A 57,671-nucleotide genomic window follows, 5' to 3' on the forward strand; every position below is an offset into this window, starting at 1 on the left:
GGTCATAGGGCGACCTTGGTACTCAACGCCACCGTCTAAATAGGCGTTTTGCGTTTCATCTTTTTCTACCGTCAGCGTTAAAATATTATCTATTTGCTGGTACGTAAATGTAAACTGAGCGTTTGGCTCAATAACAACACGACTTAATCCATCTTCTTTAAAAGTCTCAATATTACTTACAACAGTACCAAAATCTAATACATCCAGCTCATAAAGTAAGTCATCTAAAATATCAGTATGATGGAAGTCTGCATAAATTTTTCCGCCGCTCTCATGTACTTCAATTGCAGCTTGAGTGTCTTGTAAAAATACGAGTACTTTAGCTTCGCCCTTTTCACCACGTCTGAAATCAATTGACTGAATACGATTAATATAATTTCCACTTACATCACCTGAATCCATCACTACATCTTCGTTTTCAGATTCTGTAAGTGGGTTGTCCGATACGCGTATTGATACTAAATTATTATGAACTTCGGTTTCATAAATTTTTAATCTATCTAGGTTTACTGTTACTTTTAAACCACTATCAGTTAGAACATTAGTTACATTGCTAATCCCAGCTTGATTAACTGCAACATCATTTAAACCAACCTCTAACTCTGCAGTATCAAAAAACATTTCGATTCTGGCTGGGCTATTAAACACCTGAACTTTTGGCTCAAGCGTTAACTCTTCATCAAAAACAAGCTGTAATTCAGTCTCGCCTTTAAGTAATGGGTTATAACGAACATCATATAGTAATGGCCCTGCAATGGCTGTATTTACAGTGACTAAAGCAACAGCAACCAATAATACTCGTGAAATACGATGAAGCCAAAGTACGTCCTTATACATGCTATTTTTACCTTTTTTATTATTAATTTGCGCCATCTGTTGCCGCCTCTAACATTTCTAATTTAGTCAGGCGCTCTTTCCAACAACCAGACCCATCAGGGATTAATTCCACTAATTCTATATAGTCGTTGCTTACTATTTTTACTTTGCCATCATAACTTCCAAGATAATTCCCTACCGTTACGCGGTGCAAAGTGTCATCTGTTGCTGTAATTAATGCCCATATTTGTCCACTAGAGCCAATTGTGCCTTTCATTGCTAAATTATCTAGCGGGTATTTCTCTAACGGTTCGCGGCGACGCTCTTGATCTGGGTGCAAACAGTTTTTTACTTGCGTTAGTTTATTTTGAATAATCTCAGGCTGAGGCGCTACAAACGGGCTACGTAGCTGACCAGCACTGTACTCAAATATTTCAAACTTTGTCAGTTCAGGAATCGTCTCAACCTTTGGTGTGGTGCTTGCTTTTACCTGATCAATAAATTCTTTTTGCTCAGAAGTGTCATCATTACAACCAGCTAAAACAAACGCTATAGCTAAAGGTACTACGCGAAGGAGTTTCATTTTTTAACCCCTTCTTCATAACGATATGTTTTTGCAACAACACTGAATGTTAACTGTTTATCGCCCGATGATAAAATAGAAAAGTCATGTAAGCTTACAATTCGGGGTAACTGGGCCACTTTACCTACAAACTCACCAAACTCATGGTAGCTACCTATTACTTCGATTTTAATAGGTAGCTCGGTATAAAATTCTTTTTCAACTTCTGGCAGCCAACCTATTTTTAAAAAAGTCAGACCACTCGTTGTCCCAACATATGATAAATCATCAAGTAAACCAGGAGTTTCGTTCGAAGTGGGTAGACGCTTTAATAGCTGTGAAAACTTATCTTCCATTTCAATCATTTGTTGACGATATATTTCAAGGTTGCTCGCTACTGCATACTTAGTTCGATAAGTTGTTCGTAGTTCAACTTCTTTTGCCACGGCACTATGGTAGCTGTCAATTTCATCAGAAACTAATAGGCTATAACTAAAAAACAATACAAGGCCCGCAACAAATGTGCAGCAAATTGCTTTAACAGCAATTGGCCAATCACCAATGTTATCAAGCTCTATTTCATTCCAATCAATTTCACTCAGTGCTTTAAAATCAAGGTTCATCGCTAACCTCACCAATTTTATCAAATGGTTTTACATAAAATTCCATATTAAAATCACTAAGTAAACGCGAAGATTGATCGCCTGCAACAATGCCCTGCATTGAAGGATTCTCTAGTAAATATGAGCTTTGTACTTGGCGGAGCATTGTTGATAGGCGATTATTAGATTCACTACGTCCTAAAACATGTATTTGGCTGCCTTTGCGCTCCAGCTTTGTTAAATAAACGCCACCTGGCACTATTTTGGCAACTTCATCCATTATTTGCGTACCCAAATTACGGCTGCTTTGCAATTCTTCAATGAGCCTCATACGCTGTTGTAAATTTTCCTTTCTTTTATCTAAGCTTCGTATTTCACTTATTTTTTTATCTAGCATGCTAATTTCTGAGCTTAAATAATTATTCTTTAAATTTTGACCGTCTTTTAAAGCGCTATAAAAAGAACTTAATAAATACATACTTGCAAAACAAAGTATGACGACACCAACAAGTATAGTTACAAATTTCTTTTTCGATTCTTCGCGTTGTGATTCACGCCAAGGCAGTAGATTTATATGTGGCATGTTGAAAAACTCCTTAATGCCAACCCTGTTGCAATTGCAAACTGCGTTTTGTGACGCTGCATTATATTACGGTCTACCTTTGGGGAAATTTCCATATTTACAAAAGGCTCTGCAACAACTGAGTGGATACCGAGTTCTTCAATAAGCAATCGGTCGATACCTTTTATCATCGATGTACCGCCCGTTAATACAATATAATCTATTTGCTCTTTACCGCTGGTTGTTAAAAACATTTGCACAGCTCTGCGAACTTGTTGAAGTAACGAAGTTTGAAAAGGGGCTAATACTTCAAAGGTATAGTTTGGCGGTAAATCACCTGATGTTTTGCCTATTTCGGCTTCATCAAAGCCTTTATTATAATAAGCAACAATACTATTTGTATATTGATCGCCACCAAAAACTTGGTCACGGGTATAAATGGTTTCCCCAGCTTGCACAACACTTACAAGCATTAAAACTGCGCCAATATCGACCACAGCCACACACTTATTAAATGCATCGCTAGGTAATTGTTGATAGTAAACGTCCATAGCACGGCTCAATGCGTAGCTTTCTACATCTACTATTTTGGCTTCTAAATTTGCGGCTTCTAAAGCGCCCACCCGTGCTTCAACACTCTCAGTACGAGCAGCCGAAAGCAAAACATTCATTTTGCTAGGATCGGCCTCATTCGTCGAAAGCTTCTCAAAATCGAGGCTCACTTCATCAAGCGGGTAAGGGATTAAACTATCAGCTTCAATTTCAATTTGCGATTCAAGTTCAGCATCTGTTAACGATACATCCATGAAGATCACTTTTGTAATAACTGTTTGGCCAGAAACAGCCACTGCAGCAGATTTTAACGACTTCGGTAATTTTTTTCTTAATTTTGTAATAACGTTACCAATCGCTTCAATATCTTGGATTGTGCGCTCACTCATCGCACCTTTTGGCATCGGCTCAATTGCAAGTGCTTCTAGTCGAAATCCAGTTTCAATTTCACGTAAAAGCACCGCTTTGATAGAGTGCGATCCAATATCAATTCCTACCATCATCGGGGACGGTTTTTGAAATAGTTGACTTAGCATGTTTCAACTTGGCCTTTGTTTTAATAATAAACAAGTTATAATTTTTATCTGAAAAAATATTATTCATTTTTTAATCAATATATACTAGCAGTCAAAACTCGCAATTGGGAGTCCATTTAGGGAAATATAAGTGATTTTATTAAAACGAACTTTACAATTTTTTATCATTTGTGTGTTAATTGGTCTGATCACTTTGGTCAGTCTTTATTATTACGTTAAACCTGATATCCCCAGTGTGCAAGTTTTAAAAGACGTGCAATTACAAACTCCTATGCAAGTATTCACAAAAGATGGGCTTTTAATCAATCAATTTGGTGAAAAGCGTCGTATTCCAGTGACTATTGATGAAATTCCTCAAACCCTCATTAATGCATTTTTAGCGACAGAAGATAATCGATTTTACGATCATATAGGCATAGATCCTATAGGTATTGTACGTTCGGCTATTGTTCTTATATCTACCGGCGAGAAAAAACAAGGCGCAAGTACTATTACTATGCAGCTTGCTCGTAATTTCTTTTTAACTCGCGAAAAAGCATATATTCGTAAAGTTAAAGAAATATTTATAGCGCTACATATTGAAGGTGTATTAACAAAAGACGAAATTTTAGAGCTTTACCTTAATAAAATAGAATTAGGTAATCGCGCTTTTGGTATTGGTGCTGCAGCACAAGTTTATTACGGTAAGGAGTTAAAAGATTTAACACTTGCACAAATGGCGATGATTGCAGGTTTACCGAAGGCCCCTTCAGCTTTAAACCCAATTCGTAACCCAACGCGTGCAAAAGCACGCCGAAATGTTGTTTTAGGGCGTTTATTAACTGAAAATTATATTACTCAAGAAGAATATAACGAAGCAACGAGCCAACCTATCACCGCTTATTTTCATGGTGCTGAAATAAATTTATACGCCCCGTATATTTCTGAAATGGTGCGCGCTGAAATGGTCTCGCGTTATGGAATAGATAAAGCTTACAACTCAGGTTTTAAAATTTTCACCTCGGTAGAGTCTAAAGTTCAAAAAGCAGCGCAAAACGCACTTGTAAACAACTTACATAATTACGATATGCGCCATGGTTTTAGAGGACCAACAGATGTTTTATGGGATCCTGAAACACAACCTGCTTTAACTGAGCAACAAATACTCAATAAATTACAAAGCGTAAATGAGTTGGGTACTTTGAAAGCAGCAGCCGTGCTTAGTGTTAATGATAAAACAGCGTCGGTATTACTTAAAAGTGGCGAGCGCACAACTCTTACTTGGGATAACTTAAAATGGGCGCGTAAATATATTACTCGTTACCGCCAAAGTTTTGCTCCAAAAGCAGCTACAGATATTTTAACGCCAGGAATGCAAATATGGGTGCGTAAAAATGAAGATGACAGCTACTTACTAAGCCAAATACCAGAAGCATCAAGTGCTATTGTGTCACTCGACCCACAAGATGGCAGAATTAAAGCTATTGTAGGTGGTTACAGCTTTGAGCAAAGTCAATATAACCGAGCGGTACAAGCAAAGCGTCAAGTAGGTTCTAATATAAAACCTTTTATATATTCAGCAGCACTTGAAAAAGGTTACACGCTTGCGTCTATATTAAACGATGCTCCTATAAACCAATGGGATAAAAGCCAAGGCGTAGCATGGCGCCCTAAAAACAGCCCTGCTGTATATAATGGTCCGATAAGAATTCGCCGTGCTTTAGCACAATCTAAAAACGTTATTTCGGTGCGCTTACTACGCGGCGTTGGATTACAACGTACAGCTGATCATTTATTAAAGTTTGGCTTTAAAGATTCAGACATTAATCGCAGTGAATCACTAGCACTGGGTAGTGCTTCCATTACACCACTTGAACTTGCTCGTGGCATGAGTGCATTTGCCAATGGTGGCCACTTAATTGAACCTTACTTTATTTCAGAAATTCAAGATGCTTACGGTAATGTATTGTTTAAAGCAAACCCTGCCCTAGCCTGTGATGAAGAGCCTTTACCAACACGCAATGAATTCTCACTTCATAATAGTAGTGATGTAGTGGAACCAACAAAAAAATGTGCACCGAGAATTATTTCTAAGCAGAATGCATTTTTAATTGCTGATGCAATGCACAGTGGTATTTGGGGCGGCGGTAGTTGGGGCCATAAAACGGGTTGGAGTGGCACAGGTTGGCGCGCACAAGCTTTAGAACGTCGTGATCTTTCGGGTAAAACAGGCACAACTAACGATTCTGTAGACACCTGGTTTAGTGGTTTTAACAGTAAAGTAATGACTTCTGTGTGGGTGGGCTTTGATAACCCAGGTAACGCTCTTGGCCGTTCTACGTACAATAACAACTTAGATAGCAGCCAAATATCTGGTGCTGAATCGGGGGCTAAAACAGCGCAGCCTGCATGGATTGAATTTATGAAAGCCGCACTTGAGGGAACACCTGAAGCGCCAATTGAGCCACCTGAGGGGCTTGTTTCGATTCGTATTGATTTAGCCACTGGTTTGCTAAGCCACAAAAATGACTNCCAGCCGCTTTGAATACTTCGAAAAAGGCACTGCACCGACAAAGTATGTGCTATCTCAGCCAAACGATATATTTGAAGAAGACACAAAAACCGAAGAAGAGCTATTTTAATAATATCTCTGTAATACAAAAAACGGCAGCTTATTTAAGCTGCCGTTTTAATTTAAATAATCGCTTATTTTAAGTTTTGAACAAGCCAATATAAGTCAGAGTGTACACCCGCAGCGGTTACTTCTTTCCCAGCCCCTGGCCCCTGAATCACAAGCGCGTTATCACTATACCATTTACTATTAATTACAAAAATATTATCGCCAGGTGTAAGGTTTGCTAACGCATCCCCATTGGGGACATACGTAATTCCTACTTTAGCGATAACTTCAGTTTTTGTTATATCTAATAGGCCTGTGTATCTCAGTACTGAGTTATTAGCTTTTGCTGTATCAGCATGCTCTTCAATGAACGCATCTAGCTGGGCTTTATTGTTTAGAAAGTCTTCCCAGCTTCCTAGCGCAAGCTCGCCGGGCATTAATGCCGATAAGCTAATATCATCAAGCTCAAGCTCTATACCTAACTCTCGAGCTAAAATAAGTAACTTACGCTGCATATCTCGTCCAGATAAATCCTCGCGAGGGTCAGGCTCTGTGAACCCCATTTTCTGTGCTTCTAATACCAACTCAGAAAAAGCAGTCGTACCATCATACTTACTACATAACCACGAAAGTGTACCCGAGAACACGCCTTCAATACGCGTAATTTTATCACCACTATTTTGCAAATCAGCCAAAGCAAAATTGATAGGTAAGCCTGCGCCTACACTTGTATTATATCGCCAATGTAAATTACGTTCGCCAAGGTTACTACGAAGTGCTTTATACCAAGAAGTAGGTGCTGTACCTGCATATTTGTTAGCACTAATTAAATGACAATCTCTGTCTACAAAATCTGTATATAAAAAGCTAAACTGCTCACTTGCGGTAATATCAATTAACACTTTATGTTCGTAGTCAAGCTCGCTTATCGCATTAAGTAAATCCGCAGCTTCATAGCTATTCGCCTCATGCTGCCATTGAGTTTTCCATTGCGGTATATTTATGCCACTTGCATTAAATAACATATGTTTAGAGCGAACCAGCGCTACCAATTTAATACTAAAATCGCCTGATAAACGCTCAAATTGTGCCGATAACTGCTCAATAAAAGCATCGCCTACATTGCCAAGGCCCGCAACTATAACGGCTATTTCTTGGCCTTTATTGATTAGCTTATCGTGTAAGGCGCTTTGTATATCGCTATCTATAAATTGGTCTGTTAGTAATAAAACATAACCATTATCTTGATGCACAAAACGCGGTTTTATAGTCTGCTCAGCTAATACTTCTAAAGCTTGCAGTTTAAGTACACTAATGTCTTGCTCAGGGGCAACAATTGCACAGCCATTTAAATTTGACTCACTAATATTAGCTCTACCAGCAAAGTAATTAATAACTTGATATGTTTGTGCAGCCGGTACTACTAAATACACTTCACCATTATGGTTAAAATGATGAAGGCTATGCTGAATAAGCTGACTAACGCTTGCGACCTCACCTTCACTTAATCCTTCAACCATTAACAGATCAACATTTTGCAGCGTGGTTATAAAGCGCTTTTTCTTTGCTGAACCTTCTTTTACTATATCTGTTGGGCTTGCTTGCACATCAAAACTACTACGAACAGCTAGCTTAATATCTGTGTTTTTAAGTGGCGATAGTGTTTTTGCATGTAATACAGGGTTACCCAAACGAGCTAATAAATTAGCTTGCCCGCGACAAATTTTGCCGTACTTAATCGCCTTTTTTACCTTTCGAGGATCAGTGCTAAACACACCCTGTGTATCGGTCCAAATACATACTTGCTTAGCATTACAGTAATTTGCAAGTAGTGTTGCACTATAATCGCTACCGTTGCGTCCAAGTGTTACGGTCTCACCTTTCGTATCGGCGGCAATAAACCCAGTAACAACATTTATCTTATTAGGTAAAATTGACTGTCGACATTGCTGCGCATTTTGCGCATGCATTAATTCACCATCGTTTAAGGTAAAAAGACTACGGGCATCTTGAGCACACGCCTCAATATTTAGCTGCTGTAAATAAGTAGCGAGTAAACGTGCAGACCACAGTTCCCCATGCGCAAGTAACGCAGCCTCTTTTAGCTGCTCAGCTTGAGCAAGTTCTGCAATATTACTAAGCTCGGTATTTAGTGTTTTAAGTGCGCAGCGCTTTAAATCAGCTTGTAATAACTGCTCAATTAAATCGCTTTGATGGTTATTTAACTGCAGTAAAATATCAGCGACAGCTTGCGTGTCTTGCAGCTGATAACTTTGCCACAACGACACAAGTGTATCTGTAGTCTTACCTGCAGCAGATACCACAACACAGTCACCCGGCTGAGTATGCCCAATAATTATTTTAGCTACGCTTTGATAGCGCTCACTAGAGCTTAAGCTTGAACCACCAAATTTATGTACACAATTGACCATATTAATCACCAAAGCGCCGGACGGGCTGCACTTAATTTAACGTTACCACCAGGAGTGCCTGCTCCTTTGCCTACACGGCCAACATTTTTATTTTGCCCTGGTTTTACAAGTTCAAACACTCGTTCAAAATCAGCGACTAAATCGTGTATATCTTCAATACCTACCGAAATACGAATAAGCGTATCGCCCACACCCGCCTCTAAACGTGCTGTTGCCTCCATACCTGCGTGCGTCATAGTTGCAGGGTGACAAATTAAGCTCTCTACGCCACCTAATGACTCAGCTAAACTAAACGTTTTAAGGCTAGTTAAAAATGCCGCAGCGTCGTTTATATCGCCTTTAATATCAAAACTAACCATGCCACCAAAACCAAGTTGCTGTGCTTTAGCAAGCTCATGTTGAGGATGTGACTCAAGTCCTGGATAGTAAACTTGGCTTACAAAATTGGAGCTTTCAAGGTACTTAGCTATTGCTAGCGCATTTTCTTGGTGCTGCCTTAAGCGCACATTTAAAGTACGTAGACCACGAAGCGTTAAATAACTATCAAAAGGGGCGCCCGTAATACCAATATTATTTGCCCACCAAGCAAGCTCATCACCAAGCTCTTGTGTTGCAGCAATAACAGCGCCGCCCACTACATCTGAGTGCCCGTTAATATATTTAGTAGTTGAATGCACCACAATATCTACACCAAACTTAATAGGGTTTTGTAAGGCAGGAGACAAAAACGTGTTATCTGCTGCAACCAAAGCCCCGCATTGCTTAGCCACATCAGTCACTGCTTTAATATCTGTTAAACGAAGTACTGGGTTACTTGGGGTTTCTATCCAAATAAGCTTAGGTTTAATTACTAAAATTTGTTGAAGGCTTTCTTCTTTTGTTAAATCTAATATTTCGAGCTTTAGTAGTCCGCGTTTTTGTAACGATGTAAATAAACGATAGCTGCCACCATAACAATCATGTGGAATTACTAACGTATCGTCACTATTAAGTAGCTGAGTAGCCAAATGCACGGCAGCCATGCCTGTAGCTGTAATTATGCCACGAGCGCCACCTTCAAGCTTAGCAAGCGTCTCAGCTAAAATATCACGATTAGGATTACCGCTACGACCATAATCATACTCACGCTTAGTATCAAAGTCGGCAAACGAATAAGTAGTCGATAAATAAATTGGCGGTACCACCGCACCATGATGTTTATCAGCATCAACGCCGTTACGTACAGCAATGGTTGCTTTGTTTTTTTCGCTCATATTCGTCACCTGATTAATTTGGATGTTTAGACGTCCAAAAGAGTAAGTTATCCGTTTTGATAAGTCAAAGTATTTTAAAGCTCTAGATGGCTATAAGTAGAAGGAGCCTCTGCGAATAACACATTTTAGCTCACAAAAGTGTGCTTATCTTTACACTCACAATAGGCTTATTAAGATAGATCGGTATCTATTATTTGACTATCTTTTTTAAATCGATAGAATTTCACGCATATTTACACGCTTTTTATACCGTGTGAGAAATTAATAATCTGAGGCAACGATACATCTTATGGCTAAATGGAATGGTGAGTATATTCACCCATACGCAGAACACGGTAAAAAATCAGAGCAAGTTAAAAAGATCACCGTTTCGATCCCGCTAAATGTATTAAAGGTATTAACTGACGAACGTACACGTCGTCAAATCAATAACCTTCGCCATGCTACAAATAGTGAATTGCTATGTGAGGCATTTTTGCATGCTTTTACTGGCCAACCTTTACCAAATGACGATGACTTACGTAAAGATAACGCCGAAAAAGTGCCAGAAGAAGTTAAAAAAATAATGCAAGAAATGGGTCTAGAAGTACCCGTTTTAAACGAAGAATAAATATTACAAAGACAAAAAAACCTCAGTAATTACTGAGGTTTTTTTATGTCTAAATTTTATTGCATAGCTCTACTGTATAGATTTACTGCATATAATTTTCTGGCAAATCAATTTGCGCAACACCTGACTCAACAGCAGCTAGGGCAACAGCTCTTGCTATACGCGGCAGTAAACGAGGGTCCATTGGTTTTGGTATAATATACTGTGCACCAAACTCTAATTTATCTACGCCTGCTGCTTTTAAAACTTCTGCAGGTACAGGCTCTTTAGCAATACTACGGATAGCCTCAACTGCAGCAATTTTCATTTCATCGTTAATAGCGCTTGCACGCACATCAAGCGCACCACGGAAAATAAACGGGAAACATAAAACATTGTTAACCTGATTAGGGTAATCAGAGCGCCCTGTTGCCATAATTAAATCGTTACGTGCGCCGTGCGCAAGTGCAGGATCAATCTCAGGATCTGGGTTTGAACATGCAAACACAACTGGTTTTTCAGCCATTAGCTTTAAATCTTCAGCCGCTAATAAGTTAGGGCCAGAAACACCTACAAACACATCAGCATCTGCAATTACATCTTGCAATGTACGCTTATCGGTATTGTTAGCAAAAAGCTGTTTATATTCATTTAAATCATCGCGGCGGGTATGAATAACACCTTTGCGGTCAAGCATATAAATGTGTTCGCGCAGTGCTCCGCACTTAATCAACAGCTCCATACACGCAACAGCGGCAGCGCCANCCAGCCCCTAAACATACAATAATTGCATCTTCAATTGACTTACCTTGTACTTCTAACGCATTTAACATGCCCGCAGCCGTTACAATCGCAGTTCCGTGTTGATCATCATGAAAAACAGGAATGCTACAACGCTCTATTAATGCTTTTTCAATTTCAAAACACTCTGGTGCTTTAATATCTTCAAGGTTAATACCACCGAATGTATCGGCAATATTGGCAACCGTATTAATAAAGTCTTCTGTCGTACGGTGCTTAACTTCAATATCAATTGAATCAAGGCCAGCGAAACGTTTGAACAATAACGCTTTACCTTCCATTACAGGTTTAGACGCTAACGGGCCTAAATTACCAAGTCCGAGAATTGCAGTACCATTAGTGATAACCGCAACCATATTACCTTTACCGGTATATTTATATGCATTTGCAGGATCTGCAGCAATTTCACGTACAGGTTCGGCAACGCCAGGGCTATAAGCTAGGGCTAAGTCTTGAACTGTTTCAGCAGGCTTTGTTAGCTCAATGCTAATTTTACCAGGTACGGGGTGTGAGTGATAATGTAGTGCTTGTTCACGAAAGTCAGACATAACGCGATGGTATCCTGCAATTTAAGTTAAAGTGAGAGGTGGAGTCTTGGGGTACGATACCCTTATTATTTTTAAATTCCAAGCAATATCAGGTCTATCCTGTTATATGCTATATCCTTTAATTTTAAGAGGTTTTTCAGTAACTTTGCAGGATTATATAAACATTTAATAAATAAAAATTCACCTAAAAAGTAAGTTTTAAGGTGCTTTTATGCCTAGTGAAATATTAAAAAAATGTATGTATAAAGTATCACCATAAACTTAAATAACAGCCTACTACTCTACTTTAAAAACAGATAAGCCCACGTTAGCTACTTTTATCAACCTAGTTAAAAATTGTACTATTTAAAATATAGAGAATATCTATCGATTTGTCTGTAAAGGTTTATGCATACTCAGAATAAGAATAGGAAATAGTTATGCAAAGAGGGATATATCCAAAGTTAGCTAAATGAGGTAATAAATGGCAAATTTTAGGCACAAAAAAAGCACCCTAAGGTGCTTTTTTTAACTAAACAGCAATAATTACTTCTTGCTGCTAAGTGCACCGAAGCGCTTGTTGAAGCGATCAACACGGCCGCCAGTGTCTAAAATCTTTTGCTTACCAGTGTAAAACGGGTGACACGCAGAACATACGTCTAAGTGAATGTCTTTACAAAGAGTTGAGCTAGTTTCGAATTTGTTTCCGCATGAACATGTTGCAGAAATTACTTCGTACTTAGGGTGAATACCTTCTTTCATAGGAACCTCTAGTTAAGGCCGCATCGCTCTCCAAACCCGAAGTCTGGCACCATACGTCGTTAAAACAAATTTGTTGGTGGCGGATTTTATCCAACAACGTTCCCCTACACAAGTATTTATTTATGTTTTAGCCAAAAAAGTGAACAATCTCTGCCTCAAGCACTATTGCTAGTAGGTTTTTTACGGTAATTTTAGTACATTACAGCATTAATTTTACGGGTTGAGTTGTTATGAGTTTTGTTGAAGTTGCTATTAAAGTCCCGCTCCCACGCACCTTTGATTATAAAATAGAAGAACAGCTCAGCGGCCTCTCAACGCCTTTACTACCCGGTATGCGCGTTTTGGTACCTTTTGGTAACCAAAAAAAAGTGGCTGTTGTTCTGGGTATTAAAAGCAGTACCGACGTCCCTTTAGATAAAATTAAGAATATTATAGAGGTAATAGACGACGCCCCTATTTTAAGTACTCAGCACCTAGATCTCCTTAGCTTTACCGCGCGCTATTATTGCTATCCTTTAGGCGAAACTATTCATATAGCGCTACCCGCTGTACTTCGCCAAGGTGAATCACCTGATAAAACCAGTATTAATATGGTTGCTTTAACTGAAAAAGGCGCGAAAGTACCGTCATTAAAAGCTAAAACACAGCTCAACTTATTAAAACAGTTATCGCAATCAGGTAAGTCATCGTTAACTGAGTTAAAGGCACTGGGCTTTAGTAAAAAAACAATAGATAGCCTAATAGATAAAGAGCTTATGACGCAAACTATTGAACACGATAACCAATGGCAAAGCGTTGTACCAACTGTCGGTAGCAAACCTATACTTAATAAAGAACAAGCGGTTGCCTGTACAGCAATAAATCAAAGTACTGGATTTAGCAGCTTTTTATTAGAAGGCGTCACTGGCAGTGGTAAAACAGAAGTGTATTTACAGTGCCTAGAAGAAGTATTAAAACGTGGTGAGCAAGCATTAGTATTAGTGCCAGAAATAGGTTTAACGCCACAAACTGTAAACCGTTTTCGTCGCCGCTTTCCTGATACACCCATTATGCTTTGGCACTCAGCACTTACCGATAACGAACGCTTACAAACATGGCGCTTTTGCGAAAAAGGCAGTTGTGCGATAGTTATTGGGACGCGTTCGAGTATTTTTCTGCCATTTTTAAAACTAGGCATGATTGTTGTTGATGAAGAGCACGACTCGTCATTTAAACAACAAGATACCCTTCGTTACCATGCCCGTGATTTAGCCGCTTACAGAGCTTTTCAGCATAAAATCCCGCTTATATTAGGCAGCGCTACACCCGCTCTTGAAACACTTCACAAGGCAATTAATAACAAATACCAGCTATTAAGCTTAACTGAGCGTGCACAAACAGCGACCGACAACCAATTTAAGTTACTCGATATGAAAGGCCAACCCGACCAAGCGGGTATTGCCCACGCAAGCCTTGCTACTATGCGCCAGCATTTAAATCGCGGTAAACAGGTTATGGTATTTTTAAATCGCCGAGGTTTCTCGCCAACCCTAATTTGTCATGAGTGCGGTTGGTTGAGCGAATGTAAACGCTGTAGTACCAGCGCTACATTTCATAAAGCGATTGGACAAATGATCTGTCATCACTGTGGCGACCAGTACCCTGTCCCTCACCAATGTCCTGATTGCGGGAGCACACAAATATTCCCTAACGGTAAAGGCACAGAGCAAATTGAAGAGTTTTTATCTACCGAATTTCCTGATACACCTGTTACTCGTATAGATCGCGATTCAACTCGTCGTAAAGGTAGCCTTGAAAAAGCACTTGATGAAATCAACCTAGGAGGCGCACGCATTTTAGTGGGAACACAAATGCTTGCCAAAGGCCATCACTTTGCAGATGTAAGCCTTGTTATAATTTTAGATGTAGATAGCGGCTTATACTCATGCGACTTTAGAGCGACAGAACACTTAGCGCAATTAGTCACCCAAGTAGCGGGGCGTGCTGGGCGTTCAGGAGAGCCTGGTCAAGTGTTATTACAAACACACTTTCCAGAACACCCTCTTTTACAAGACTTAGTTAATAATGGCTACCAAGACTTTGCCCGCTTTGCTCTTAGTGAGCGCGATGATGCTGACTTACCGCCCATTACAAATATGGCCATTGTGCGTGCACAAGGACATAGCATTAAGCTAGTCGTCGATTTTTTGACGGATTTGGTTCCTGTGAATGGGGTATCTGGTATACAATTGCTCGGTCCGATCCCTGCTCCACTTGAAAAAGTCGCAGGTATGTATCGTTTTCAATTACATATTCAAGCGCAAGATCGCCGCATATTACATCAGTACCTTGCGCAAATGGTTGATTATTTAAGTACCAGTAAACTTGCACAAAAAGTACGCTGGAGCTTAGACGTAGACCCTATAGACATGATTTAGGTTAAGGCCAAAATAACACCATGGCACAGCACGATTATATTAATAAAAAGCCTGCAGGCAGAAACAGTAAAAAAAATGCACCCGCTAAAAAACCATTTCCTATTCTTTTAGCCGTTATAGCCATCTTACTTGTAGGTGGTTTTGCCTACACACTATGGTTTATTAAAAGTAATGCCGATCCAAAACTTGTCGAAAAACAAGCACACCCATCTGCGCCCGCAAAAGTGGAAGTTGTTATTCCACGCACACCTGAATTTATTAAAGAAATTAGAAACCACGAGATTCAAGTTGAAGTAAAAGAACTTGAGCAAAAAGGTCCTTATGTTATGCAGTGCGGTTCTTTCAGAACTCATGCACAAGCTGAATCGTTAAAAGCTAAAATCGCATTTGCAGGGCTCATTTCTGAGATAAAACAGGCTGAAGGCAGCAATGGTACTTGGTATAAAGTACGTTTAGGTCCTTATAAAACCAAACGCCAAGCCGAAAGCGATAAAAACAAACTTAAACGTGTAAAAATAGTCGGCTGCGGAATTTGGGGCTGGACTTGAAAATAAACCATTCACCCATATAACCTCATCATAATCGTTTTTTACGAGTTGCCTCTGCAGCTCGATGATGAGGAATAACATGACTACTATCGTAAGTGTTCGCCGCGGCGACAAAGTTGTAATTGGCGGCGATGGCCAAGTTTCACTTGGTAACACCGTAATGAAGGGCAACGCCCGCAAAGTTCGACGTCTTTATAATGGCAAAGTAATCGCTGGTTTTGCCGGCGGTACTGCTGATGCCTTCACTCTTTTCGAACGTTTTGAAAGCAAATTAGAAATGCACCAAGGCAACCTAACTAAAGCCGCAGTAGAAATGGCTAAAGATTGGCGAAGTGACCGTGCACTTCGAAAACTCGAAGCGCTGCTCGCCGTAGCAGACGAAACAGCCTCTTTAATTATTACCGGTAATGGCGATGTAGTTCAGCCAGAAAACGATTTAATTGCAATTGGTAGTGGTGGTAACTTTGCGCAATCAGCTGCAACTGCCCTTTTAGAAAATACAGATTTAAGCGCTCGTGAAATAGTAGAGAAAAGCTTAACTATTGCAGGCAACATCTGCGTATTTACTAATAACTTCCAAACAATCGAAGAATTATAATAGGAACTATTATGTCTGATATGACCCCAAGAGAAATTGTTCACGAGCTAGATCAGCACATTATAGGTCAGGCTAAAGCTAAAAAAGCGGTTGCTATTGCACTTCGTAACCGCTGGCGCCGCATGCAACTCAAAGAAGATTTACGCAGCGAAGTAACACCAAAAAACATTTTAATGATTGGTCCAACCGGTGTAGGTAAAACAGAAATTGCCCGCCGATTAGCAAAACTTGCTAACGCACCCTTTATTAAAGTAGAAGCGACTAAGTTCACTGAAGTTGGCTATGTTGGTAAAGAAGTTGAGACTATCATCCGCGATTTAGTCGATGTATCAATTAAAATGACTCGCGAACAGCAGACTAAGAAATTTAAACATCGCGCCGAAGAAGCAGCAGAAGAGCGCATTTTAGATGCCCTTTTACCACCAGCGAAAGATCAATACGGCGAAACGCAGCGTGATGATAACTCATCAACTCGCCAAGCGTTCCGTAAAAAGCTACGTGAAGGTCAGCTAGATGATAAAGAAATTGAAATCGATTTAGCACAAGCACAACCAAACGTAGAAATTATGGCGCCTCCTGGTATGGAAGATATGACCAACCAGCTACAAAGCATGTTTCAAAACATGGGCGGCGATAAGCGCACTAAGCGTAAACTAAAAATCAAAGAAGCCTTCAAACTATTAACGGAAGAAGAAGCCGCTAAATTAGTAAATCCTGAAGAGCTAAAAGAACAAGCTATTTTTGCAGTAGAGCAAAACGGTATTGTGTTTATTGATGAAATAGACAAAATTTGTAAGCGCGGCGATTCTTCAGGTCCAGATGTGAGCCGAGAAGGTGTTCAACGCGACTTACTACCGCTAATTGAAGGTTCAACTGTAAATACTAAGCACGGAATGGTTAAAACTGACCATATGCTGTTTATTGCCTCTGGTGCGTTTCAGATGGCAAAGCCATCAGATATGATCCCAGAGCTACAGGGCCGCTTACCGATTCGAGTAGAACTTGAAGCACTTACTGCAGATGACTTTAAACGCATCCTTACAGAGCCTCATGCATCGCTTACCGAGCAACAACGAGAGCTGCTTAAAACTGAGCAGGTATCGATTGAGTTTAGCGACGATGCAATTGAGCGTATTGCCAAAGCAGCTTGGCAAGTTAACGAGAAAACCGAAAACATCGGTGCTCGTCGTCTACACACTGTAATGGAAAGATTGATGGAAGAAATTTCATACGATGCTTCTGAAAAAGCAGGCTCGTCATTAGTAATCGACGCCGCTTACGTTGAAAAACACTTAGGTGCACTTGTTGAAGATGAAGACTTAAGCCGCTTTATTCTATAAAACGAATATAAACGTTATACTAAAAGCCTCCAGATTGGGGGCTTTTTAATGGGATATATTAAATGAAACACGTAACAAAAGTGCATTACCACAGTGTAAGTAAAAATCTAGATGTTTACTTTGATGATGACAGTAAAGCTGTATTTAGCTGTGAATTTTTACGCGTTCACTCTCCCTCTGCTGAAGTGCAGGGCCATGGCTCTGGCCCAATGAAGCTAGTACTTAATAAGCAAGCTGTAGGAATAAAAAGTATTGTACCTGTTGGGCATTACGCACTTCGTTTAGATTTTGACGATGGCCATAACAGCGGACTATTTAGCTGGCGCTACTTTGAAAAACTACAACAGCAACAAGATACATTGTGGAGTGAATATTTAGCGCGGGTAACTGAACACGAAAAAAGTAAAGATAGCGTGCCTATAAAATTTGTTCCTTAAACTTTATAGCCCCGTTCTATTAAGCGTGATTAAACCTTAAATTTATCAATTGCAGTGAACAGAACGCGAGCCTGCTCAGAGACCTCTTCACTTGTTTGCGCATTGTTAGCAGCATGTTCAGTTGCGTCTTGTGCAATATCGCGAATTCTTACTACATTTTTATTAACCTCTGATGCCACTTGGCTTTGCTCATCAATAGCAACTGCTATTTGAGAGCTCATTTCCATTATTGTTTGTACATCTTCAGTAATTGCGCCTAATAGCTCACCTGCTTTAATTGCTTGCGAGGCACTTTCATCACCTTGAGAGCGACATTTGTGCATAATACTCACCACTTCTTGAGTACGCTGCTGTAAGGTACTTATAATACCTTCAATCTCACTTGTAGACTCTTGAGTACGCTTTGCTAATGAACGAACCTCATCTGCAACAACAGCAAAACCACGACCATACTCACCAGCACGGGCCGCTTCTATTGCCGCATTAAGTGCAAGTAAATTTGTTTGATCTGCAATCCCTCGAATTACATCAAGCACTGAACCAATTGTTTCACCATCTTTTTCAAGTTGCGACACTACATTTGATGCATTCCCCAGCGAATCAGATAGGGCCCTAATGTGCTTAACGGTAGAATCTACTTCACTACGCCCTTGTTGTGCACTTAAATTTGTTGACTCTGCTTTTTTCGCAGCCGCCTCAGTATTATGTGAAATATCCTGAATCGTCGCCTGCATTTCGGTGGCTGCCGTTGCAACCATGTCGGCTTCATGTAGTTGCTCTTGCATACCAGAGCTTGTTGCTGCGGTACTTTGTGATAAATGCTCTGTTGCTACATTAAGCGTGTTTAAAGCACCATTAACTTCGTTAATTAAGTTCTTAAAATCGCCTATTAAGCTATTAAAGTCGACCGTCATGGTGGTAATTTCGTCTTTACCAGTTTGCTCTATCATCACGCTCAAATCATTATTACGACGAATATCGTTAATGGTGTGATAAACCCGCTCAATAGGTACAATAATGGAGTGGCTTGTAAAATAAACGAGTGCTAATACAATCACACCTGCAATCACAAATACCAAAATAGCTAAAAATTGAGCCTGCTCTACACTTTGCTCTACTTGTAACTTAGTGTCTTTAACGATTTTAGAAACAATGGCGTCGCTTTTATCTACACTGTCACGCATTACTCCAAGTGCGCCTGACTCAAGATCTAGCCCTAGCTTAGTTTGCGCCTGCACAAGTGTTTGAAATTCGCTTTGGTATATATCAATCAAAGGATTAATTTGTGCTTTATAGTCGCTTGGCAGCTGTGCTGCAGCTATCTGCTGCTTAAATGTATTAATTCCCTCATTAAAACGCCCTAGGTACTTAATATCAAATCTCAGCATGAAATCTTTTTCTGAGCGTCTTAGTTGCAGCATTGACGACAGCAGTTGGTAATTTTGCTGCTCTTTTAATAGTTGCTCAACTTCATGAACCGAGCTTCTAAGCTTGCCATATAACCCGTCGGTCGGGGTTAAACCAATCTCTTTTTGAAGCTTAACAACAGTTTCAAAATCATTATTATAGCTATTTATTAGTTGCTCAAAGCGCTGGACCTGCTCCTGTGCAATACCTTGGTTAGCCATTAACTGTTGTAACTTTTTTACTTTATCACTTAACTGCTCAAAATCCGTTTCAAATGCAGTTAACGCGTCTTCTTGTTTATAAAACAAAAAGTTTTTTTCATGTTTACGCAATGCTAATGCATGTACGTTGAGCTCTTCTGCTAATTGAATAGTCTTGTTTAAGCTCAAGGTTGTACGTGATTCAAAAATAATCACGCATAAAAGGACCACCATTGCTAAACCAACAACGACTGCGTTTAGTTGTAAACGTCGTTTAATTGTTAGGTTTTGTAAAAAATTCATCGCTAACGCCTTTTTTGAATATGCATTTTTATTATAGCTAATAGATCAAAAGCGACTAATTAATTTAACTTTTTATTATTGGTAATTCTAAACAGTTTAAATGTGATGGCTATAAGGCGACACTATCCCACAAACCTTTATGTAACGATTGTGTGTTATTCCATTGTTGTTTAACCAACCAATCAATTAAAGGCGCGGGATCGCTGGGGTAATTTATCTGCTTGTTTTGCGGCGCGCTATTCCAATCATCAAGGGCTTGTGGGTTTAAATAGTTCATAACATGCGCCATGCCCATGGAAAATAAAGTTTGTGCATTTGCTGCTTGCTCAAACTGACCATCTAAAGGCTTTAATAGTAACTTTTTACCTAACTTAAGCGCTTCACTGGCAAGCTCAAATCCCGCGTTACCAATAACACCACTTGTGTTTGCTAAGTCGTTTAAAAAGCCAGAACGTGAGGGGGCTCGTAAATGTATATGTCCAAAAGACTGATTGCTGGCATTTGGGTGATAGCAATAAAATTCTTTTTCGGGAAAGTCTTTTAAATAATCAACAACGCTATCTAAGTTTTCGAAAGGTAAATATACCAATACCTTGTTCATTACGGCTACAGGGTTGTCGTGATTATGATGAGCAATAAAAGGCGGTATTATATTATTTGCAAATGGTTGCCAGTGCACGCCTAAGTATTTAGTCGCTGGTGCATAATGCTTGATAAGTGATTTTCTCAGTACGCCACGACCAAACATAGGTACGTTATCTGATAAAAATGCTGCTTGGTGACTAATGCCAATAACGGGTATACCTGCCCGTTTTGCAGCCCATGCTGTAACAGGCTCAAAGTCATTAAGTACAAAATCGTACTGTTTTATATCAAGCGATTTTATATCACTCACCAGCTTACAGACTCGCATGTTTTTAAGTGTTTTTAAATTTTTGACTTGCCCATTTTCAGTACTAAACGATAAGCCCCGATACGCTTTATAATTTGAGAATTCGTGCATATCAAAGTAATCTTTATTTGCTCGCCCTGAAAACACATAATCAACATCAATACCAAGTTTATTAAAGCAACTTGCCATAACCCTAGCTCGCGTTATATGACCATTACCGGTACCCTGCACTCCATACAATATTTTCATACAGGTACCACAAGCGCTAATGCGAATAAGCCACAAACACTGCCAATAATCGCACCTATAATAATATCAGCAGGAAAATGTACGCCTAATACAACACGAGAAATAGCCACACCAGCAGCCCAACTAAGTAGTAGCCATATATATTCAGGGAAAAAGTGACTTAGTATAATCGCAACTAAGAACGCTGCAGCGCTGTGACCCGAGGGCAAACTAAATTTATCACTGGGTACTATGTAAGCATTTGTTACTAAGCAGTCGCATGGACGGATACGGGCAAATCTATTTTTGGCCAGTAAATAAATGGGCCTTTCTATAGCAAAACCAACTAATATCGTTACAGGTAATAATTGTTGCTGCTCATTATTACTAAGCCACCACACCGCTAAACACACAAGTATGTAAAGCCCACCATCACCGCTTTTAGATAAGCCAAACGCAATTGTTTTAAACCACTTCGGTGAGTTGCAATTAAACAGAGTTAAAAATAATTGCTCATCTAGCAGAGCTGCCCTTTTAAACATATTATTGTTATCCATCACTTCCCCCTCATTGCATAATATATGAACACCGATTTAGCTTATGTGTTGTAAATAACAATTGAGTGACGCTTTTAAGACACTATTATTGCGATTAATGATTTAGCGCTTGTTTTGTCTAAATTTACTGCGATTAAGTCGTTGTTATTGCTTATAAGGAGGGTATACTGAGGTATAAATTAATGTACCTTTTGAGGATAAAATAATGGATTACAGCACTTCTGATTTATGTGACCACTTTGCTGATGTGGTTGACGTGCTAGAGCCAATGTTCATCAACTTTGGTGGTCGACACAGCTTTGGTGGCCGCATTAAAACGGTTAAATGTTTTGAAAATAATGAACTGATCCGCGAATTACTTTCTCAAGACGGTACAGACTTAGTGCTTCTTATTGACGGTGGTGGCTCAACTCGCCGTGCACTTATTGATATTGAATTGGCCGAACTTGCACTTGAAAACAACTGGAATGGTATTGTTGTTTACGGCGCAGTACGCCACGTTGATGAGCTTGAAGAACTTGATTTAGGCATTCAAGCAATTGCTTCCATTCCTGTCGCAGCCGACAGCGAAGGTGCTGGTGAAGATGCTATAGGCGTTAACTTTGCTGGGGTATCATTTTTTGATGACGACTTTATTTATGCTGATAGCACAGGCATTGTTTTATCTGCAGAAGAATTAGAGTTGGAAGTTGTAGAAGTATAACGTGACCTCCCATTTAAAAGTATATGATGAAAGCGCGGTTAGAACACTTTGCTCTACCCGCGCAAATGAGAAAAAAGCATGGCAATCAATGGCCTTGCTCGACACCCAAGTAAACCTGCAACATGCACTTGTTGACGCTGCTCAATTTGGTATCCGCTATGTACTTCTGGGTATTTGCGAAGATATCGGCCCAAAAGCAAACTTAGGAAATGGTGGTGCAAACGAAGCATGGCCAGCTTTTTTAAAACGCTTTTTAAACCAACCTCACAATCAATTTATTGCCACTCAAAAAGTGCTTTTATTGGGTGAAGTTAATACTGATGATTTAATGGCGCAAAGCAACCAGCTTAATAATCAGCAAGGCCAGCAGTTAACTCAATTACGAGATTTATGCCAACAGCTTGATGAACGCGTAGAGTCGGTATTGAGCCTTATTTTTAAAGCGGGGCTTGAGCCAATCGTTATTGGCGGAGGTCATAATAATTGCTTGGGAATTATCCGTGCCCTGAGTAAGTCAAAAAATACACCTATTAATGCTATCAACTTTGACCCTCATGCCGACTTTAGAGAATGTGAAGGTCGCCATAGCGGCAATGGCTTTCGCTACGCTTATAACGAGCAACATCTAAGTAATTACCACGTTATTGGCTTACATGAGATAAAAAACAATCAAGCAATTATAGATGCAATGAGTGAAGCTAACTTTACGTTTGATAGCTATCAATCAATACAAGTTAAGCGAAAAACTACACTCACGCAGGCAATTGAAAACGCATTAAGTAATTTTAACGATTTACCACTGGGTATTGAAGTTGATTTAGATAGTATTACTTACATGCCGGTGAGTGCGTACACATGTTGCGGATTTAGTGTGAATGACACTGAGCACTTTGTGTATTTAGCAGCAAACCATCGCGACTCTAAGTACTTACATTTATGTGAAGCAGCGCCTAGCCAGCACCCTAACGGAGTTGAGGCCGGTGCTGCCCATGTAGGACAAGTGATCAGTGCACTTGTGAATAGCTATCTACAAGCCAAAGAAAACACTTAGCGCTGTTGAACTAATCGCCACTCTTTTAGCCAGCTCATTAAACCAATACTACTTAGCGGGTGACCAAAGTAATAACCTTGGGCAGCATAACCTTTTAAGCTTTTTACAAACTTAAGTTGCTCAAGTGTTTCTACCCCTTCAAAAATCACTTTTGTTTTTTGTTGGTTATGCATTTCAACCATTCCGCTAACTAAACTGCGTATATTGTTTTGATTACTAAAGTCAGCAGTGAGTGAAGGTGAAACCTTAATATACTCTACCGCTAAGCTTGGTAACTTAGAAAGCAGTACCGGGTTATCACCAAGTCCATCAACACATACTTTTAAGCCTATGTTATTAAGCCTTGCGATCATGCCTCTGCCTTTATCATCTAGTCCCGCAAAAATATGCAAAGGGCATTCAACAATTAAATCGCCAGCTTCCAAGTGATGCTCACTTAAAACAACATCAACAAATTCAATAAACTCTTCGTTAAGCATTTCAGGACCAAATACGTTAATGCTAAGCGGTATAGAAATACCTTCTATTCTAAGCGCCATTGCAAGCTCAGCAGCTCTCTCTATTACAAATTTAGCGAGTGGATAACCAAGCCCTGCAATTCTAATGTCGTCGATAAACCTGTTAGCGGATAAAATCCCTTGCTTAGGGTGCTGCCAACGCAGTAGTAATTCTAAAAACTCAATTTGACCGTTTTCGTTACAAATAATAGGCTGAAAATAAAGCTCTAACTCGCTCGAAAAATCAATATTTGCTAATTCCTTTAGTCGCGCTTGTTGCTCTCGCAATTCAATCATCATTTGTTGATGATAAGGCACAACCTTGCGATCTGGGTGGCTATCGAGTGCCAGATATGCGTACGATATTAAATTATCAAAGTTGTTATCTTGCTCATTACAATCAACATAACTCGCTCTCGCTTTTACTTCTACAGTGCAGTTAGCAACATTAAATGGCTTAAGCGTTGCACCCAGTATTTGGTCAATAACTAATTCATGTAAGTGTTTTTGATTCGCGAAACTACAAATAAATGCAAAGTTAAGACCCCCTAAGTGGGCTAGCTTTTCTTGTCCAGTTAAAGTCACTATTTCGTCACTTGAAAGTAGCTCTTTTATTCGATTAGCCGATTGCGCTAACAGTATATCGCCAAAGTCGCGTCCAATATGCTGGTTAACTTGCTCAAATCCTTCAAGACGAATAACGATTAACGCTGCACTTACTTGCTTATTGTCGCACCATGCATAGTAACCTTGGCGTAACTGTTTTCTATCTGCAAAAACCGAAAGCGGAGACTCTTCTATAAATGTATCACCTGTAGGTTCTGGCTCTATCACGACTTCTATTTCAGCGCTTTCGTCATTTAAAAAGCCAACAATAGCTAATAATAATATTGCTAACACAACCCAAAATAACGGAACTTCCAATAATAAATGAGCTGAAAATAGAACAACAAATAAAAGACCAGCCATTGAGCTGGTAATAATCATGCTCCAATTATTTCGCTCGAAGGCTTGCCATAAATGAAAACAAAATCCAAAGGCAAGTAAAATGGCAAGCCAAGCTGCGCCCGTACTCAAAATAGCCAAACCAACAGCTGCTGTGCATAAATAGCTAAATTTAATACTGGCATTTTTAACGGCAAATAAAGTGGCAATCATCGCCATCAATAGTGCACCACTAAAAAATATTGGGAAGTTACTGTCGGTTAGTATGTTCAAATTAACGGCATCCGTATTCGCTAAAAAAGTTTAAACCAGATTATATGTGGGCAAAAATAATACAAACTAGTTAATTCTACCCAAAATCCATAAATTTAACAGTTTATTTACGCCAAATTGGTAACTTAATTGTGATGGATGACTTATTTGCCAATGCGCAATATCAGCTCTTGCACCAACCTTTAAAATACCACGGTCGTCTAACCCTAGTGCTTTAGCAGCATTGCGAGTAACACCTGCCAATGCTTGCTCGGGTGTTAATCTAAACAATGTGCATGCCATGTTCATCATCAAGTGCACTGAGCACAGCGGTGAAGTGCCAGGATTAAAATCACTCGCAATAGCTATAGGTACTTTATATTGATTAAGTAACTCAATAGGTGGGAATTTAGTTTCTCTTAAAAAATAAAATGCACCGGGCAATAACACCGCTACCGTCCCAGCGTTTGCCATGGCTTTTACACCCTCTTCATCGAGATGCTCAATATGATCTGCCGAAAGGCCATTGAACTGCGCCACCAGCTTAGCACCCTGTTGATTAGATAACTGCTCAACATGGCATTTTACTGGGAGGTTATGCTTTTTAGCCGCCTGGAAAACACGTTTGGTTTGCGAATAACTAAACCCTACATTTTCACAAAATACATCGACTGCATCAGCAAGATTATTAGCCACTACCTGATCAAGCATGTCAGTACATACCAAATCAATATATTCATCAGCACGGTCTTTGTATTCAGCCGGTAGAGCATGCGCCCCTAAAAAAGTAGCTTTAATATCAATAGGATGATGCTCACCCAATAAACGAGCGACTTCTAATATTTTTATCTCGTTTTCAGTATCTAGCCCATAGCCTGATTTTATTTCAACGGTGGTTACACCTTCTTTTAACAACGTATTTAAGCGATCTTTTGCATCAACAAATAATTGCTCTCGATCGGCTGCTCTCGTCGCCTTAACCGTACTTGCTATGCCACCGCCTTGTGCTGCGATTTGCTCATAACTTACACCCTGCAAGCGCTGCTCAAACTCTTGCGATCTTGAACCTGCAAACACTAAATGTGTATGACAATCTATTAAGCCCGGCGTTAACCACTGCCCTTTTATACTCAATGTCGGCGTTGCAAACACATCAAAACTGGGCAACGTTGCTTGCTCTCCAATCCACGCAATTTTACCATTTTTAATAGCTATAGCAGCATTTTCGATTGCGCCATAAGGGGCATTTATATTGCTATCCATAGTGGCAATATTGGCATCAGTTAAAAGTAAGTCGATTTCTTCTAACTCATAATTTTGTGTTGTGCTTTGCATTTTTTAGCCCTTTTTACGCCCAGAGTGATGAAAATATAGTCTAACAACCCATCTTGTATATACAAGGTAATTGTGTCATCTTATTTATATAGTTTATTTTTAATGTAACCATAAATTTAATGACGACACCTAAATTTGCGCAAATAAAACAATTCATTGTTGATAAAATACGCAGCGGTACGTGGCAAGAAAACCAACGTGTTCCCTCTGAAAACGAACTAAGTAGTCAATTTAGTGTAAGCAGGATGACAGCCCGCAGAGCACTAAGCGAATTAACCGAGGCAGGCATTTTAACCCGCAGCCAAGGGTTAGGTACATTTGTAGCTACATTTAAATCGCAGTCATCGTTACTTGAAATAAAAAATATTGCTGATGAAGTAAAAGAGCGTAACGGCAACTACACCTGTAGCGTACTCATACTCGAATCAATAAATGCAGTCGCACCTATTGCCATTGCACTTGGTGTTGAGGTTGACAGTGTTGTATATCGAAGTGTACTCGTTCATAACGAAAACGACAGCCCTTTGCAGCTAGAAGAGCGTTTTGTAAACCCTGCCCTTGCGACTGGCTACTTACAACAAGACTTTAGCATGCTTACACCACATGAATATCTATCTAGTGTTGCCCCACTTACCCAAGCAAGGCATACAGTAGAGGCCATTATGCCAAACAGCGAAATGTGCCAATGGTTAAACTTATATAATGAAGAGCCATGCTTACAAGTAATCCGACGCACCTGGTCTGTTAAAGGCATTGTAAGCTTTGCGCGCCTTGTATCACCAGGCAGTAAATATCGCTTAGGTGGCCACTTAACATTTAAAAAATAACAAACAATAGCGCTTACTGCGCTTTTTTTATAACAAATCACCTTGTATATACAACAGGAGCAAAACATGAACAACCGACTCGACACAAGTCGCGTAATACGTGCACCTCATGGAGATAAAATAAGTACTAAAAGCTGGCAAACAGAAGCTGCTAAGCGCATGCTAATGAATAACTTAGACCCTGAAGTTGCAGAGCATCCTCATGCACTTGTTGTATATGGTGGTATTGGCCGAGCAGCTCGTGATTGGCCAAGTTATGACAAAATTATAGAAACCCTCGATAGGCTCGAAAGCGACGAAACCCTGCTTGTACAATCAGGAAAACCCGTTGGTGTATTTAAAACCCACAGTAATGCTCCTCGCGTGCTTATTGCTAACTCAAATCTTGTTCCACACTGGGCAAATTGGGAGCACTTTAACGAGCTCGATAAAAAAGGCTTGATGATGTACGGGCAAATGACGGCGGGTTCTTGGATCTATATTGGCTCGCAAGGCATAGTACAAGGAACTTACGAAACCTTTGTAGCTATGGCAAAGCAACATTTTGCAGGCAGTGCTAAAGGCAAGTGGGTATTAACGGGTGGCCTTGGTGGTATGGGCGGTGCGCAACCACTTGCCGCTACAATGGCAGGGTTTAGTGCGCTAGTTGTTGAATGTGATGAAAGCCGTATCGATTTTCGTATAAAAACAGGCTACGTTGATGTAAAAGCAACGAACCTTGAACACGCACTGCAATTAATAACCGACGCGTGCATAAAAGGTGAAGCCCTATCAGTTGGCCTACTTGGTAACGCTGCCGATGTATTTAGTACACTGGTTAAAACAGGTATTACACCTGATGTAGTTACAGACCAAACATCAGCTCACGATCCATTAAATGGTTACTTACCACAAAACTGGACAATGGAGCACGCAGCAAAAATGCGTGAGCAAGATCCAAAAGCGGTAGTAAAAGCGGCTAAACAATCAATGGCAGTCCAAGTTAGAGCCATGCTGGCGCTGCAAAAAGCGGGTNGCCGCCACTACTGATTACGGAAATAATATTCGTCAAATGGCGTTTGATGAAGGTGTTACCAACGCGTTTGATTTTCCTGGATTTGTGCCTGCATATATTCGCCCTTTATTTTGTGAAGGGATTGGACCATTTAGATGGGTAGCATTATCAGGCGACCCTGAAGATATATATAAAACCGACGCTAAAGTAAAAGAGCTTATTCCTGATGATGCACATTTACATAACTGGCTTGATATGGCGCGGGAACGCATACAATTCCAAGGTTTACCTGCACGCATTTGCTGGGTTGGCCTAAAAGATAGAGCACGCCTTGCACTGGCCTTTAATGAAATGGTTAAAAATGGCGAACTTAAAGCCCCTATCGTTATTGGTCGCGATCACCTCGACTCTGGCTCAGTTGCCAGCCCTAACCGCGAAACAGAGAGCATGAAAGATGGCTCAGATGCAGTATCAGATTGGCCATTACTCAACGCACTGCTTAATACCGCAAGTGGCGCTACTTGGGTGTCGCTTCATCATGGTGGCGGTGTAGGAATGGGATTTAGTCAGCACTCTGGTGTAGTTATTGTTGCCGATGGTACTGATGAAGCTAAAGAGCGTATTGCTCGCGTACTGTGGAACGACCCTGCAACAGGTGTAATGCGCCATGCTGATGCCGGATACGGCATAGCAAAAAACTGCGCTAAAGAACAAAATTTAGACCTACCTATGTTAAACGAGGAATGATCATGTTCGAACTTACTCTCACACCCGGATCACTTGATTTAAACACACTAAGAAAAATTAATAATTCACCGGTAAAGCTGAGCCTTGCAAAGCATGCCGAGTCGCAAATAGCAGCCAGCGCGCAAACCGTTCAAAATGTTATTAATGAACACCGCACTGTATATGGAATTAACACCGGCTTTGGATTATTAGCCAATACTAAAATTGCCGACGACCAACTTGAATTATTACAGCGCTCCATTGTGCTTTCACACGCTGCGGGTATTGGCGAATACATGGATGACAGCACAGTAAGGTTAATGATCACCTTAAAAGTAAACTCGCTTTCACGTGGCTATTCGGGCATTCGCCTGCAAGTTATCCAATTTTTTATGCAGCTGCTTAGTAGCGAAGTATATCCATGCGTGCCTAAAAAAGGCTCCGTGGGGGCATCGGGAGATTTAGCCCCTCTTGCGCATATGTGTCTACCTTTATTAGCTGAAGGTCAAATGCGACATAAAGGAGAAATAATTAGCGCAGCACAAGGGTTAAAAATAGCGGGACTTGAACCCCTTACCCTTGCAGCCAAAGAAGGCTTAGCATTATTAAATGGCACACAAGCGTCGACTGCGTTTGCACTACAAGGCCTATTTAGAAGCGAGAACCTATATGCACAAAGCTGCGTTATCGGCTCNAAGTATAGAAGCCGCAATGGGCAGTCGCGCGCCATTTGATGCACGTATTCATGAAATTCGCGGACAGCGCGGACAAATAGACACCGCTCAAGTATTTAGAGAGCTACTCGATACGCACTCTCAGATTAGTAACTCCCACATCAATTGTGAAAAAGTACAAGATCCATACTGCCTTCGCTGCCAGCCTCAAGTGCTAGGTGCTTGCCTAACTCAGATACGCCAAGCTGCAGAAGTGTTACTATGCGAGTCAAACGGTGTAACCGATAATCCGCTAGTTTTTGCCGATGTAGGCGACATTATATCGGGAGGAAACTTTCATGCAGAGCCCGTTGCAATGGCCGCTGACAACTTAGCAATCGCAATTGCAGAAATTGGCGCATTAGCAGAAAGGCGAATTGCATTACTTATCGATTCAAACCTATCCAAATTACCGCCATTTTTAGTTGAAAACGGCGGGGTAAATTCTGGATTTATGATTGCCCAAGTTACCGCAGCAGCGCTTGCATCAGAAAACAAATCATTAGCGCATCCGGCTTCGGTTGATAGCTTGCCTACATCTGCAAATCAAGAAGATCATGTTTCTATGGCAACCTTTGCAGCAAGGCGCTTAGATGAAATGGCCAATAATACCCAAGGTGTTTTGGCAATAGAATGGTTAGCATCGGTTCAAGGGCTAGAATTTAGAAAGCCGCTTGAACCATCAGATAAAGTGCAAAGCGCTAAAGCATTGTTACGCGAGCATGTAAGTTATTATGATAAAGACCGCTACTTTGCTCCCGATATCGAAGCTGCTAATACATTACTAAGTGAAGGTAAGCTATGCGACTTTATAGAGAGCAGTCCCCTACCTTCAGCATATTAAATACCATATTGGTAAGTAAAGCCTAGCGCTTCGATAGCTGAGCCAATAACTTTGCGCTCAGCTTTATCATCACTGGTAAAGCGTGGTAACTCGCCGCCATGTTCTGCACACTTCACTGCGTAGTATTCAGCTTTAGTTGGGTGCGCAGGATTAACCACATTATAAATATTTTGCCCTACTTGCCAGTGCTCTATCACCGCAAAAATAGCATTAATTACATCTTGTTGGTGCACCATATTTACCACTTGCTCACTTGATGTATTGAGCTCTTTACCTGCCACAAAACGCCCAGGTTCTCTATTAGGCCCTAGTAATCCAGCTAAACGCAGCACTTTTCCGTCTTGCTCAAGTACTTGCTCTTCTGCCTCATAGAGCTTTATTTGGCGCTCGTTTGTGCATGAAATATCGCAACTTTCACTATATACACCAGGCTCTTGATCGTATACCCCGGTTGATGAGCACAATAAAAAGCCCTTTGCGTTTAACTCCTTTGAAAGCTTAAGCGCTGCGGTGAGAGTTTCAGGATAATTACTTTCACTGTGCCTGCTACGTGGTGGAATAGCACATACCCAATAAGCATTTTGTAAATCAACTTGATGCACTAATTGTCCATTTACAAGTGCAAATTGACGTTCAAAGTTGAACTCATGTACATCCGTTCTATGTGTACCTTGTACTTGCCAATTAGCTTTTTGTGCACTTAGGCATAAAGCATGTCCTAACCAACCTGCACCTAATACTACTAATTTATTAGCTTTAGTTTTCATTTTTGCATAGCCCTTCATTTTAAACGCATAATTAGTGATTTTTATCTAACTTTATAGAGATTTTCAGTAATATATGATTAGATATAATTTCATAAATAATAAAAATACGTGCACTCATGCTAAATAATTTATCATTACGGAAGAAAATATTATTATTGATTGGTGGAACAATTACCGTTTTACTAATTATTGCCTCAACATTTTTTGTTAAACACATTGCCAATCTCTCTAGAGAAAACATAGAAAACGAAGCACAAAGTTATCTACAGACCGAGCAACTTTCAATGCAAAGCTATTTTGCAATGTACGGTAAAATGGTATCAACCTTTGTTAATAACCCACATTTAATTAATTTTTTTGAAAATTGGGATACTCGCGATCAAGCACTCGAAAGCGCACCTGGTTACAACGAAGTAAACCAAGACTTTGTGCGTTTAAGCTCAAACGACGAAAACATTTTATCGGCCTTTTTTGCCTCAGCAACCACCGGTGAATACTTTAAAGAAAATGAACGTACAAGTCACTACAACGGCCAGCCTTATTACGCCTACAAGCGTGGTTGGTGGCAAGAAGCCATGCAAGTTAATAAGCTTTATGTAGGTCCAATCTCTGTTGATTTAACCACAGGCGTAGCATCCGCAGTTGTACAACAACCTGTTTATAACGCACAGCGTAAACTCATTGGTATGGGCGGTGTTGATTTACAATTAAACAAAATTAACGACATGGTCGAAAATATTCGCTTTAACGGCCAAGGTTATGGTTTTTTACTCGATGGAAATCAAAAAGTAGTGCACTTTTCAAAAGCCACTGGGCACAAGCTTTCAATTACAGATGAAGGTGCAAACGGTAAAGAAGGACTCGATGCGCTTGAACAACAATTCACAGATACCGCAGGCTTTAAAGAGTTAAACACACAAATGCGAAATAACCTTGAAGGCAGCCAAATGGTTACCTTTAAAGGAGAGCAGTTTTATGTGGTTTACCATCGTCTGCAGTTAGAGCAGCCTTATATAGATTGGTATGTAGGTCTACTTATCCCAACTACTATGATTGATGAGCCCGTAAATGCTGCAGTAACCGCTACAACAACGGCGGTAATTATTATCTTAATCATTATATTAGCCATGATTTTATGGGCTACCCACATGATTTCAAAACCCATTACAACGCTTACGCACATTATGCGTGATATAGCATCGGGCGAAGGCGATCTTACTCAAAAAATTGATATTAATAGTCAAGATGAAGTGGGACAGCTGGCCAATCATATGAACACTTTTATTGATAAGTTGCACGCCATGATGCTTGATACCGCAGCGCAAGCAGAACAACTAAGTAATGCAGCGGCCCAGTTAAGAAGTGTTTCTGAGAAAACAAATTCTGAAATTCAGCAAGAGAAGCAGCAAGTTGATAGCGTGAGCGCAGCGGTAACTGAAATGGCGACTACTGTGCTTGAAATATCACGTAACGCACAACACACAAATAACGCAGCTGAAGAAGTTCAGGCAATTACAGTAGAAGGTGCAAGCCGTTCTACACAGGCGCAAAAAGTAATGACTGAACTTGCGCTACATATTGGCGAAGCATCTAAAGTGGTAGCAGGCCTTGAGCAAGAAAGTAATAATATTGGTGCGCTAGTCGACGTAATTAATTCAATAGCCGATCAAACCAACTTACTTGCACTTAATGCGGCTATAGAGGCAGCTCGTGCCGGTGAACACGGTCGAGGCTTTGCCGTTGTTGCTGATGAAGTACGCTCACTAGCAAGTCGCACACAAGAATCAACTGACGATATTCGTAATATGATTTCGCGCTTGCAGCAAATAGCTCAACAGGCCTCAGTGATGATGCAACAAGGACAAGATCAAACCGAGGGCTCAGTACTGCAAACTAAAGAAGTACTTAGCTCACTTCACAATATTGCGCAGTCGGTCACTAAAGTACAAGACCAAAGTCATCAAATAGCCACGTCAACTGAGGAGCAAACAGTCGTAGCTGAAGATATTAATACGAGCCTTTCGGCAATTAATAACTTAGTGAACAGTACAGCTGACCATGCGCACACCCTCGCTGACGAAGCTCGTGACTTAAGTGATTTAGCTGCAGCACTTAACAAAACGGTTAACCAATTTAAATTATAAAACACTCATTTAATAGCTGTGTTTAAGCGTCAAACTTAAGCGCAGCTATAACCCTTGTTTTTAATTTATTTAGCACCATATCTTTACAGTTCGCTGCTATTTTTACTGTAATTGAGTAATACAAAGTGATTTTTACGAACCAGATCAAATTTTTCGATTTTATACACCGATCTTTTTATTGAGATAGTTTGTTGTTTGGCAGAGTCTGGTATAGTAGCGCACGTAATAAACAGTGCTTTTTGAACGGTTTAATACAAAATTGCTAATTAATATGTTCTAAGTGTTACTTAAAAGCACATATTAATTACCAATTGTTAAAAATGGGTTAGCCGATACTCGGCTGACAAAGAATACATTGTAACGGTTTTATCATGATATCTAATTTATTTACCAAGCTTTTTGGTAGTCGCAATGACCGCACTATTAAAAACCTAAGAAAGACGGTCGCGCTAATCAATGCGCTAGAAACGCAACTTGAAGCGCTTTCTGATGAAGATTTAAGAGCTAAAACAGCTGAGTTTAGAGAACGTTACGATAACGGACAAAGCCTTGACGACATTCTACCAGAGGCTTTTGCTGTGGTACGTGAAGCGTCAAAGCGTGTAAATGGCATGCGTCATTTCGACGTGCAGTTATTAGGTGGTATGGTTTTACATCAAGGTCGCATTGCAGAAATGCGTACCGGTGAAGGTAAAACACTTACAGCTACTCTACCAGCTTATCTAAACGGCTTAACAGGCAAAGGTGTTCACGTAATTACCGTGAATGACTACCTTGCTAAACGTGATGCTGAAACCAACCGTGCGTTATTTGAATTTTTAGGCCTTACAGTAGGCTGTAATGTACCAGGTATGATGCCGCAGCAAAAGAAGCTCGCTTATACTGCCGACATTACATACGGTACTAATAACGAATTTGGTTTTGACTACCTTCGTGACAACATGGCTTTTAGCATTGATGAACGAGTTCAACGTCCATTATTTTATGCTGTAGTCGATGAAGTGGATTCAATCTTAATTGATGAAGCACGTACCCCGCTTATTATTTCAGGCCCAGCTGAGGATAGCTCTGAGCTATACACTGAAATAAACACCATCGTCCCTTTACTTGAGCTTCAAGAAAAAGAAGACGAAGAAGGCATTGAAGGTGACGGCGATTACACTATCGATGAAAAATCTAAGCAAGTTCATTTAACAGAACGTGGTCAAATTAAAGTAGAAGAGCTACTTACTGAGCGCGGCTTAATTGAAGAAGGCGATTCGCTTTATTCAGCAGCCAGTATTACGCTACTAAGCCATGTTTATGCCGCCCTTCGTGCTCATAAACTATACCAAAAAGATGTCGATTACGTTGTAAAAGAAAACGAAGTAATCATTATCGATGAGCACACGGGTCGTTCAATGGAAGGTCGTCGTTGGTCAGAAGGTTTACACCAAGCTGTTGAGGCTAAAGAAGGTGTGAAAATTCAAAACGAAAACCAAACATTAGCGTCTATTACGTTCCAAAACTACTTCCGTTTATACGAAACGTTAGCTGGTATGACAGGTACTGCCGATACTGAAGCTTTTGAGTTTCAATCTATCTACGGCCTAGATACGGTTGTTATGCCAACTAACAAGCCGATGGTTCGTGATGATCGCGCCGACTTAGTTTACCTAACGCAAGAAGAAAAATACGAAGCTATTTTAATTGATATTAAAGACTGTCAAGACCGCGGACAACCGGTACTTGTAGGTACTATTTCAATTGAAAGCTCTGAGTATTTATCGCAGTTTTTACGCAAAGAAAAAATTAAGCACAACGTACTTAATGCTAAGTTTCATGCGCAAGAAGCTGATATCGTTTCAGACGCTGGCCTACCAGGTACTGTAACAATTGCAACTAACATGGCCGGTCGTGGTACCGATATCGTGCTAGGTGGTAACTGGAACAGTGAAGTTGAAAAACTTGAAAACCCAACTGATGAACAAATAGCTGAAATTAAAGCGGCTTGGAAAATTCGCCACGATGCAGTAATTGATGCCGGCGGTTTACATATCATTGGCACTGAACGCCATGAATCTCGTCGTATAGATAACCAATTACGTGGTCGTTCTGGTCGTCAAGGTGACGCTGGTTCTAGCCGTTTTTACTTATCGATGGACGATGCATTAATGCGTATCTTCGCTGGTGAACGCATGACTAACATGATGCGTAAACTAGGTATGCAACGCGGTGAAGCAATTGAACATCCATGGGTAAACCGTGCGATTGAAAATGCACAGCGTAAAGTAGAAGCACGTAACTTTGATGTTCGTAAGCAATTGCTTGAGTACGATGATGTAGCAAACGATCAACGTCGTGTTGTTTACTCTCAACGCAACGAGCTACTTGAAGAAGGCGATATTTCAGAAACTATTACTGCAATCCGTGGTGATGTTCTTGCTAGTGTTATTGACCAGTACATTGCACCGCAAAGCCTTGCTGAAATGTGGGATATTCCTGGACTTGAAGAGCGTTTAAAACAAGACTTCTTAATTGAACTACCAATCACTCAGTGGTTAGCTGATGACAATAAGCTATACGAAGAAAAACTTCGTGAGCGTATCGAAGAAGCGGTTGAGCAGTCATACAAGCAAAAAGAAGAGCAAGTTGGCGATTCTGTTTTACGTCAATTCGAAAAAGCGATTATGCTACAAAGCCTTGATCAGCATTGGAAAGATCACCTTGCTGCAATGGATCACTTACGCCAAGGTATTCATTTACGTGGTTACGCGCAAAAGAATCCTAAGCAAGAGTACAAGCGTGAATCGTTTGAGTTGTTTTCTGAAATGCTTGAAAACTTGAAAGTAGATGTTGTAAGCATCCTAAGTAAAGTACAAGTACGCGCAGAAGAAGATGTTGAAAAAGTAGAAGAGCAACACCGTAAAAGTGAAAATGCTCCTCGCGAATACCAACATGAAGAAGCTGAGCAAGTAGGTGGCGAAGCGCCAGCACCAGAAACAGCGACTGTAATGGCTCGTACAGAACCAAAAGTAGGTCGTAATGACCCTTGTCCTTGTAAATCAGGCCAAAAATTCAAACAATGTTGCGGTAAATTAAAATAGCCCAATATTGTTATTAGCTTATTAAAAAGCGGCGCTAGCGTCGCTTTTTTTATGGAGTTTTAAAGTAATGACTATAGAAATTGTACATGTAGCTGTTGGTGTTATTAAGAAGAATAACGCTATATTCATTTGTAAACGCGCAGATGAACAACATCAAGGCGGTTTATGGGAATTTCCTGGTGGCAAAGTAGAAGCAGGTGAAAGTGTTTTTGTTGCACTTAAACGCGAGCTTATTGAAGAAGTTGGATTAACAATTCACAGCTCTAGTCAACTTATGGTGATTGAACATGACTACGGCGATAAGTGCGTTAAATTAGATGTACACGTAGTGAGTAACTTTAGCGGTGAAGCACATGGCGCTGAAGGACAACCTAGTGAATGGGTAGCAATTAGTGAATTAGAAAATTATGATTTCCCTGAAGCTAATGCTGAAATTATCCAGAAAATAGTAGCCCGATACGCATAACAAACTAGGTACAAGTGAGCGCAATGAACATCTCAATACAAAATAAGCTAAGCGAACAATTAGCATTAAATCCTGAGTTAACTCAAGTTAGTGTGATTGGTAGCGGCCATATAAATAGTACATGGCTACTTAGATGTATTGATAAACAGTTTATTGTGCAAAAACTTAATACTGAGGTATTTAAATACCCTGCTCAGTTAGTAAGTAATGCAAAACTAATTGAGCAGCATTTAAATACCAAACAACTACAAAGCAACTACCCCCTTGAAACAGTTAAGCATATAGCTACGCAGAACAATGAATACTTAATAGAAATAGATAACGAACACTATCGTGTACTTAATTACATTAGTGACAGCTACAGCGAAGACGTTGTTAAAAACACGCAACAGAGCGAGCAAGCGGCTTACGCTTTTGGTGTATTTACGCATGCCTTGCAAGACTTTGATGCACAACAACTACATACTGTAATTCCTGATTTTCATAACTTAGCGATGCGCTTTGAGCAATTAAATACCGCAATCACAAATAACTCTGTAAATAGAGTAAAGCACTGCGCTGACGAAATAGAATATTGCTTATCGCAGCAGCATTTAATTACTGAGCTTAGTAGTATAGCTAAGCAGATACCACTAAGAGTGTGTCATAACGATACAAAAATAAATAATATGCTGTTTTGTAGTGCAACTCACAAAGCAAAAGCAGTGATTGATTTAGATACCTGCATGGCGGGATTTCGGCTTTATGATTTTGGTGACATGGTACGCACTTTCTGCTCCCCCGAAGCCGAGGATTCAACAAACTTACGCAACGTTGTTATTCGAAAAGATATATTTTCAGCCATTGTTAAAGGCTATGTAACGCCATTAAAAAGTAGCATGAGTAAACAAGAACAAGAAAGCCTGCTGCTAGGCGCTAAAATAATGCCGCTCATGTTAAGTGTGCGCTTTTTAACTGATTACTTAAATAACGATGTGTACTTTAAAGTGGCTCATGCAGAGCACAATTTAGAGCGCGTACAAAACCAACTCGCGCTTTATAAAAACATACTGAGTAACGAAGAATGGATGCACGCATGCTTAGTCGATGAACAAATTCAAGATACAAAAAAACCAGTAAGCTAAAAACTTACTGGTTTTTATTATTTACATACAATGTAATTACCAGATTTTTACGCGGTCTTCTGGTTTGATATACATTTTATCACCTTCTTTTACGTCAAACGCTTCGTAAAACTCAGGCATATTCGACAGGATACCGATTACACGGTAGTGACTTGGTGAATGAGGGTCTGTTAATAAACGATTACGTAACTCTTCATCGCGATAGTTACGACGCCAAATTTGTGACCAACCCATAAAGAAACGTTGATCGCCTGTGTAACCATCAACCACAGGTGCTTTTTTATCACCTAAAGATAGCATATACGCTTTATGCGCAACCGTTAAGCCACCTAAGTCACCAATGTTTTCGCCAAGCGTTAGCTCGCCATTAACACTTGCATCTTCAAATGGTTTATATTCGTTATACTGTGCAACTAAAGCCGCTGTACGCTCTTCAAATTGCTTAAGGTCAGTCTCACTCCACCAGTTACGTAAGTTACCGTCACCGTCATATTTAGCACCTTGGTCGTCAAAACCATGACCAAGCTCATGCCCAATTACTGCGCCAATTGCGCCGTAGTTTACAGCATCATCCGCTTCTAAATTAAAGAATGGCGGTTGTAAAATAGCAGCAGGGAATACAATTTCATTGTTTACTGGGTTGTAATACGCATTTACTGTTTGCGGAGTCATGTGCCACTCAGAGCGATCAACTGGTTTACCCAATTTAGCAATCATGTCTGCGTATGCCCATTCGCTATAACGAATGTAATTGCCTACTAGCTCGTCTGAGTTAATCTCTAGCTCAGAGTAATCTTTCCACGTATCTGGGTAACCAATTTTAGGCGTAAATTTGTCTAGTTTTTCTTTCGCTGCAAGCTTTGTTTCAGGGCTCATCCACTCAAGATTTTCGATAGCAACGCCATAACCTTTAATTACGTTATCAACTAACTCTTCCATGCGTGCTTTAGCTTCTGGCGGGAAGTTATCTTTAACGTATACCTTACCTAAAATTTCACCAAGTACACTGTTAGATGCATCAACCGCTTGCTTCCAAAGAGGTGCTTGTTCTTCTACGCCACGAAGTGTTGTGCTGTAAAAGTCAAAGTTAAGGTTAACTAAATCTTCACTAAGTAGCTCTGCATAACCACTTACAAAATGAAATTTTAAGTAGTTTTTCCACGTCGCTAAATCAGTGTCTTTGTAAATAGTAGCTAGTGCTTCTAAGTAGCTTGGTTGACGTACAATAATGTCACTTGCACTCACACCTGCATCTTTAAAGAATGCAGCTAAATCAAGGTCGCCCATCAACTTGCTTGCGTCTGCTACTGTCATCTTGTTATAAGATTTAGTTGCGTCACGGCTTTGCACGCGGCTCCACTGTGCATCAGCTAGTGTTTTTTCAAATGCAAGTACGCTCTTAGCAGCTTCTGCTGCATTCTTAACGCCTGACTTAGCTAAAATATCAGTGATGTATTGCTCGTAAGAAGCGCGAATTTTAGTGGATTTTTCGTCATCGTTTGAGTAATAATCACGATCTGGTAAACCAAGACCCGACTGAGATAAATACAATGCATACTCGCTTGAATTTTTAGCATCGTTATTTACAAACCAACCAAACGGTAAAGTACCACCTTGTTTTTGAATTTTAGCCATTAAACCCACTAAATCAGCTTTAGATTTAACGCTATCAATTGTATCTAATGACGGTTGTAATGGCGTAATACCTAGCTCATTACGCGCATCTTTATTCATATAGCTTTTATAAAATGCACCAATTTTGTACTCATCACTGCCTTTTTTAGCGGCTTTGTTTGCGGCTGCACTTTCAAGGGCTATTTTCATCGCTTTTTGCGACTCATCATATAACTGCGAAAAAGAACCGTAGTTAGATTTATCACCTGGTATTTCAGTTTTAGCTAACCACTCGCCATTTACATGGTAGTAAAAATCGTCTTGTGCGCGTACTGAACTATCCATATTAGCTAATTCAATACCAAGCTCTAGTGGTTTTTCAGCAGGTGCTGTCACTACTGGAGTGTCGGTTACTTTAGTTTCTTGTTGTTTTTCACCACAACCTACCAAGCCAAGTGCAAGTGCAATACTTGCAGCAGCCATTGTTACTTTATTCATAATGATTCCGTTTGTTAGTTAGAATTTAATACCAACTCCATTAAATTCTTGAATATAGCAGGAGTAAAAATAGCACTGCCTACACGCTTTTACTTAATGGAATGGGTATCAGGGACTTCAATCAATATACATTACCAGCCAGTATCATAAACCTCATTAGGGCAACAATAAAATGGAATATGTAACAAAGTATTTTGAATGCGGTGAGCTGCCAAATTGACCCCACCAATAACAAGATGGTGGGTAGTTAAGGCTCGCTTTTATTTTTTCCATGAAGCGCTAAACGCTCAAGTTTTTCTTTTAAAGAAGGAGGGGCCGAAGATGCTATGGCGTTTAAGTAATCAGCTGTTTGCTCACTCATTTTACGAGAGTTGGTAACTGCAGGACTGCCCGACTTATTCGCAGTACTTAATCGCTGAGTCGCCTGAGGATTTGCCGTGATTTTTATTTGCCCAAGCTCTGCCATCCCGGCGGCTCTAAAATGTGAAAGCATATCCATTTTTAGATAGTTAAGCCTAAGCGCGATAGGTGCAGATACCGCCTCGATCATTAGCGTACCGTCTCGGTAATTACTTACTCGGCATTTATCACCCAACTTAGGACCTAAAAAATCTTTTAATAAGGTTTGCTGTGTATCAAGTGCTTGGCTTTTGCCTGCATAAGCAGATAAACGATTATTTAACCCCGCCATAATATCGGTTAGCGGTTTTGGTGCATATCTATCTTTAGCCATTTTACACCTCGTAAAAGCTCACTTAGACCCAGAGATAATACTCTGGACCCAAGTATACACTGCCTATTAATACTACGCGCCGGCTATTTGCATTTGCTCTATTAATATTGAGCCAGTTTGAATACCACCACGGCGCTCTATGTCACCACCAATAGCAGATATACCTTTAAACATATCTTTTAAATTACCAGCAATGGTAATTTCACTTACTGGATATTGTATTTCACCATTTTCAACCCAAAAACCAGCAGCACCACGAGAGTAATCACCTGTTACTGTGTTTACGCCCTGCCCCATTAGCTCGGTTACTAATAAGCCTGTGCCCATGGTTTTTAATAGTGCAGTTAAATCGTTATGAGTTTGTTCAACAAGCCAGTTATGTATACCGCCCGCATGCCCTGTTGGCGTCATATTCATTTTACGCGCGGCATAGCTTGCTAATAAATAAGTTTGTAACTCGCCGCCTTGAATAATTTCTCTGTCAATGGTTTTAACGCCTTCGCTATCAAACGGTGACGACGCCAACCCTTTTAAAATATGCGGGCGCTCAGCTATATTTACACAATTACTAAATACCTGAGTGCCCAAACTATCAAGTAAAAAACTCGATTTACGATAAAGCGCGCCACCACCAATTGCCGACACTAAGTGACCAAACAATGAGTTTGCAATATCAGCTCTAAAAATAACAGGCACTTTCATTGTGCCTAACTTTTGACTATTTAATTTAGCGAGCGTTTCAGCTGCCGCTTCAAGCCCAACTGCCGCTGCGTCATTTAAACCCGCTTGATCGCGCGCAACCGTATAAGCAGAGTCGCGTTGCATCTGTTCGCCATCTTGACCTATCACCATAGTGCTAATGCTATGACGAGTACGTGGAAAACCGGTTATCAAACCATGGCTATTACCATAAACACGTAGCCCTTGATGCGATGAAAAGCTCGCACCATCAGAGTTAACAATACGCTCATCAGCATTTAGTGCAGCTTGCTCAGCAGCATGACAAAGCTCAATGCCTTCCTCAGGACTTACATCCCAAGGGTGGTATAAATCTAAATCTTTAGGATTAAATTCTAGCAATTCTTTATCAGCAACGCCGTTAAATGGGTCATCAGATGTAAACTTAGCTATATCAATCGCTTTTTCTACTACCATACGCAACGTTTTTGGATTTAAATCAGCGGTTGACGCCGAGCCTTTATTATTACCAACATATACGCTAATGCCTAAGCCGCCATCTTGGTTAAACTCAATGGTTTCTACTTCACCCATTCGAGTACTAACCGATAAACCAGATGTACTAGACATGGCCGCTTCGGCAGCAGTAGCGCCTAATTTTTTAGCATGTTCGAGTACTTCTGCTACCGCATCTTTAACTTGCGATATTTGAGAATAAATTGGATCGTTTTGTTGGCTTTTCATAAATTAAGTCCTGAGCCTTAGAGGCATAATGCACGCATTTCTTATATTTAAATGCTAACACACTCAATGCATCACATCAGCTAATATTCCTAAGTATCATATTCATGTATAATGGCAAAAGTTATTTTTATTTAAGAGCATCCCATGGCAAAGAAAAAAGGCAAGCCTGCTGAAATTGAAGAAGAAATTGAATACGTATCAAGAACGGAGCTTAAGCGCGAAGCGCAAGAGTTTCATCAGTTAGGTACTGAAATTGCCAAAATGGGTAAAAAACAGCGCGAACGCCTGCCATTAAATGACGATTTAAAAGCGGCAATGGTTGTTGCTGATAAAATAAGTAATAAAAGCGATGCGTATCGCCGTCACTTAAACTACATTGCTAAAACGTTGCGTACTGTAGAAAACATTGACGCTATTAGAGCGATTATCGATGTAATGCTTAATAAAAATAACCAAGCTGAAGTATTGGTCAAAAAAATTGAGCAACTACGTTCAGACTTAATTGAACAAGGTGATGATCTTATCAATGAGACTATTGAGCAGTTCCCGTCTCTTGATCGTCAGCAAATGCGTCAATTGGTTCGTAATGCGGCAAAAGAAGCGAAAGCTGAAAAGCCAGGTAAAGGTTATAAAGAGTTATTTCAATATCTCAAAGATGCACATACCGTTACGTATTAATTAGACCGTATTAATTGATATTTTATTAAAAAAGGTGCTTCGGCACCTTTTTTGTTATAGATCAAACCGCCTCCCTGCGTACTTTTTTATAATCCCCCTAAATAAATACTTAGGTGCGCGTGATGATTAAACTTCCACAGTGGGATCAAACCCTAATAAACAAATATAATGTGTCTGGCCCGCGTTATACCTCATACCCCACGGCTCTATCACTGCGTGACGGTTATCAGCAACAAAACTTACTAAACGCGATAGAATCGTCAACGAGTCGTTCACTTTCTTTATATATTCATATTCCATTTTGTAGTCAGCTTTGCTACTACTGTGGCTGTAATAAAATAATTACCCGCCATCAATCTAAAGCAGATACGTATCTCGACTTTTTAGCAAAAGAAATTACTGCTCAAGCGCATTTATTTAAAAGCTACACGGTTGAGCAATTACATTTAGGTGGCGGTACACCCACTTTTTTAACCGCAAAACAAATGACCCGTTTAATAAAGCTTTTAGAGCAGCACTTTAATTTTACGCGAACTACTGAACGCGGTATTGAAATAGATCCACGTTCGCTTGCCGATAACATGCTTGTTGATTTAAGGATGCTTGGCTTTAATCGTGTCTCGTTTGGGATTCAAGACTTTAACGACGACGTGCAACTTGCTGTTAATCGCCCGCAAAATGCAGATACGGTTAAGCAATTAATTACACAAGCTCGCGAGCTGGGATTTCAATCTATTAATGCAGATATGATTTACGGGCTTCCTCTGCAAACACCGGAGAGCTTTAAGAAAACTATAGAGCAACTTATTGAGTTAAGCCCTGACAGAGTATCAGTGTTTAACTACGCGCATTTACCAGAGCGCTTTGCTGCACAGCGTAAGATTAAAGATGCAGATTTACCCAGTGCACATAATAAACTCACTATGTTTAAAAACACGCTGGAGCAGATGACGCAAGCAGGCTATCAATTTATTGGTATGGACCACTTTGCAAAAACCGATAACGAACTAGCTATTGCGCAAAATGAAGGCAAGTTACATCGTAATTTTCAAGGTTATACAACCCATGGAAATTGTGATTTATTAGGCTTAGGCGTGTCATCAATTTCACAAATTGGCACTGCCATTTTACAAAATCAAAAAGAATTAAAACATTATTACCACAGCATCGAAACACAAATCGGCTGTGCCCTTAATAAAGGTATGCACTTAACGCATGATGATGTAATTCGTGCTGATGCAATTAAGCAGCTCATTTGCCAGTTTGAATTAGATATACAAGACTTTAGTAAAAAGCATGCGCTTATATTTAATGACTACTTTGAGGATGCGCTAATTGCGCTTACGCCACTTATAAAAGATGAACTAGTCACTATAAATGATAATAAAATTAGCGTAACACCACGCGGCAACTTATTCATTCGTATTATTTGCATGTGCTTTGACGCTCATTTACAAAAACAAATAAATGCGACACGCTTTTCACGAGTGATTTAACTAAAAACTGTCCGGTATAAAAAAAGCAGACCAAGGTCTGCTTTTTCTGAGTACTCGAAAAACTAGTTAAAAACCACTTTATCGCTGCCAGGAGCCGCTTTAAACTCAATGATAATTTTAGCGCAATCGGCTTTAACTTCATCTTTGAGTGTTTCTTCAGCTTGCCAGCGGGCCTTATCTAGCTTAAAAATCTCTTTTTTAGCGTATTTTTTACGTGCATCGTGTGTCGGCATTTCTTTAACTACCTGGTACATTTTATAAATGCCAGGATATTGTGTCGTTAAATCACGCTCGCTTTCAAAGGCATACTGAGACATAAGTACCCAAATACGTAAACAGCCTTCAGAAAACTCACACTGCTCTTCATTCATTGCACGTGCGATTAAATGAATACTATCGGCTAGTTTTGCGTTTCGCTTTAAACGCGACTTTTCAAGCTTTTGCTTTTGTTCAGCCTGCGTTTTAGCAATTAACTTTTTTTGCGCATTTAACTTATACAGCAACTGACCCGCATAAAATGCCAAACCAGCTATGATAGCAGCGCCTAAAAGTAAGGCTAAAATTACCGAGGTACTCATTATTTATCCTTACTATTTGTCGTCTTCATCTAACCATTCGTTGGCTAAATCATCAGATAAGTATTGATCGAAATCAGAATTGCCTTGGCTTTCAAGGTCATCTTCAAACTCGTCTTCGTCCTCATCTTCAATACCAAGAATTTCACATAACGCCTGATGACGAGCAATGCGACTATTAAAGTACTTAGCATCTTTACCTGTTAGCATTTCACCTTTTTCATGACGCTCTACTAATTTAAGTAAACGTTCATCATTCTCAAGTGCTTCTAGCTCTTGTTCAGGTGTAAATTCAGGCTCGATTACTTTTTTCAGCTCAATAGTTGGCTTTAAGTTGCGTTTCATTTCAACTTTAGGCTCTGGCGCGGTTGCGATTAACGGCACAGGCTTTTTACTGCCTACACGCTTATCTTTAGGCGCGTGATTACTATTTTGGCTTTCGCTATCCAGTAAATCTGGCGCATTACGAGAACCGGGCTTTGCGCCTTTGGTTTTTTTAACTCGCTGCTCTTTTAATGCGCGCATTTCTTTAAGCTTATCTTGGCTTAAACGAACAGGTCCGTTTGCTGGGCTTTTGCGTGACTTTTTAGTTCTACTCATATCTTGATCATCTCACTTAAGAGGTTTTGAGCGAAGCGCAAATTAATGGGCATCGCAGTGCTGGCCTAGCCAGAAGAATTCAGTTTGCGCTATAGAGGTTGGGTTTCTCATTTAAAAGCGCCTTAGCTAATTAATCGCTAATTTTAAACGGTGGGTATTGTAACAGGACAAATAAAAAGGCGGTAGAGAAAACATCTCTACCGCCTGCTAATCTGAGCGCCATTATCTGGACACTTCTCCCTTCGACTTTTTTTAGTCTTTATTATTTTTATTATTATCAGTCCGTATTGTTATTATTTTTACGTTCCTTGTTACATTCCATTTTGTTTTTATTATTAAACTTCCATGAGTTTTTTATTATTTTCGGTCATCCTGACACTTTTTTATTATTTCCTTTAGTAGCACCAATCTTGTGCTATGTAATCATGCCGCGCCACTTTCCTTATAGCTGTTTCCGTTTTGTTATTGTTCTTTTGCGACAGTGGTTAATTTACTCGTTAATGATTTTGTTACAACTGGCTTATATAACTTTTATTATACTTATTACATTCTAAACTCAAATAAACAATAAAATACAATAGGTTAATGACAAATAAAAAATAAAAAGAAGATTTTTCTCACACTCTCGCATGGTCAATGTCTTACATTTTAACGGGTGATATCGTTAATTTTACGCACAAAAAAAGCAGCCAAGGCTGCTTTTTGTAAAACATTGTAGTGTATTTATTATTAATTGCTAAATAAATACGACTTTAGTGTAAACCACCTAAGTACTGAGAAAGTACTTCAATATCTTTATCTGTTAATTTCTTCGCTATATCGCCCATCATGCCATTTAAGTCATTGTGACGAGTTCCATCACGGAATTTTTCAAGTTGAGACTTGATATATCCAGGATGCTGAAAAGAAATTTTTGGAAACTTAGCAAGTGATGAACCGTTACCACGTGGACCATGACATGCTGCACATGAAGGAATCCCACGCTCCGCATCGCCTGCTTTAAAGAGCATTTCGCCAACTTCAACAACATCTTTAGGTGTAGCACCTTCAGTCATGTTCATTGAAGAAAAATAAGCAGCTAGATCTTTCATGTCTTGCTCGCTAAGTGGCATAGCCATAGCGCTCATTACTGGATCCATACGCCCTTCTTTGCCGCCTGACGTCATACCTAATTTTAAATCCTGAAGTTGCTTAAGGATATAATCTGGATGTTGACCTGCAATTTTTGGGTAAATATTAACCGGCGCATTACCGTCTGGGCCGTGACAAGCCGCACACGTTGCTGATTTTTCTTTACCTGCGTTTACATCGCCATCAAATGCTGTTGCGTTGCTTGCTGACAACGCACCAAGCAATATTGTTAAAGATAGTGCTATTTTTTTCATGGTGAATTCTCTGTTTCCGACCCTGTATCATCTACAATCGTGATGTTGTAATACATATATTCTACACGATAATAAATTCTCTGGCACGTTTTCTACACATATTAAGCTTATAATTTACAGGGTTTTGACTTAGATTAAGCTTTAACATGTTTTAAATGTACCATAGGTGCTGTTTTTAGGTGGTTAAATACGCTTTTTAATACATCCTTTATAGTATAAAATACGCGCCCTGAGTGAATTTGGTTTACTCAATGTTATTTTTTTAAGTTTTAGGAGAGCCTGTGCTCAAATCTCGTATCAAATATAATACTGCGTCTTTCGTAACAAGCGCTCCCGACATTACTAAATTACCTGCTGATACGGGAATTGAAGTTGCGTTTGCCGGTCGCTCCAATGCAGGTAAGTCGAGTGCATTAAATGCATTAACCGATCAGAAGCTAGCACGTACAAGTAAGACACCTGGACGTACTCAGCTAATCAATACATTCGATTTAGCGGATGTTGACGATATGCGCCTTATCGATTTACCAGGCTATGGCTTTGCTAAAGTACCAATCGAAATGAAAAAGAAATGGCAAAAGTCGTTAGGTGAATATCTGCAAAAGCGTCAAAGCTTAAAAGGTATTGTTATTTTAATGGATATTCGTCATCCATTAAAAGATTTAGACCGTGATTTAATTAACTGGGCAATTGGTAGTGAGATTCCAGTATTGGCACTATTAACTAAAGCCGACAAACTAAAGCAAGGCCCTCGTAAATCACAAGTACTGCAAGTTCGCCGTGAATTAAGCACGCTTGATGGGGATATTACAGTTCATGCGTTTTCATCATTAAAAGGCACCGGTTTACCAGAAGTAGCTAAAAAGCTAGATGAATGGTTTTTAGGCCCTGTTATTGCTGTACCACCTACCGATGAAACAATCACAGACGAAACAAACCCAGAGGCTTAAACGCTGGCGTTACGATAAATAAAACTGCTTTCCTGCAGATTTAATAAAATAGCCGAGCTTATCAGACTCGGCTTTTTCAGCCCACTGATAAAATACACTGCGTGAAACTCGCGCACTACAACCATACGGTAGCTTTAAATAAGGCACCTTTGAACCTTTGTAGTCTTTTATATACAAAGGCTGCTGAGCGCTCACTAGCCACTGCCTAGCTAAATTATCAATACAACACAACACTTGCCCTTGCGCTGTATTTTCAAAACGCCAATCAACAATAATAAACGGCGCATCTTCAACCGTTATTGTTATTTTTTCGACAGGGGTTTTTAAATAAAATTGCTCATCTTCTTTACACAATACAGAAGCAAACAGCTTCACCATGGCTGGGCGTGTTATTTCGCTGCCATCGTAAAACCATTTCCCTTCATTATTAATAACAATTGGCAGCTCCCCACAATGGTTAGGCTGCCAACTATCAAAAGGTTTGCTTGGCTCGCTTAATCGCTTGCTAAGCTCACTTAAAGAAATCACTGTTTTTTAAGTGTTATTGCAAATGTAACAGGCACAGCTGTGGCAATTGAAGGCAAGCCCGCTAACTCTTGCAGCTTTTTAACGCCTTCGGTTACACCAAAATCATCACTATTAATAATAATAGGTGTTAATGATGATACCGTTAAATCACCACTTTGCGTGCTGTTAACGAGTACATCAATTGCCAATGGTTTTTTATTACCATGAAAATCAAGCTCAGCTTTAATACCCTTCAATACATATTGACCAGGTTTTTTGATATTACTTAGCTCTTTAGTTAAATTTGCAGTTAAAACAGCATTGGGGAATTTAGCCGCTTCGAATAAAAATGTAGCTAAACGCTCATTACGAATAGGGATTAGAGTTTCGGCTGATGTTAAATCAACATTAACGCTAAACTCACCTTTATCAGAAAGCATACCTTCAAGGTTAGTAAAATGGTGAGCTTCAGCAATCGAATCTTTTTTAATTGAAACAAAGCTTAGTTGGCTTTTATCATTCACTAGCTGCCAATTAGCCTGAGCAACATTAGAAATAACTAAACTTGATAAAGAAAAACCTGCAATAGCTAATGCTTTAAACATAACGCACTCCTTAGTAATAAAATGAAAAGAATAAAAATGATAGCACTTCGATGGTATCACCTGCGATGTACCCAAACCACCTCGAAGTGACGAATGCACAATACAATTGGTATAGCGCAAAAAAGAATTAATTAGATAGGATTTTTAGGCGTAAAACAAAAAACGGCCCACCAAACAAGTTGGTAGGCCGGTATAGCAAACTGGGGAGAAGCTATCAATTTGTTGCACCCTTTCAGATGCATCATCAACAGGATGTCCTACAGGATAGGACAGGCGGGACTTTAACAAAAGCACGCATTAAAATACAATCATATTCCTGTAAAACAGCTCGAATTGACGAACATATAACTATTTAATACAAATAGTTGCTTAAATTAACCTTATTTTAACTAAAGCTTGCATATAGCTAATTAAATAGCTGTTATTCTCATTTTTATTAAACATAAAAAAAGCGCCAAAAGGCGCTTTAATTAAAATGCTCAAATTGCATTAATGGGCTTGTTCCCAGTTGTCACCTTCATCGGCTTCAACAATAAGCGGCACATCAAGCGCTGCAGCTTGCGACATCAGCTCACAAATATGTTTTGTGTATTCTGGTGCGCAGTCTGTTTTAATTTCAAATACCAATTCATCGTGTACTTGCATAAGTAACTTAATCGTATTTGGCGCTTGTTCGTGTACCCAGCGGTTAACGCTCAGCATTGCCTTTTTAATAATATCAGCAGCAGTACCTTGCATTGGTGCGTTTATAGCAGCACGTTCGGCTCCTTTTCTGCGCGCGCCATTACGTGCGTTTATTTCTGGCAAATGTAGGCGGCGACCAAATATTGTTTCAACATAGCCATTTTCAGCCGCTTTTTCGCGTGTTGTTTCCATGTACTCTAATACACCTGGAAAACGCTCAAAATACTTATCTATGTAATGCTGCGCTTCGTGGCGCGGCACATCTAGTTGACGTGCTAAACCAAATGCCGACATACCGTAAATTAAGCCAAAATTTACTGCTTTTGCCTTGCGGCGCATATCGGTAGTTACATCATCAAGCTCTACACCAAATACTTCAGCGGCAGTTGCACTGTGTACATCTAAGCCGTTAGCAAATGCATTTAATAAACCTTTGTCTTGTGAAAGATGCGCCATAATACGCAGCTCAATTTGGCTGTAATCGGCAGCGACAATTTTATAACCATCAGCAGCTATAAACGCTTCACGAATTCGACGCCCTTCTTCTGAACGAATAGGAATATTTTGTAAATTAGGATCGGTTGAACTCAAGCGCCCCGTTGCTGTAATTGCCTGATGATATGACGTATGTACACGCTGGGTTTTCTCATTCACCATTAATGGTAATTTATCAGTGTAAGTTGATTTAAGCTTTGATAAACCACGATGCTCTATGATTACTTTAGGTAGTGGATAATCATGAGCAAGCTCTTGCAATACTTCTTCTGCGGTAGAAGGTGCACCTTTAGGTGTTTTTTTGATAATAGGCAGGCCAAGCTTTTCAAACAACAGTACTTGTAGTTGCTTAGGAGAGCTTAAATTAAATGGTTCCCCTGCTATTTCAAATGCTTCTTTTTCAAGCTCAATTAAACGCTCGCCTAAACGCATACTGTGTGCTGCAAGCATATTACTATCTATTGCAACGCCGGTTCGTTCAATATCAGAAATCACACTAACAAGTGGCATTTCTATATCTTCGAATACAGATTTTAGCTTTTCATCAGCCGCTATTTTTGGCCAAAGCACTTCATGTAGGCGCAAAGTAATATCGGCATCTTCTGCAGCGTAAGGCGCAGCTTTTTCAAGTTCAATTTGGTTGAAGGTAAGTTGCTTTTTACCTTTGCCAGCAATATCTTCAAAGCTAATATTTTTATGACCTAGATATTTAAGTGCTAGCGAGTCCATATCGTGGCGTGTACCCACACTATTAAATACGTATGACTCAAGCATGGTGTCAAACTTAATACCGTTTAGCGCAAAACCTGCATTCGCTAATACACTTTTGTCGTATTTAAGGTTTTGCCCTACTTTAGCTTTGTTTTCATCGGCCAAAATTGGACCTAGCTTTTGCATTACAAATTCCAGACTTAGTTGCTCAGGCGCACCTGGGTAGTCATGCGCTAGAGGTAAATACACAGCTTCACCCGCTTTTACGGCAAAACTCATACCCACTAATTGCGCTTTCATGTAATCAAGGCTGGTAGTTTCTGTATCAAATGCAAATAACTCGGCACTATTTAATTGCTCTATTAACGTATCAAATTGCGCTTGCGTTAAAATAGTTTCGTAATGAGCGTCTTCTACTTTTGGTAATTCAGTGGCTTCGGTAGGTACAGCTAAATGTGTTTCTGCATCTTTGGGGTTATCTAGTAACTCAGCTAACCAACGACGAAATTCGCACTCACCATATAGTGCAATTAATTCGTCTTTATTTGGCTCTTGTAGTTTGAACGTATCAAGATCTGATTCAACTTCAACATCGCACTTAATTGTTGCAAGCTCGTAGCTTAAAGGCAGATGATCGAGAGCTGCAGCTAACTTTTCACCTATTTTACCCTTAATCTCACTTGCGTGATCCATTACACCTTGCAACGAGCCATATTTCTCTAACCACTTAACGGCCGTTTTTGGACCACAGCCTTCAACACCTGGGATATTATCGACCTTATCGCCCATTAGTGCCAAGTAATCGATAATAAGTTCGGGGCCTACACCAAACTTTTCAACTACGGTAACAGGGTCTGAAATACTGTCGGTCATCGTGTTTATTAATGTAACGTGTTCATTTACAAGTTGCGCCATATCTTTATCGCCAGTGGAGACAAGGACATGCCGTTTTTGCTCAGTTGCAATGCGTGCAAATGTGCCAATAACATCATCAGCTTCAACGCCTTCGATACTAATTAGCGGAAAACCCATCGCTTTGATAATGCTATGTATTGGTGCTATTTGCGTACGTAAGTCATCCGGCATCGGCGGGCGATTTGCCTTATATTCGCTATACATATCGTTACGGAACGTTTTGCCTTTAGCATCAAATATAACCACCATATGTGAGGGATCATATTGTCTGATCAAGCTTTTAAGCATGTTGATCACGCCGTAAATAGCGCCCGTAGCCTCACCTTTAGAATTAGTTAAATGCGGCGGAGAATGATAAGCACGAAATAAATATGACGAGCCATCAACTAAAATAAGTGGGTTTTCGGGGATCTGAGCCATGGTGAATTTGGATCCTAAATGCAAAAAATTAAGGTAATTATAAGCATGCCATAAGGTAGTAAATAAAACGACTGTGAATTACTGTTTATCGTGTTATTAAAACTAGAGCAAGCTGTGGATAAGTGTGTAGATAACAGCCACGAGCTATTCTTCCAAAGCATTAAAAAATGCCTAGAAAATACTTTAACTGTATGTTTTAATTTAAAAAAGATAATACGAGGTTCTTTTTTTATTATTTTAAACCAATGTGGAAAAAGGTTTTCTAACGACTGCTTCTGTTGTTATTCACTTTGATTATTCGCGTCCATTTAAATAACCGGAGGAGTATTCTAGCACAATGGATCGAAGATCATAGCGATCCTTTATAATTTTTTTAAAGGCAAAGTGATCGCAAATGGCATAAACCGCAAAACGACTTGCACTGCGAATGATTTTTGTACTAAAAATTTATTTTCGCGAGAAATTTTGAGCATGTTAAACTCCATCCGATCGACTTATAAAAAAGACTTTAGGGGCACAAAAGCATGAAAAACGTAGCAGTAATATTAGCAGGGTCTGGTGTGTACGATGGTAGTGAAATTAATGAAGCAATTTTAACTTTATTACATATAGCCAAAAATGGCGCAACGTATCAGTGTTTTGCACCAGATATTGAACAACTTCATACCATTAACCATTTAACAGGTGAAGTAATGCCTGATAAACGCAATGTATTAACAGAAGCTGCTCGCATTGCACGAGGTGACATTAAATCACTGATTAAACTAGACGTGACTCAGTTTGACGCATTAATTGTACCTGGCGGTTTCGGTGCTGCAAAAAACTTATGCGATTTTGCAATTAAAGGCGCAAAAGCAAATATCAATCAGGACGTCCTTAATGCTTGTAAATCATTTGCAAAAGCGAATAAGCCTGCAGGTTATATGTGTATCGCACCCACATTGATCCCATTTATTTACGATAACGCCGCACTTACTATTGGTAATGATGTAGAGACAGCACAAGCGCTAAGCACATTAGGCGCTAAACATATAGATTGTGCGGTTGACGGTGTAGTTATCGATGAACCAAATAAGTTAGTTACCACCCCTGCTTACATGTTGGCAGAATCGATTCTTGAAGCCGACGCAGGGATCGCAAAACTAGTTAGTAGCGTATTATCAATAAATTGATTTTGATCTTAGGATCTAAAAAGTTAATTGAATGACTGATTGCGCTTATTAAATTGCTTAACAAAAAACAGTAAATAATTAAATTTTATTGCGTTAACGCAAAAAGTAGTCAGTTTTATTAATAAAAACGGCTCTTAGCATTTTATAAATTGGCTCAGAGAGTTATAATCGGTTTAATTTCCGTCATCTTTAATCGTGATTGATCACGTTCAAATCGAAGTGAGCAAGGCAAAATGAAAAAATTAACAGCTGCAGCATTATTATTGCTAGCAACCACTGCATACGCACAGCCATATGATAACTCTATGACTGAAGATGCAATTAAAGCACGTCTCGCGCCGGTTGGTGCTGTATACCTTGAAGGCGATAAAGCTGCAGTTGCAGCGGCGCCTACAGGTCCTCGTTCTGGTGAGCAAGTATATCAAGGTGCATGTTTTGCATGTCACGGCACTGGTGCACTAGGCGCGCCTAAATCGGCTGACGATTGGGCTCCACGTATTGCTAAAGGTAAAGACACTTTACTTGAGCATGCACTAAATGGCTTTAATGCTATGCCTCCAAAAGGCACGTGTATGGATTGTTCTGATGATGAGATTAGCGCTGCTATCGACTTTATGACATCTAAATAAGCTCGATTGAAATATACAAAAAAGGTTTACTTCTGTAAGCCTTTTTTAATGCCTAAAATAGTGTGTCTAGCTACTGCTTTAGTAGGAATATCAACTTGACGATAAGCACTAAAAGTGAAAGTATAAGGCTAATAACTATACAATAAAAATAGCCGGTTAGATCATTGGAAGATAAACTATCAGTATCGAGTAAATTGGCGTATCAAAATAAACGCCTTAAAGCGCTTCTCGAAAAATACAGACAATCACATCACTTACAAAATGCCCTGATCCAATTATCAGAGCAGGCAAGTACTGTGGCCGAGCTAACCCTGCTATACCCTGCCATCCATGACATTTTACAAAAGTACGTACCTAGTAAAAGTTTTTATGTGGTGCTGCTAAATCAATACAGCCAATCACTAGAACTTTCTTACTTTTCAGATGAAAAAGACGGTATTGCTGTTGCCCTTAATCAATCAAATAGCTTTGATGAAGGAGCAACTGGTTATGTGTTTAAGCAAGGTAAAACAACATGCTTTACGAAGAAGCAAATGCAAGACGCTGCAGCCGAAGGCTTATTTAAAGCATTAGGCACACCAGCAGAGCATTGGGTAGGTGTACCTGTTTACCAAGAACATAATATTATTGGTGTATTAGCAGCGCAAAGTTACGATACAAAACAAGGTTATAGTTCACAACAAATACAATTACTCGAGTTTATGTCGCTTTATTTAGCAACTGCGATAGAGCGTGTAAAAAAACGAGAGCTCCTTGAATCGGAAGTAAAAATTCGCACCCGAGCACTCACTCAAAGTAACGATGCATTGAACCTTGAAATAGAGCAACGTAAACGCGCACTTCAACGTCAACAAATTCTGTTCAAAATATCTGAAATAGCAACGCAAGCTAAAAACCTTGATGACGCTTATTTTAAGATACATCAAATAATAAAAACAATTACCTATGCAGAAAACTTATATATTGCACTTTATGATAAAGAGTCTGGCTGGATAAGCTTTCCTTATTGTGTTGATGAATTTAAAGAAAATACAAAACCAAGACGCTTTGCTAAAGGTTATAGTGAATTGGTAATAAGCACTGAAGAAACACAACTAATACACCCATGTAGGGCAAAAGAATTAATAGAAAGCGGTGTAGTACAAAGAGCCAAGCCTGTACAAAAAGAGCAAATGGCCACCAGTTGGCTAGGCGCTCCACTTAAAACTGCTCAAGGTGTTATCGGCCTTATTGTTTGCCAAGCTTACGATAATAAACATATTTTCAGCCAAGATGATTGTGAATTAATTACCTTTGTATCACATCAAATTGCAGCTGTTTTGCAAACAAAGCTAGCCAATCAAGCGATTGCAAAAAGCCACCAAGAACTCGAATTTAGAGTAAACGAAAAAACCAAAGAATTGCGCCAAACTAATCTTCACTTACAAATGCAAATTGATGAGCGTAAAAAAATAGAGCAACAGCTTTATCATGATGCACATCATGATTCACTTACTAGCTTACCTAATCGTAGCCTATTTTTAACTCAGCTTGAAAAAACGCTACAACATTATCAACGTTTTCCTGAGCATCACTTTGCCGTTTTATTTATCGATTTAGATAAATTTAAAGATATTAATGACCAGTTGGGCCACCATGCTGGCGATCAGTTTTTAATTAATGTTAGTGAGTTATTCGCCCAATGTATCCGCGAACACGATTTACTAGCACGCTTAGGTGGCGATGAGTTTGTTATTTTATTAACGCACTTAACTGAGCCTCAACAAGCAGAAGATGTCGCTAATCGTATTATCGATTTAATGAAAAAGCCTTTTTTCCTTAAAGGCGAATCACTTCAAAGTGGTGCAAGTATAGGAATAACCTACTCAAAGAAAAGCTATACGCATACGGATGAAATTATTCGTGATGCCGATGCTGCAATGTATCACGCTAAAAACTCCGGAAAAAATCGCTACGAGCTATTTCATCCGCTATTAACGCAATCAATACCTGCGCAGGCACTAAAAGCACAGCATCACCTTGATATATTGCCTATGAGTTTTAGAAGCTCAGAAATAATTACTCTTGATGAACAACATCAGTCTGAATCTTTATTTGAAGCATTTGGTGAACACCCAATACTTGGCTTTACTAGCTTTGATATTTTGAAAAAGTTTGCATCAGATAAAGAACAGCACCTCGAGATAGAGTTACAGTTATTACAACGCGCTTATGCACAAGCAATTACCGCAAATGTAACTATGGCGCTGGTTCCTTGCTCTGGTTTACTACTCGAGGAGCACGAATTTGTTTTATTTACAGATACGCTAAATAAACAACAAGGACATAGCCAGCTCTGTTTGCTATTTGATGAACAAGAAATTCGTCACGCAAGCGCAACACAAATAGAAAACCTCAAAAAGCTATCACAACTTGGTTATTCAATTGGTTTAAACAATTTCGCTAAAGATCGATGCGAACTTAATTTACTAACCGATATTAATTTTGACTATCTGCTACTTAGCTCGACCTTTAGTAAACGTGTTTTACAACAAGAAAGTTACGATTTTCAGCTACAGGGCGTGCTTGCAATTACGAAGCTCAAAGCAATGAAAGTCATTGCTAAAGGCCCATCAATACTTAATTTTAGAGCTTTACTAGACAAGCACGGTTTGGCATTTTTTGTGGGAAAACAACACGCTCTAGTGTGTTCTGAGTTACCTGAAATACAAGCAACCCAGTCTTTATAAAATTAGCCTGAGGTATTACTCAGGCTTTTTAAACATGGCGCGAAGGTTAGCGACTCTTGCTTGGCCTTTTTCCATTCGCTCTGCTTGCGTATTTGGCGCCTTTTTGTTTTCGAACGCGAGATCGTCCTGCGGTAACTCTTGTACAAATCGGCTTAACTCAGTTTGTGAGGTTTCACCAAATTGACGACGTATTTTTGCATAAGTAAGTGTTAACTCCTGCTGCGCACGAGTAATACCAACATAAGCTAAGCGGCGTTCTTCATCTACGTTATCTTCATCAATACTTACCTGATGCGGAAGTAAGCCCTCCTCCATACCTACCATAAATACGTATGGGTACTCTAAGCCCTTAGATGCATGCAGTGTTGATAAGTGCACTGCATCGGTTTCATCTTCTTCTTCGTTACGCTCAAGCATATCGCGAAGGGTTAGCTTGCTAACAACCTCGGCTAATGTCATTGGTTCGTTGTCGGCATCACCGGTCAACATATCTGTTATCCAACGATACAACTCAGATACGTTTTTCATACGCATTTCAGCCGCTTTAGCACTCGGTGACGACTCGTACAAATATGCCTCGTAATTAATATTACGCACTAAGTCTTTAACAGCTTCGAGCGTATCACCGCGTACTGCGTTATCTGATAGCTCAACAACCCAGCGTGCAAACCCAGCAAGCGCATTAAAACCACGCCCTTTTAGTCTGTAGCCTAAATCGTTATCAAAACAGGTAGCAAATAAGCTCGCGTGTTTTTCGTTAGCAAGCGTACCAAGCTTTTCAAGTGTAACCGTGCCTATTTCGCGTCGCGGTGTATTTACGATACGTAAAAATGCATTGTCATCATCTTGATTAACTAGC

43 protein-coding genes and 4 pseudogenes (1 of these 47 running past the window's edge) are annotated in these 57,671 nt (G+C 39.8%); 22 read left to right on the forward strand and 25 right to left on the reverse strand.

Annotation, left to right across the window (positions count from 1 at the left end; genetic code table 11):
- The 5 genes from L655_RS0113265 to L655_RS0113285 form a co-directional block, all read right to left on the reverse strand.
- Window positions 1-873, reverse strand: an 873-nt coding sequence (locus L655_RS0113265) for an AMIN domain-containing protein (protein WP_024605280.1), incomplete at its 3' end; no start/stop codon positions are given.
- Window positions 860-1,399 carry a pilus assembly protein PilP gene (locus tag L655_RS0113270; protein ID WP_024605281.1) on the reverse strand — a complete coding sequence of 180 codons (540 nt, stop codon included), beginning with the start codon at window positions 1,397-1,399 and terminating at the stop codon, window positions 860-862. The genes L655_RS0113270 and L655_RS0113265, both read right to left, overlap by 14 nt.
- Window positions 1,396-2,001 carry a type 4a pilus biogenesis protein PilO gene (locus L655_RS0113275; RefSeq protein ID WP_002958377.1) on the reverse strand — a complete coding sequence of 202 codons (606 nt, stop codon included), beginning with the start codon at window positions 1,999-2,001 and terminating at the stop codon, window positions 1,396-1,398. The genes L655_RS0113270 and L655_RS0113275 overlap by 4 nt, the downstream gene beginning before the upstream one ends.
- The gene (locus tag L655_RS0113280) at window positions 1,991-2,563 is read right to left on the reverse strand and encodes a PilN domain-containing protein (RefSeq protein ID WP_002958376.1); all 573 of its coding nucleotides are present in this window, start codon (window positions 2,561-2,563) and stop codon (window positions 1,991-1,993) included. Before L655_RS0113280 ends, L655_RS0113275 begins: the two co-directional genes overlap by 11 nt.
- On the reverse strand, window positions 2,551-3,630 hold the full coding sequence (locus L655_RS0113285; protein ID WP_024596029.1) for a pilus assembly protein PilM: 1,080 nt from the start codon (window positions 3,628-3,630) through the stop codon (window positions 2,551-2,553). The genes L655_RS0113280 and L655_RS0113285 overlap by 13 nt, the downstream gene beginning before the upstream one ends.
- A gap of 130 nt (window positions 3,631-3,760) precedes the next feature.
- Between L655_RS0113285 and L655_RS01000000125595 the strand changes: the two are divergent.
- Window positions 3,761-6,251: pseudogene (locus L655_RS01000000125595) on the forward strand (PBP1A family penicillin-binding protein).
- 64 nt (window positions 6,252-6,315) lie between these two features.
- Here L655_RS01000000125595 and metL read toward each other — a convergent pair.
- Window positions 6,316-8,661, reverse strand: a complete 2,346-nt coding sequence (gene metL / locus L655_RS0113295) for a bifunctional aspartate kinase/homoserine dehydrogenase II (RefSeq protein WP_024605282.1) — start codon at window positions 8,659-8,661, stop codon at window positions 6,316-6,318.
- A 5-nt stretch (window positions 8,662-8,666) separates the two neighbouring features.
- Window positions 8,667-9,914 carry a cystathionine gamma-synthase gene (gene metB, locus L655_RS0113300; RefSeq protein ID WP_024605283.1) on the reverse strand — a complete coding sequence of 416 codons (1,248 nt, stop codon included), beginning with the start codon at window positions 9,912-9,914 and terminating at the stop codon, window positions 8,667-8,669.
- 289 nt (window positions 9,915-10,203) lie between these two features.
- Between metB and metJ the strand changes: the two genes are divergently transcribed.
- The gene (metJ, locus tag L655_RS0113305) at window positions 10,204-10,524 is read left to right on the forward strand and encodes a met regulon transcriptional regulator MetJ (protein WP_007586263.1); all 321 of its coding nucleotides are present in this window, start codon (window positions 10,204-10,206) and stop codon (window positions 10,522-10,524) included.
- Between the two features lie 82 nt (window positions 10,525-10,606).
- Here the strand turns inward: metJ and L655_RS01000000125600 are convergent.
- Window positions 10,607-11,852 (reverse strand): annotated as a pseudogene (locus L655_RS01000000125600) (malic enzyme-like NAD(P)-binding protein).
- 525 nt (window positions 11,853-12,377) lie between these two features.
- Entirely contained in the window at window positions 12,378-12,593 is a 216-nt protein-coding gene (gene rpmE / locus L655_RS0113315) for a 50S ribosomal protein L31 (RefSeq protein WP_002958369.1), read from the reverse strand.
- Between the two features lie 230 nt (window positions 12,594-12,823).
- Between rpmE and priA the strand changes: the two genes are divergently transcribed.
- From priA to L655_RS0113340, 5 genes are all read left to right on the forward strand, one after another.
- Window positions 12,824-15,010, forward strand: a complete 2,187-nt coding sequence (priA, locus tag L655_RS0113320) for a primosomal protein N' (RefSeq protein ID WP_024605284.1) — start codon at window positions 12,824-12,826, stop codon at window positions 15,008-15,010.
- 20 nt (window positions 15,011-15,030) lie between these two features.
- On the forward strand, window positions 15,031-15,558 hold the full coding sequence (locus tag L655_RS0113325) for an SPOR domain-containing protein (protein WP_024605285.1): 528 nt from the start codon (window positions 15,031-15,033) through the stop codon (window positions 15,556-15,558).
- Between the two features lie 79 nt (window positions 15,559-15,637).
- On the forward strand, window positions 15,638-16,156 hold the full coding sequence (gene hslV, locus L655_RS0113330; protein WP_002958366.1) for an ATP-dependent protease subunit HslV: 519 nt from the start codon (window positions 15,638-15,640) through the stop codon (window positions 16,154-16,156).
- 11 nt (window positions 16,157-16,167) lie between these two features.
- Entirely contained in the window at window positions 16,168-17,496 is a 1,329-nt protein-coding gene (hslU, locus tag L655_RS0113335) for an HslU--HslV peptidase ATPase subunit (protein ID WP_002958365.1), read from the forward strand.
- A gap of 62 nt (window positions 17,497-17,558) precedes the next feature.
- The gene (locus L655_RS0113340) at window positions 17,559-17,933 is read left to right on the forward strand and encodes a gamma-butyrobetaine hydroxylase-like domain-containing protein (RefSeq protein ID WP_002958364.1); all 375 of its coding nucleotides are present in this window, start codon (window positions 17,559-17,561) and stop codon (window positions 17,931-17,933) included.
- A 29-nt stretch (window positions 17,934-17,962) separates the two neighbouring features.
- Here the strand turns inward: L655_RS0113340 and L655_RS0113345 are convergent, their stop codons facing one another.
- From L655_RS0113345 to L655_RS0113355, 3 genes are all read right to left on the reverse strand, one after another.
- The gene (locus tag L655_RS0113345) at window positions 17,963-19,843 is read right to left on the reverse strand and encodes a methyl-accepting chemotaxis protein (RefSeq protein WP_024605286.1); all 1,881 of its coding nucleotides are present in this window, start codon (window positions 19,841-19,843) and stop codon (window positions 17,963-17,965) included.
- A gap of 109 nt (window positions 19,844-19,952) precedes the next feature.
- The gene (locus L655_RS0113350) at window positions 19,953-20,984 is read right to left on the reverse strand and encodes an MJ1255/VC2487 family glycosyltransferase (RefSeq protein ID WP_024605287.1); all 1,032 of its coding nucleotides are present in this window, start codon (window positions 20,982-20,984) and stop codon (window positions 19,953-19,955) included.
- Window positions 20,981-21,520, reverse strand: coding sequence for a phosphatase PAP2 family protein (locus tag L655_RS0113355; RefSeq protein ID WP_024605288.1), 540 nt, complete (start codon window positions 21,518-21,520; stop codon window positions 20,981-20,983). Before L655_RS0113355 ends, L655_RS0113350 begins: the two co-directional genes overlap by 4 nt.
- A 205-nt stretch (window positions 21,521-21,725) precedes the next feature.
- On the opposite strand from L655_RS0113355, the gene rraA reads away from it, so the two are divergent.
- Both rraA and L655_RS0113365 read left to right on the forward strand, forming a co-directional pair.
- On the forward strand, window positions 21,726-22,223 hold the full coding sequence (gene rraA / locus L655_RS0113360) for a ribonuclease E activity regulator RraA (RefSeq protein ID WP_002959955.1): 498 nt from the start codon (window positions 21,726-21,728) through the stop codon (window positions 22,221-22,223).
- Between the two features lies 1 nt (window position 22,224).
- A complete protein-coding gene (locus L655_RS0113365) occupies window positions 22,225-23,274 on the forward strand; it encodes a formimidoylglutamase (protein ID WP_024605289.1) in 1,050 nt (349 codons plus the stop codon).
- Here the strand turns inward: L655_RS0113365 and L655_RS0113370 are convergent.
- Both L655_RS0113370 and hutI read right to left on the reverse strand, forming a co-directional pair.
- A complete protein-coding gene (locus tag L655_RS0113370; RefSeq protein WP_024605290.1) occupies window positions 23,271-24,935 on the reverse strand; it encodes a GGDEF domain-containing phosphodiesterase in 1,665 nt (554 codons plus the stop codon). The genes L655_RS0113365 and L655_RS0113370 overlap by 4 nt on opposite strands.
- A 120-nt stretch (window positions 24,936-25,055) precedes the next feature.
- Window positions 25,056-26,303: an imidazolonepropionase gene (hutI, locus tag L655_RS0113375; protein WP_024605291.1), complete on the reverse strand. Its 1,248-nt coding sequence runs from the start codon at window positions 26,301-26,303 to the stop codon at window positions 25,056-25,058.
- A gap of 119 nt (window positions 26,304-26,422) precedes the next feature.
- Here hutI and hutC point away from each other — a divergent pair, with 119 nt between their 5' ends.
- The 3 genes and pseudogenes from hutC (at window position 26,423) to hutH (ending at window position 30,407) form a co-directional block, all read left to right on the forward strand.
- Window positions 26,423-27,130: a histidine utilization repressor gene (gene hutC, locus L655_RS0113380; RefSeq protein ID WP_002959947.1), complete on the forward strand. Its 708-nt coding sequence runs from the start codon at window positions 26,423-26,425 to the stop codon at window positions 27,128-27,130.
- Window positions 27,131-27,196: 66 nt separating this feature from the next.
- A pseudogene (gene hutU / locus L655_RS01000000125605) lies at window positions 27,197-28,871 on the forward strand (urocanate hydratase).
- A 2-nt stretch (window positions 28,872-28,873) separates the two neighbouring features.
- A pseudogene (gene hutH, locus L655_RS01000000125610) lies at window positions 28,874-30,407 on the forward strand (histidine ammonia-lyase).
- Here the strand turns inward: hutH and L655_RS0113395 are convergent.
- Entirely contained in the window at window positions 30,404-31,174 is a 771-nt protein-coding gene (locus L655_RS0113395; RefSeq protein ID WP_024605292.1) for an NADP-binding protein, read from the reverse strand. The pseudogene hutH and the gene L655_RS0113395 overlap by 4 nt on opposite strands.
- Window positions 31,175-31,290: 116 nt before the next feature.
- Here L655_RS0113395 and L655_RS0113400 point away from each other — a divergent pair, with 116 nt between their 5' ends.
- The 4 genes from L655_RS0113400 to L655_RS0113415 all read left to right on the forward strand — a co-directional run bounded on the left by L655_RS0113400 (window position 31,291) and on the right by L655_RS0113415 (window position 37,994).
- Window positions 31,291-33,318 (forward strand): methyl-accepting chemotaxis protein, encoded by a 2,028-nt coding sequence (locus tag L655_RS0113400; protein WP_024605293.1) that lies wholly within the window; start codon window positions 31,291-31,293, stop codon window positions 33,316-33,318.
- A 371-nt stretch (window positions 33,319-33,689) separates the two neighbouring features.
- Complete coding sequence (secA, locus tag L655_RS0113405; protein ID WP_024605294.1) at window positions 33,690-36,404, forward strand: preprotein translocase subunit SecA; 2,715 nt, start codon at window positions 33,690-33,692, stop codon at window positions 36,402-36,404.
- A 67-nt stretch (window positions 36,405-36,471) separates the two neighbouring features.
- Entirely contained in the window at window positions 36,472-36,870 is a 399-nt protein-coding gene (mutT, locus tag L655_RS0113410; RefSeq protein WP_024600414.1) for an 8-oxo-dGTP diphosphatase MutT, read from the forward strand.
- 23 nt (window positions 36,871-36,893) lie between these two features.
- A complete protein-coding gene (locus L655_RS0113415) occupies window positions 36,894-37,994 on the forward strand; it encodes a phosphotransferase (protein ID WP_024605295.1) in 1,101 nt (366 codons plus the stop codon).
- A gap of 36 nt (window positions 37,995-38,030) precedes the next feature.
- On the opposite strand, the gene L655_RS0113420 is transcribed toward L655_RS0113415, so the two are convergent.
- The 3 genes from L655_RS0113420 to pmbA form a co-directional block, all read right to left on the reverse strand.
- Window positions 38,031-40,106, reverse strand: a complete 2,076-nt coding sequence (locus L655_RS0113420) for a M13 family metallopeptidase (protein ID WP_024605296.1) — start codon at window positions 40,104-40,106, stop codon at window positions 38,031-38,033.
- A gap of 247 nt (window positions 40,107-40,353) precedes the next feature.
- Complete coding sequence (locus L655_RS0113425) at window positions 40,354-40,839, reverse strand: DUF721 domain-containing protein (protein WP_024605297.1); 486 nt, start codon at window positions 40,837-40,839, stop codon at window positions 40,354-40,356.
- Between the two features lie 72 nt (window positions 40,840-40,911).
- Window positions 40,912-42,261 (reverse strand): metalloprotease PmbA, encoded by a 1,350-nt coding sequence (gene pmbA / locus L655_RS0113430; protein WP_024600410.1) that lies wholly within the window; start codon window positions 42,259-42,261, stop codon window positions 40,912-40,914.
- A 144-nt stretch (window positions 42,262-42,405) separates the two neighbouring features.
- Between pmbA and yjgA the strand changes: the two genes are divergently transcribed.
- Complete coding sequence (yjgA, locus tag L655_RS0113435; RefSeq protein WP_007582068.1) at window positions 42,406-42,939, forward strand: ribosome biogenesis factor YjgA; 534 nt, start codon at window positions 42,406-42,408, stop codon at window positions 42,937-42,939.
- Between the two features lie 122 nt (window positions 42,940-43,061).
- A complete protein-coding gene (hemN, locus tag L655_RS0113440) occupies window positions 43,062-44,435 on the forward strand; it encodes an oxygen-independent coproporphyrinogen III oxidase (RefSeq protein ID WP_024605298.1) in 1,374 nt (457 codons plus the stop codon).
- A gap of 62 nt (window positions 44,436-44,497) precedes the next feature.
- Here hemN and L655_RS0113445 read toward each other — a convergent pair whose 3' ends face one another.
- From L655_RS0113445 to L655_RS0113455, 3 genes are all read right to left on the reverse strand, one after another.
- Window positions 44,498-45,013 (reverse strand): DUF2489 domain-containing protein, encoded by a 516-nt coding sequence (locus L655_RS0113445; protein ID WP_024605299.1) that lies wholly within the window; start codon window positions 45,011-45,013, stop codon window positions 44,498-44,500.
- Window positions 45,014-45,025: 12 nt separating this feature from the next.
- A complete protein-coding gene (gene yihI / locus L655_RS0113450; RefSeq protein ID WP_002959924.1) occupies window positions 45,026-45,610 on the reverse strand; it encodes a Der GTPase-activating protein YihI in 585 nt (194 codons plus the stop codon).
- Between the two features lie 752 nt (window positions 45,611-46,362).
- Window positions 46,363-46,995, reverse strand: a complete 633-nt coding sequence (locus L655_RS0113455; protein ID WP_024596955.1) for a c-type cytochrome — start codon at window positions 46,993-46,995, stop codon at window positions 46,363-46,365.
- A 281-nt stretch (window positions 46,996-47,276) separates the two neighbouring features.
- Here L655_RS0113455 and yihA point away from each other — a divergent pair, with 281 nt between their 5' ends.
- Window positions 47,277-47,945, forward strand: coding sequence for a ribosome biogenesis GTP-binding protein YihA/YsxC (yihA, locus tag L655_RS0113460; RefSeq protein WP_007377272.1), 669 nt, complete (start codon window positions 47,277-47,279; stop codon window positions 47,943-47,945).
- A 9-nt stretch (window positions 47,946-47,954) separates the two neighbouring features.
- On the opposite strand, the gene L655_RS0113465 is transcribed toward yihA, so the two are convergent.
- The 3 genes from L655_RS0113465 to polA all read right to left on the reverse strand — a co-directional run bounded on the left by L655_RS0113465 (window position 47,955) and on the right by polA (window position 52,282).
- Window positions 47,955-48,473, reverse strand: a complete 519-nt coding sequence (locus L655_RS0113465; RefSeq protein ID WP_024605300.1) for a DUF1285 domain-containing protein — start codon at window positions 48,471-48,473, stop codon at window positions 47,955-47,957.
- The gene (locus L655_RS0113470; protein WP_024605301.1) at window positions 48,470-49,057 is read right to left on the reverse strand and encodes a YceI family protein; all 588 of its coding nucleotides are present in this window, start codon (window positions 49,055-49,057) and stop codon (window positions 48,470-48,472) included. The genes L655_RS0113465 and L655_RS0113470 overlap by 4 nt, the downstream gene beginning before the upstream one ends.
- A gap of 489 nt (window positions 49,058-49,546) precedes the next feature.
- On the reverse strand, window positions 49,547-52,282 hold the full coding sequence (gene polA, locus L655_RS0113480; protein WP_002959914.1) for a DNA polymerase I: 2,736 nt from the start codon (window positions 52,280-52,282) through the stop codon (window positions 49,547-49,549).
- 524 nt (window positions 52,283-52,806) lie between these two features.
- On the opposite strand from polA, the gene elbB reads away from it, so the two are divergent.
- From elbB to L655_RS0113495, 3 genes are all read left to right on the forward strand, one after another.
- Entirely contained in the window at window positions 52,807-53,454 is a 648-nt protein-coding gene (elbB, locus tag L655_RS0113485; RefSeq protein WP_024605302.1) for an isoprenoid biosynthesis glyoxalase ElbB, read from the forward strand.
- A 233-nt stretch (window positions 53,455-53,687) separates the two neighbouring features.
- On the forward strand, window positions 53,688-54,083 hold the full coding sequence (locus tag L655_RS0113490; RefSeq protein ID WP_002959908.1) for a cytochrome c5 family protein: 396 nt from the start codon (window positions 53,688-53,690) through the stop codon (window positions 54,081-54,083).
- Between the two features lie 164 nt (window positions 54,084-54,247).
- Window positions 54,248-56,812 carry a diguanylate cyclase gene (locus L655_RS0113495; RefSeq protein WP_024605303.1) on the forward strand — a complete coding sequence of 855 codons (2,565 nt, stop codon included), beginning with the start codon at window positions 54,248-54,250 and terminating at the stop codon, window positions 56,810-56,812.
- A gap of 15 nt (window positions 56,813-56,827) precedes the next feature.
- On the opposite strand, the gene rep is transcribed toward L655_RS0113495, so the two are convergent.
- Window positions 56,828-57,671: the 3' portion of a DNA helicase Rep gene (gene rep, locus L655_RS0113500; RefSeq protein WP_024605304.1), read on the reverse strand. It continues 1,175 nt past the right edge of the window; the window shows 844 of its 2,019 coding nt (coding positions 1,176-2,019); its start codon lies off the right edge, out of view — the gene reads right to left on this strand; its stop codon occupies window positions 56,828-56,830.

This window comes from Pseudoalteromonas sp. TAE79, assembly GCF_000498015.1.
Classification (GTDB): domain Bacteria; phylum Pseudomonadota; class Gammaproteobacteria; order Enterobacterales; family Alteromonadaceae; genus Pseudoalteromonas.

Coding starts and splice junctions, on each gene's coding strand:
- L655_RS0113270 (WP_024605281.1), bottom strand. CDS start 1,399: ATGAAACTCCTTCGCGTAGTACCTTTAGCTATAGCGTTTGTTTTAGCT.
- L655_RS0113275 (WP_002958377.1), bottom strand. CDS start 2,001: ATGAACCTTGATTTTAAAGCACTGAGTGAAATTGATTGGAATGAAATA.
- L655_RS0113280 (WP_002958376.1), bottom strand. CDS start 2,563: ATGCCACATATAAATCTACTGCCTTGGCGTGAATCACAACGCGAAGAA.
- L655_RS0113285 (WP_024596029.1), bottom strand. CDS start 3,630: ATGCTAAGTCAACTATTTCAAAAACCGTCCCCGATGATGGTAGGAATT.
- metL (WP_024605282.1), bottom strand. CDS start 8,661: ATGGTCAATTGTGTACATAAATTTGGTGGTTCAAGCTTAAGCTCTAGT.
- metB (WP_024605283.1), bottom strand. CDS start 9,914: ATGAGCGAAAAAAACAAAGCAACCATTGCTGTACGTAACGGCGTTGAT.
- metJ (WP_007586263.1), top strand. CDS start 10,204: ATGGCTAAATGGAATGGTGAGTATATTCACCCATACGCAGAACACGGT.
- rpmE (WP_002958369.1), bottom strand. CDS start 12,593: ATGAAAGAAGGTATTCACCCTAAGTACGAAGTAATTTCTGCAACATGT.
- priA (WP_024605284.1), top strand. CDS start 12,824: ATGAGTTTTGTTGAAGTTGCTATTAAAGTCCCGCTCCCACGCACCTTT.
- L655_RS0113325 (WP_024605285.1), top strand. CDS start 15,031: ATGGCACAGCACGATTATATTAATAAAAAGCCTGCAGGCAGAAACAGT.
- hslV (WP_002958366.1), top strand. CDS start 15,638: ATGACTACTATCGTAAGTGTTCGCCGCGGCGACAAAGTTGTAATTGGC.
- hslU (WP_002958365.1), top strand. CDS start 16,168: ATGTCTGATATGACCCCAAGAGAAATTGTTCACGAGCTAGATCAGCAC.
- L655_RS0113340 (WP_002958364.1), top strand. CDS start 17,559: ATGAAACACGTAACAAAAGTGCATTACCACAGTGTAAGTAAAAATCTA.
- L655_RS0113345 (WP_024605286.1), bottom strand. CDS start 19,843: ATGAATTTTTTACAAAACCTAACAATTAAACGACGTTTACAACTAAAC.
- L655_RS0113350 (WP_024605287.1), bottom strand. CDS start 20,984: ATGAAAATATTGTATGGAGTGCAGGGTACCGGTAATGGTCATATAACG.
- L655_RS0113355 (WP_024605288.1), bottom strand. CDS start 21,520: ATGGATAACAATAATATGTTTAAAAGGGCAGCTCTGCTAGATGAGCAA.
- rraA (WP_002959955.1), top strand. CDS start 21,726: ATGGATTACAGCACTTCTGATTTATGTGACCACTTTGCTGATGTGGTT.
- L655_RS0113370 (WP_024605290.1), bottom strand. CDS start 24,935: ATGGCGATGATTGCCACTTTATTTGCCGTTAAAAATGCCAGTATTAAA.
- hutI (WP_024605291.1), bottom strand. CDS start 26,303: ATGCAAAGCACAACACAAAATTATGAGTTAGAAGAAATCGACTTACTT.
- hutC (WP_002959947.1), top strand. CDS start 26,423: ATGACGACACCTAAATTTGCGCAAATAAAACAATTCATTGTTGATAAA.
- L655_RS0113395 (WP_024605292.1), bottom strand. CDS start 31,174: ATGAAAACTAAAGCTAATAAATTAGTAGTATTAGGTGCAGGTTGGTTA.
- L655_RS0113400 (WP_024605293.1), top strand. CDS start 31,291: ATGCTAAATAATTTATCATTACGGAAGAAAATATTATTATTGATTGGT.
- secA (WP_024605294.1), top strand. CDS start 33,690: ATGATATCTAATTTATTTACCAAGCTTTTTGGTAGTCGCAATGACCGC.
- mutT (WP_024600414.1), top strand. CDS start 36,472: ATGACTATAGAAATTGTACATGTAGCTGTTGGTGTTATTAAGAAGAAT.
- L655_RS0113415 (WP_024605295.1), top strand. CDS start 36,894: ATGAACATCTCAATACAAAATAAGCTAAGCGAACAATTAGCATTAAAT.
- L655_RS0113420 (WP_024605296.1), bottom strand. CDS start 40,106: ATGAATAAAGTAACAATGGCTGCTGCAAGTATTGCACTTGCACTTGGC.
- L655_RS0113425 (WP_024605297.1), bottom strand. CDS start 40,839: ATGGCTAAAGATAGATATGCACCAAAACCGCTAACCGATATTATGGCG.
- pmbA (WP_024600410.1), bottom strand. CDS start 42,261: ATGAAAAGCCAACAAAACGATCCAATTTATTCTCAAATATCGCAAGTT.
- yjgA (WP_007582068.1), top strand. CDS start 42,406: ATGGCAAAGAAAAAAGGCAAGCCTGCTGAAATTGAAGAAGAAATTGAA.
- hemN (WP_024605298.1), top strand. CDS start 43,062: ATGATTAAACTTCCACAGTGGGATCAAACCCTAATAAACAAATATAAT.
- L655_RS0113445 (WP_024605299.1), bottom strand. CDS start 45,013: ATGAGTACCTCGGTAATTTTAGCCTTACTTTTAGGCGCTGCTATCATA.
- yihI (WP_002959924.1), bottom strand. CDS start 45,610: ATGAGTAGAACTAAAAAGTCACGCAAAAGCCCAGCAAACGGACCTGTT.
- L655_RS0113455 (WP_024596955.1), bottom strand. CDS start 46,995: ATGAAAAAAATAGCACTATCTTTAACAATATTGCTTGGTGCGTTGTCA.
- L655_RS0113470 (WP_024605301.1), bottom strand. CDS start 49,057: ATGTTTAAAGCATTAGCTATTGCAGGTTTTTCTTTATCAAGTTTAGTT.
- polA (WP_002959914.1), bottom strand. CDS start 52,282: ATGGCTCAGATCCCCGAAAACCCACTTATTTTAGTTGATGGCTCGTCA.
- elbB (WP_024605302.1), top strand. CDS start 52,807: ATGAAAAACGTAGCAGTAATATTAGCAGGGTCTGGTGTGTACGATGGT.
- L655_RS0113490 (WP_002959908.1), top strand. CDS start 53,688: ATGAAAAAATTAACAGCTGCAGCATTATTATTGCTAGCAACCACTGCA.